The organism is Streptomyces sp. RK9 (genome assembly GCF_045070545.1).
GTDB classification, from domain to species: Bacteria; Actinomycetota; Actinomycetes; order Streptomycetales; family Streptomycetaceae; genus Streptomyces; species Streptomyces alboflavus.
The window spans coordinates 114,373-172,043 of the sequence record NZ_CP173703.1 but is presented as its reverse complement, the minus strand read 5'-3'; the positions used below and the strand labels follow the sequence as shown (position 1 = coordinate 172,043).

Here is a 57,671-nt window from a genome sequence, read left to right as displayed (position 1 = left end):
GTGGGCGCCATCGGCGCGGCCGCCGCGGAGAACGAGGACGAGCGCAAGCGGTACAACGACGCGCTGCGGCACGTCGAGGAGCCCGGCGGCTGGGTGCCGGTCCTCGACACCGTCACCGACCGCTCGATCGCCCTCAAGGCCGCCGACGGAGCCCGGTTCCGCTCCGTCCTGAACAAGGCCTTCCCCGGCATGGTCAGCGCGATGACCGCCCCCTACCGGGCACCGCAGACCCTGCCCCCGGTCCTGTTCGCGTCCGCCGACGAGGTCGACCTGCACTACCAGGGCGAGCAGCTCCCGCTCCTCGGCGCCACCGCCCACATGGTCGACTACTACCGGCGGCCCGGAAAACCGGCCTGGGGCCACCCGGAGCTGTTCAACGACGACGGCACCGGCGGCATGATCCTGCCGACGCTGCTGCAACAGGTGATGCGGGGCGCGAACGGCACCGGCATGACCGGCGACCAGGGCGCCTACCACCTGGAGGGCATCACCGCCCTCGACGACCGCGGCGCGGGCAGTGGCGGCAGGCCCGGCGACCCCCGCTCCGGCAGCGCGGGCCGCACCTCGATGCTGCGCGCCGCGTTCGACCTGAGCACCCGGCTCGGGCCCACGACCGCGGCCGCCCGCAACGCCGACCGCGTCGCGATCGTCGTCTCCACCCGCATGCAGCGCCTGGAGACCTGGCAGGGCCTCAGCAGCACGTACTTCCTGCGCCTCTTCGAGGCGTACACCGCCTGCCTGTACGCCCACCGCCCGGCCACGTTCGTCTTCACCGAGGACGTCAGCGCCGACGTCCTGCGCCGCTACGACGCCGTCCTGCTGATCGGCCAGCGCACCGACCTGGACCCGCGCCTCGCCACCGCCCTGACCGAGGCGGGCCAGGGGCCGGATCCCGTGCCCGTCTTCGCCGACGGAAGCTGCGTCCAGCGCTACCAGGACGCCTACCGCGACCTCGGCACCGCCTTCACCCGCGTCGAGAGCGACCCGGCGCCCCAGAGCGACGACGTGTCCTACCTCCGCCTGCGGCGCGTATACCTCGACCAGGCCGCCAAGGTCGCCGCCGCCCTCAAGGACGTCGTCCCCCCGGTCGCCGAGTGCGACAACCCCGAGGTGCTGCTCAGCGAATGGCGGGACGGGACCACCACGTACATCTGGGCGGTCAACAACACCCTGCTCGACTGGGATCCGAGCCTCGTCTGGCGCGTGGGCCTGCGGTGCGGCCACCGCGTGCCCGTGACGGCGAAGCTGAAGGTGGCGCTGCCCGCGCTGCACCAGGTCGTCGACGTGCTCACCGGGGAGCGGGTCGGCCTGCTCGGCGGGGAGTTCACCGCGGACCTGCGCACCGTCCCCGCCCGCCTCTACGCCGTCGTGCCGCTGGCGCACGACCCGCTGCCGCCCCCGGCCGAGTACGCCTTCGGCCCGCACGCGCGCGACATCGCGGTCGCCGCCGACGGCCGCACCGCCGCCCTGACCGCCTTCAACTGGGACCACAACCTCTACGGCCTCGACCTCGCCACCGGCACCACCCGCTGGCGCCGCCGCCTCGGCCACCACTTCGCCTACACCCCGAGCGCCCCCGGCGCCGGCTTCGCCGCACAGGGCTTCGACGTGCACAGCCCCGAGGGCTACCACCTCTACCTCCTGAACGTGGACGGCTCGCCCCGGCGCCGCTTCGCCCTCTTCGGCCTGCCCAAGAAGGCCACCGACTGGAGCAAGGGCGGATGGGGCCACGACTACGGCCTGAACAACTTCGCGGCCGCGCCCGGCGGTTCGTGGGTCGCCACCTCGGGCGACCTGGGCCTCGCGCTGTGGGACGTCCAGGACGGCGGGGCGGGCGAGGCGCGCGAGAAGTGGGCGCACGAGTGGTGGAGGACCGGCGAACGGACCCCGCGGCGCCTCCTCGCCCTCGACGACGACACCCTCATCACGTTCGCCGCCGACACGATCACCGGGCTCGCCGCCGCGGACGGCGCCACCCTGTGGTCGATCTCCACCGCCGCAGGGAGCTTCGGCGGCGGTGTCGTCAGCGGCGACCGGCGCACCGCCGTGATCTGGTCGGACGCCGACGGCGGCCGCGTGTACGTGATCCGGGGCGGGGCCCTCGTCAGCACCCTGCCCACCGCCGCGAGCGAGGTCTCCGTCAGCGCCGACGGCTCCTTCCTCGCCGTCACCTTCCGCAACCAGCTCAAGGCGTACGACACCGCGCGCGGGCTGCTGTGGACCTACACAGGCGACGACCTGCTGCGCCGCCCCCGCGTCTCCCCGGACGGCACCCGCGTCGCCGTCGGCAGCGAACTCGGCACCCTCGCCGTGCTGCGGCGCGACGGCACCCCGCTCACCACCAAGGACCTCAAGGCGCTCCCGGTGCCCGCCTGGCTGCCCGACGGCGGGCTCCTCGTCGCGACCTGGACGGGCACCGTGCTGCGCTACACCGCCGGCCTCCACGAGCGCTGGCGGACCCGGCTGACCCCGTCCGAGACCGACATCCGCCCCGAGCTCCTCACGCCCGACCCCGTGCCGGTGGTGCGCCGCGCGGGCTGGGGCAACACCACCGCGACCAAGGACCTGACACCCAACCTGATCACGACCACGTCGGCCCTCCTGGACGTGCGCCTCGTCAACCCGACCCGGACCGTCGACCTCGCCAAGCAGAACGCGGTCGCCCTGTTCAGCGACGGCCGTGCCGACCCACCGGCCAACCCCTGGGTGCCCCCGACCGTCATCGGCGCCATCCGCATCCAGGACGGGCAGGAGCTCCTGTTCACCGTCGACACCTTCCGCACCCAGGTCGAGCTGACCGGGGTGACGTTCGCCGAGGATCCCGCCCACCCCGAGTCGTGGCTGCGCGACGTCCACCTGCAGTGGTGGGACACCAGAGCCGGGCTCTGGAAGGACGGCCCGAAGCTCCTCTCGGACGCGGGCGCCGTGCACAGCCACACCTTCGGGGCGCTGTCCTCCTCGCGCTTCCGGCTGCGTTCCACCGGCGGCGGCATCTGGCCCGTGGGCAACATCCGGCTCGGCGAACTCGTCTTCCACGGCACCGCGATGGGCAACTCCCACCGGGACGTCCTCGACGACAACGTCCTCGCCGTCCTCTTCGACGACCGCGAGGACGACGTGCGCGACATCGTCGAGGACAGCTCGGCCGCCGACATCCAGATCGGCGGCGCGGCCGTGGGGACCAGATGCCTGCGGCTGAAAAAGGCCGTGGAGCGCTACCCCACGGCGCGGGGCCCGTACGGGCACGCCATGCACGACTGGGACTTCAGGATCGTGGAGAACCCGAGCGCCCGGGGCGAGTACCGCCACCTCCAGTTCGCGTGGAAGGCCCTCAGCTCCCGGACCTCGGGGATCAGCGCCCGGTTCGGGCCCGCGAAGTCCGCCCCGATCTTCTCGGCGTCCATCGGCGACTCGCGCTGGCCGCCGCAGACGTCCATGGTCGAGAAGCGGTTCACCGGCCCCGTCCCCAGAGACTGGGAGGTCGTCCGCGTCGACCTGTGGAAGTTCACCGCCGGAGCGGTCAAGGTCGTCGACCAGTTCGCCCTGCGCAGCAACGGCGACGGCGCCCTGTTCGACCAGATCGTCCTGGCCCGCACCGAGGACCAGCTGCCGGACCTGCCCTGGCCCCGGTCGACGTGACACCCGGTGGGCCCGTCAACGACACGACCGGAACCGACAGCCGGAAACGGACCTCGTCGGGGCCGCTCAGTCGCGCTCGGGCCACACCGGGCCCTGGTCGGTCCAGACGACGCCCTTGTTGCGGCACAGGCAGAAGGGGTGGCCGATCGGGTCGGTGTAGATCCGCCAGCCGTAGCCCTCGGGGCCGATGAAGTCCTGCCGCAGGGTCGCGCCGAGGTCGAGGACGCGGCGCTGCTCGGCCTCGATGTCGTCCACTTCGAAGTCGAGGTGGAACTGCTTGGGGTGCTCGGTGTCGGGCCACTGCGGGGCGCGGTAGTCGTCCACCTGGATGAAGGCCAGCTCGATCTCGCCGAACTGGATGCCGGCCCAGTGCTCGGAGCTGCCGTCCTTGACCGGACGGCCCGTGACCGCGGAGTAGAAGGCCGCCAGCTTCATGGTGTCCGGGCAGTCGATGATGAAATCGGTGAGTCGCAGCATTCCGTGATCTTGCCACAGGCCCACACCCCCCTTCGAGGGCCGGCCCTGAGCAGTTCCGCGGGCTGCGGCGGAGGCGTTCAGGCGTGCGGGCCCACCGTCACCGGACCGACGGTCACCCGCAGTGCCGTGGTGTCCAGAAACGCCCCGATCCGCGCCGCCTCCTCGTCCAGCGCGCGCCGCCGTGCCGCGCTGAGCCGGGCGAGGGGCTCGACGGTCAGGTCTGCCTTGCGTCCGGAGCGCCGCAGGTGCCAGACCCCGGCGACGGTGCCGTCGACGAGCAGGACCGGGTAGTTGCCCGCCTGGCCGGTGCGGGACAGGGCGCGTGCGGCGGCCGGGCCGGGAAAGAGCTGGTCGCGCGGGTGGCAGCCCACGACGTACGCGTCGAAGTAGGGCAGGAGCCGCAGTGTCCCCCCGGCGGGGGTCTCCTCGTCCGGCTCCTGGTCGTCGGCGGCGTTCAGCCAGCCGGTGCTGCCCTCGACGTCGACGGGGCGCAGGCTTCCCGCGGCGGCGAGGGTGTCGAAGAGGGTGGCCGCCCATGCGGGAGGTGCGGCCAGCCACTGGGCGAACTGCCGTGGTGTCGCCGGGCCGTAGGCGTGCAGGTAGCGCGCGACCAGGGAGTGCAGGGCCTCGTCGGCGGGCGCGGGGCGGAATCCGGGCAGTCGGCGCCCGGGGGAGAGGTAGGTGGCCTTGCGGCCGCGGTCGGGGCCGAAGCACAGCGCGCCCCGGTGGGCCGCGAGGTGCAGTGCCTGGCGCCAGCGCGGCCACATGCCCTGGAACGCGGGCACCACCAGGTCGCCCGCCCACGGCCCGGTGGCCGCGACGACCGCGTCGCTCAACTCCTCGGCGGTCAGCCCCTTGTCGTCGGCGTCCGCGAGGGCGACGGCGACGGCCTCGACGACCTCCTCGGTCTGCTGGTCCGTGAGGCGCGCCGCCTGCGGCAGCCCGTTCGGTCCTGAGGGCAGGGCGGACAGCGCCCCCGTCCACATGGGCAGGTCGCGCGCCGCGAGGAGGTGCACGGTGCCCCGCGGCCCGTAGGTCTTGACCAGGCCGTCCGCTCCGTCGAGCGCCGCCCGGACGTCCGCGCGGGTGCCGCCGCCGAGGCGCGCGCCGATCGACAGTTCGGCGGCGGACATCACCTGGGCGTGCGCGCCGCACATGGCGGCCACGACGTCGGCGACCCGGGAAGGCGTCGGGGCGGGGGACGCTGTGCCGGAGGACGACGTGCCGGTGAGTCCGTGCCGGGCCATGCGCCGGTCCCAGACCTGCCGCCACGACAGGTGCGGGGCCTCGGTGGTGTCGATGCCGTTGTCGATGTCCATGGCCGTCACCGTAGAAGCAAAAGAGGTCAGATCCTGTCCTAAATGGGGTCGTGCCGGGGTGCGGGTCCTGCGGCCCGTGCCCCGACGGCAGTCCTCCTTCCCTCTCTGAACTGGGGTTATGACGGAGGCGCAGATTGACTTTGCGTGCTCTTTACTGTTGTCTGCCGCCATGAACAGACGCATTCGCACCGCCGTGTGCACCCTCGCCGCCGCCGGTCTCGCGCTCACGCTCGGGGCCTGCTCGGAGGCCGAGAAGAAGGCCGTCGACGCCGTGGACAAGGCCGTCAACGAGAAGTACGAGGTGACCTACGAGGTCTCCGGCAAGAGCGTCGACGAGATCGAGTTCGCCGCCGGTGAGGGTTCCGCGTCCAACCCGAAGCTGGAGAAGGTCAGCAAGGCGGAGCTGCCGTGGAAGAAGACGGTGACGCTGCGCGGCATCATGCCGCCCACCGTCGTCCCGATCTCGACGGACCCGACCGGCTCCGACCTCACCTGCAAGGTGATCTACAAGGGCAAGGTCATCAAGGAGGCCTCCGGCGAGAACGTCGTGGCGGGCTGCATCGCCGTCTCGCCGATGGGCAAGTAGCTCTCCCGCCCGGCGGGAAGCGGCGAAGCCGGTACGACGCCTCCCGCGCCGCGTCCGGGAGGCGGCCGAGGGCCTGGGCACCGCTCAGGCCCCGGCCGAGGGCCGACCCGTGCTCCACCGCGCCATGAGCCACCGTGCCCCGACCGCGAGCCACGCCGCCATGGCCGCCCACGCCAGGGGCCGTTGAGGGAGCGTCAGGGAGCCGACGCGCTGCGCGTCCGCGAGCTGCGCGGTCGCGGTGGCGTACATCCCCAGCGGGAAGACGACGCACCACAGCGTGGGCTCGTAGGCCAGCGGGACGCGGTGGCGCAGATGCCGCCAGGCGCCTGTGGCCAGCAGGAGCGGGATCAGGAAGGTGGCCCAGGCCCACAGGCCGACGACCGTGCCGCCGAGCGGGGCGCGGACCGGGGCGGGCAGGAGCCCGTCGTGGGCGAGGAGCCGGGCACCGGCGAGGGTGCTGATGGCGGCGGCGCCCATGGTCACCCAGTAGCTGGGCGCGAGGAGTTCGGGCGGCGGCGGGTCGGACCGCAGACGCCGGACGACGGCCGCCAGCGTGGCCGCGTACAGCAGGACCCCGCAGACCCACAGCGCGAGCGCGAGCGTCACGACGGGGCGGCCGGGACGGAGACCGACCAGCGTCAGGACGAGCGCCTGCAGGCCGACCGCGGCCAGGAACCAGGTGCCGTCGGCCTGCCGCAGCGCGGTGCGCGAGCCGAAGCCCCGCAGCCGCACGACCGCGCGCGCGAGCACCACCCACACGACCGCCGCGACGACGAACAGCGCGCACCCCACGACCCGGGCGGGCCCCGAGCCGAGGCGCGCGGCAAGGACACCGCTCGCCGCGACCAGGGTGAAGTGCCCGAACACCCGCGTGGGATCGCCGAGTTCGGCCCGGATGACCGACGGGTGGCGCCGGGCCTTGAGCACGGTGGCGCACAGCAGCACCCCGTACAGGGCCGCCGCCACGCCGAACAGCACGAGGGACAGCGCCCGGGCGCCGGTCTGCGTCAGCGCCCGGGAGACGATGCCCGTGGCCATGACCGGCGCGAAACACGCGGGCGCGAGCCCCCGGCACCGGTCGGCGAGCCCGTGGCGCAGGTCGGCGAGTGCGCGCCGCATCAGCGCCGGGCGAGGGTGCCCCGCGCCGACCGGGGCCGCTTGCCCGGCGGGCCGGAACGAGCGGCGAAAGGCCGACCCGGGCCCGGACGGCCGGGCGTGGGCACGCGTCGCCCGCCCCGCGACCGGTACACGACATAGGGACGGACGAGGTAGCCGACCGGCGCGGCGAAGGCGTGGACGAGACGGCTGAACGGCCACGCGGCGAACAGGGCCATCGCAAGGAGCGCGTGCACCCGGTAGGCGAGCGGGGCGTGCGCCATCGCCGACACGTCCGGATCGAGCGTGAACAGCGAGCGGAACCACACCGAGACACCACGCCGGTAGTCGTAGGGGTGCGGCTTCATCGTGGTGGCCGTCGCGGTGAGGCCTGCCAGGAGCACGCACAGCAGGACGGGGTAGACGGCGCGGTCGCTGCGGCTCGTCGCCGCCCGGACGGCGGGCACCCGCAGCCGCCGGTACAGCAGGATCACCAGACCGGCGAGCGTCGCGAGGCCCGCCGTGCCGCCGACGAGCAGCGCGTTCGCGTGGTACAGCCACTCGTGGACGTGCACGCGCTCCGTGAACGACTCCGGCACCAGCAGGCCGATGACGTGCCCGGCGATCACGAACAGCAGCCCGAAGTGGAACAGCGGGCCGCCGACCCGCAGCAGCCGGCTCTCGTGCAGCTGGCTGGACCGGGTCGTGAAGCCGAAGCGGTCGTAGCGGTGGCGCCAGGCGGTGCCGGTGACGAGGACGGCGACGACGAGATAGGGCAGGACGCCCCACAGGGCGATGCGCAGGTGGTTCACCGGGAAGTCTCCTCCGCGTGCGGGGCGTCGGGAGCGCGTACGGGATACGGCAGCAGGCCGACGGTCTCGGCGGGCGGTCCGGTGCGGGCCAGGCGCAGGGCCGCCTCCCGGGTCGCGGGCGAAGGGCCGGGCAGGGTGCGGCAGACCGCGTCGACGACACCGGCGTACGGGCTGCGGTACGAGGCCAGGGCGAGGCGGAGCAGTTCCAGGGCGGGCCGGTGCTCGACGAGCAGGGACGCCTTCAGGTCCGGTGTGCGGGCGGCGAACTCCAGCATCAGCGGCAGGAAGTCGGGCAGCTCGTCCTCGGGCGGACGCCACCCGTGCCGCCGGTAGAGCGCCTTGAGCTCCGCCAGCGAGGCGCCCCGCCTGCGCGTGTCCCCGTCGGTGTAGTACGTCAGATACAGACACCGGCGGCGGCTGCGGTCGAACGTGACGACGTACCGGGCCGCCAGATCCAGCGGCGCCGTCGCACCGACCTCGTCGCAGAACCGCAGCAGCAGCCCCACCTCCGTGCCGGGCACCGGCTCAAGGGCGGCACGGACCGCGCGCAGCCGCTCGGGCCAGTCGTGATCGGGGTAGCGCAGCAGCAGGGAAGCGGCCTGGTGGACGACGGGGCGGCTCACCGCGCGCCGCCGTCACCGCTGGGGAAGAGCCCCTCGGGCCGCCCCTTGCCGTTCCAGTTCAGGAGGTTGACCCGGCCGCGCAACGACGCCCCGGCGTGCTCCGGCTCCGGCTCGGCGGCGGGCGGCGCGTGGAAGGTGTCCGGGGCGTACATGCCGGGGCCGCCGTGGGTGTCCAGGCTGCACCCGGCGTCGAGGCCGTCGGCCGGGGTGGTGGCCGTGTAGCTGGTGGGGATGACATAGCGCTCGTCGTACTTGGCCAGGGCGAGCAGCCGGTACATGCCCTCGATGCCCGCGCCGTCCATGCCGACGGCGCGGGCGATGGCCGGGTCCTGCTCCTCACCGAGGTTGACGCGGCGCATGTGGGAGCGCATCGCCGCCAGACGGCACAGCGCCGCCTCCACCGGGGCCGGGTCGCCCGCGGTGAACAGCTCCGCCAGATACGCCAGCGGGATGCGCAGGGAGTCGATGGCGGCGAACAGCTTCGCCGGGTCCTCGCCGTCGTGCCCGGTCGCGGTGAGGGAGTCCACGACGGGCGAGAGCGGCGGGATGTACCAGACCATGGGCATGGTGCGGTACTCCGGATGCAGCGGCAACGCGACCCGGTAGCGGCTGATCAGGGCGTGTACGGGGGAGCGGCGGGCGGCGGTGACCCAGTCGTGCGGGATGCCCGCCTCCTCCGCGGCCGCCGCCACCTCCGGGTCCTCCGGATCGAGGAAGCACTCCAACTGGGCCGCGTACAGGTCCTGCTCGTTCTCCGTGGCGGCCGCATCGCCGACCCGGTCCGCGTCGTACAGGACGACACCGAGGTAGCGCAGGCGCCCCACGCACGTCTCGGAACAGACCGTCGGCTGACCGGCCTCGATCCGCGGGTAGCAGAACGTGCACTTCTCCGCCTTGCCCGTCTGGTGGTTGAAGTAGACCTTCTTGTACGGGCAGCCGGTCACGCACATCCGCCAGCCGCGGCAGCGGTCCTGGTCGACGAGGACGATGCCGTCCTCGACCCGCTTGTACAGGGCGCCGGACGGACACACCGCCACGCACGACGGATTGAGGCAGTGCTCGCAGATCCGCGGCAGATAGAACATGAACGCCTGCTCGTACTCCAGGCGCACCTGCTCGTTCATCTTCCGAAGGACCGGGTCGCCCGCGAGGTGCTCGGGCCCGCCGCCCAGGTCGTCGTCCCAGTTCGGCCCCCACGTCACCGCCGTCGGACGGCCGTCGATCAGGGAGCGCGGCGGCGCGGTGGGGACGTCGTCGCCGAGCGGCGCGCTGATCAGGTTCTCGTAGTCGTACGTCCACGGCTGGTAGTAGTCGTCCAGCGAGGGCAGTTCGGGGTTGGCGAACAGCCGGGCCAGACGGCGCGCCCGGCCGCCGCTGCGCGGCTCGAGGCGGCCGTGCTTGAGCTGCCAGCCGCCCTTCCACTTCTCCTGGTCCTCGTAGGCGCGCGGATAGCCCTGGCCGGGGCGGGTCTCCACGTTGTTGAACCACACGTACTCGGTGCCCGGCCTGTTGGTCCAGGTCTGTTTGCAGGTGACCGAGCAGGTGTGGCAGCCGATGCACTTGTCGAGGTTCATGACCATCGCGACCTGCGCCATGACGCGCATCAGTACGTCACCTCCTGGGCGCGCCGCCGGATCACGGTGACCGCGTCGCGCTGATTGCCGGTGGGGCCGTAGTAGTTGGGCGCGAAGGACAGCTGGGCGTAGCCGCCGATCAGATGCGTCGGCTTGATGAGAAGCCGGGTGAGGGCGTTGTGGACACCGCCGCGCCGCCCGGTCGCCTCCGACTTCGGCACGTTCACCAGGCGCTCCTGCACGTGGTACATGAACACCGTCCCGGCCGGCATCCGGTGCGAGACCACCGCGCGGGCCACGACCACGCCGTTGGCGTTGTGCGCCTCGATCCAGTCGTTGTCCGCCACGCCGATCGCCTCCGCGTCGGACACGCTGATCCAGATGACGGGACCGCCCCGGGCCAGGGTCTGCATCAGCAGGTTCTCCTGGTACTCGGAGTGGATGGACCACTTCGAGTGCGGCGTCAGATAGCGCACCGTCATCGAGCGCCCGCCGTCGCCGTCGGCCACCGGCTGCTCCCCGAGCGCGGCCAGGTCCAACGGGGGCCGGTAGACGGGAAGTTGTTCCCCGTACTCGGCGATCCACGGATGGTCGAGGTAGAAGTGCTGGCGGCCGGTCAGGGTGTGCCAGGGCTTCAGGTGCTCGGTGTTGATCGTGAACGGGGCGTAGCGGCGGTCCGGGGCCTCCTTGCCCGACCATTCGAAGCTCGCCCCGACCTGCACCGGACGGGCCTGCGTGTCGGAGAACTCCACCCGCCGCTCGGCCACGGACGCGCCCAGCTCCGCGAGCCCCGTCTCGGCGCCGCAGCGCTCGGCGAGCCGCTCGAACCCCTCGGCGGCGAGGCGGCCGTTGGTGGTGCCCGACAGCGCGAGGATCGCCTCGCACAGCTTGACGTCCGTGTCGAGCAGCGGCCTGCCCACCGCCGAGCCGGGCCCGGCGGTGCCGCACCGGGCGGCCAGCCAGGCGGTCTCCGGCAGCGGGTTCACCGTCACGCCCTTGACCGTCATGCCCTGCTCCCCGGCCAGCGGCCCGAGCGCGGCGATCTTGTCGCCGACGGCCGTGTAGTCCCGCTCCACGACGGTGAACCGGGGCCGCGTCGGACCCGCGGGCGGCGCCTCGCCGGGAGTGTCGTGCTGCAGCGCCGTCGCCACCAGGTCGTGCGCCACGTCGAGGCGGCCCTCGGCGAGGCGGCTCACCTCGGTGGCGAGCCCGTGGAAGATCTCGAAGTCCGTGCGGGCCTGCCACGGCGGGCTGATCGCGGGGGAGAAGGCGTGCACATAGGGATGCATGTCGGTGCTGGACAGGTCGTGCTTCTCGTACCAGGTCGCCGCGGGCAGCACCAGATCGGCGTGCAGCGTGGTCGACGTCATGCGGAAGTCGAGCGCGAGCAGCAGGTCGAGCTTGCCGCGCGGCTCCTCCTCCCGCCAGGTCACGTCCTTCGGCCTGCTCTCCGGCGGCGCCTCCTGGGCGTTCGCGTTGTCGGAGGCGCCGAGCAGATGCCGCAGGAAGAACTCGTTGCCCTTGGCCGAGGACCCGATCAGATTGGCCCGCCACACGGTGAGCACCCGCGGCCAGTTGGCCGGGTCGTCCGGATCCTCACAGGCGTACGAGAGCCGCCCCGCCTCGACCTCGGCGGCGAGCCAGGCCGCCGGGTCCGCGTCGGCCTCGTGCACGCGCCGCCCCAGGTCCAGCGGGTTGGCGGAGAACGTCGGATACGACGGCATCCAGCCCTGCCGGGCGGAGCGGGCCAGGAGGTCCGCGGTGTGCAGGCCCGCGAGGTCGCCCGGCGCGGTGGGGGAGAGAAGGGCGTCCGCCGTGAACTTCTCGTAGCGCCACTGGCCGGTGTGCAGATACCAGTACGGCGTCCCCGCCATCTGCCGCGAGGGCCGCGCCCAGTCCGACGCCGTGGCCAGCTGCTGCCAGCCCGCGTACGGCCGGACCTTCTCCTGCCCCACGTAGTGCGCCCAGCCGCCGCCGTTGACGCCCTGACAGCCGGTGAGCAGCAGCAGCGAGAGGAACGAGCGGTAGATGGTGTCCGAGTGGAACCAGTGATTCGTCCCGGCCCCCATCACGATCATGCAGCGGCCCCGGGTCTGCTCCGCGGTCCGCGCGAACTCACGGGCCGCCCGCACCACCGCCCCCGCGGGCACCGACGTGACCGCCTCCTGCCAGGCCGGGGTGCACGGCGCGGACGCGTCGTCGTACGCCGTCGGACCCTGCCCGTCGAGACCCTCGCGCCGCACCCCGTACTGGGCGAGCATCAGGTCGAACACCGTCGTCACCAGGCGACCGCCGACCCGGAGGACCGGCACCGCGCACCGGATCGTCGCGCCGTCCTCGTCGAAGCGGGGCAGCGTCACCGTGGCCCGGGTCGCGCCCGGGCGGCCGTACAGGCTGAGCAGCGGGTCGATGTCCCCGAGGTCGAGGTTCCAGCGGCCCTCGCTCGCCTTGCTCCAGCGGTCTCCCAGCGTGCCGTTGGGCACGGTCGGCCGCCCGCCGGCCCTGTCGAGGAGCACCGGCATCCAGCGCCGCGCCTCGGCCTCGGCGTCCCCGGCCAGGTCGAGATCCTTGGCGGTGACGAAGGCGCCGGGCGTGTGGGTGTCGTCGGCCCGCTCGTCCAGGGACACGAGGAAGGGCAGGTCGGTGAAGCGTTTGACGTAGTCGGTGAAGTAGGGCACCTGCCGGTCGACGAAGCACTCGCGCAGGATCACGTGGCCCATCGCCATCGCGAGGGCGCCGTCGGTCCCCGGGTGGGGGTGCAGCCACTCGTCGGCGAACTTCGTCGCGTCGGCGTAGTCGGGCGAGACCACGACCACCTTCTGGCCGCGGTAGCGCGCCTCGGCCATCCAGTGGGCGTCCGGGGTCCGCGTCACCGGGACGTTGGAGCCCCACAGCATCAGATACGCGGCGTCCCACCAGTCCCCGGACTCCGGTACGTCGGTCTGGTCGCCGAACACCTGCGGCGAGGCGATCGGAAGGTCCGCGTACCAGTCGTAGAACGACAGCATCGGCGCGCCGATCAGCGCGTGGAACCGGGCGCCGACCGCGTGCGAGGCCATCGACATCGCCGGGATCGGGGAGAAGCCCGCGATCCGGTCGGGCCCGTGCTCCTGGAGCGTGTGCACATGCGCGGCCGCCGCGATCTCCAGCGCCTCGGCCCAGCCGACCCGCACCAGGCCGCCCTTGCCGCGGGCCGACTGGTAGCGGCGGCGCTGGTCCGGATCGCCGGTGACCTCCGCCCACGCCGCCACCGGATCACCGCCGTGCCGGACCTTTGCTTCCCGGAACATCTCCACCAGGACACCGCGGACGAGCGGATGACGCACCCGGGTCGGCGAGTACGTGTACCAGGAGAACGACGCCCCGCGCGGGCAGCCCCGCGGCTCGTAGTCCGGGCGGTCCGGCCCGGTCGAGGGATAGTCGGTCGCCTGGGTCTCCCAGGTGATCAGGCCGTCCTTGACGTACACCTGCCACGAGCACGACCCCGTGCAGTTCACGCCGTGAGTGGAGCGCACCACCTTGTCGTGTGCCCAACGCTCCCGGTACGGCTGGTCGTTGACCTGCTGATCCGTACGGAAGACCGCACGCGCGTCGGGCGTGGCCGGCGCCCGCCGCAACAACTGCCCTGCCGCGAATAATCGTTCGGCCGCATCCGAGGCGATCCGCTCCGCTTTGGCCCTGCCACGTCCCACGCCACAGACTCCCCTCGGAGATCGGCGCGGCCACGTGGTCGACACCGGCGCGCACGTCTCGACGAACGGGGGCCAGAATCCTCTCTTCCGGTGTGTGGTGTAGACCTGTTTTCGGCCAGTTGGATGTACCTAGACGTTATTTTCCGTGCTCTTTGCGATGGTTGATACAGGGAAAGTCAAAAGCGGGACGAAAGGGAATGGGCCGAGGGGGCGGCGGCCTCGGCATTCGAATGCCTGATCCCTTGAATGCGCGATTACTTGACCTTTCCCGGTGCCCGGGCCGGTGTGGCTGAGCGCTTCAGTCGGCCGTCGACCGCTTCGGTGGCCACTTTGGCACAGGGCCGACAGGGATCCGGCGACTAGTGGCGACCGGCTGCGGTGCGTGGCCGGAGGGCGTCACACTGTGCGGGAGGGTTCGTGGAGACGCCTCAGACGCATCATCGGGGGATCTATGCGTGACGACGCGGTGGCGGGGGTCGGCCGTGCGGGCCGGCGGGTGGACGGTGTGGTGGACGTGCTGGTGGCGGTCGCGCCCGATCCCGATCTCGACGCGGAGGCGGGGGAGCGGGCGGCACGGCAACTCCGGGCCGAGATCACCGAATTGGACATCGAGTCGGTCCGTGCGGTGGCCGCCGGTCCGCTGCCCGACGGGGCGAAGGGCGCGGACGCGGTGACCGTCGGGGCCGTCGTGGTCGCGTTGAGCGCGTCCGGCGGAGTGCTCACCGCGCTCGTCGAGACCGTGCGTGACTGGCTGGGCCGGTCCGGCGCACGGCACCGGGTCTCGGTGACCATCGACGGTGACACGATCGAGCTGGATCGGGCGACCGACGCCGAGCGCCGTGACCTCGTCGAGGCGTACCTCCGTCGGCACAGCGGCGACTAGCCGTGGGGCGTCGGCTGGCGCTGCTGATCGCCACGTACGACTACCAGGACGCCGGACTGCGGCAGTTGACCTCTCCGGCACACGACGCGGAGGCGTGGGCCGCGGTGCTGCGGGACCCGGACATCGCCGGGTTCGAGGTCACCACCCTGATCAACCAACCGCACCATCTCGTCGGCGAGGCCGTCGGCGACTTCTACCGCGACCGGCGCCGCGACGACCTCACCCTGCTGTACTTCACGGGCCACGGCCTCAAGGACGACGGCGGGCGCCTGTATCTGGCGATGGCCAACACCCGCCGTGACAGCCTGCTGTTCACCGCGCTGTCCGCCGAGCAGATCGACCAGGCCATGGAGGGCTGTGCCTCACGGCAGAAGGTGCTCGTCCTCGACTGCTGCTACAGCGGCGCCTTTCCCGCCGGCCGGATCTCCAAGGGCGACACGGCCGTCCACGCGCTGGAGCGTTTCCAGGGCCGCGGCCGCACCGTGCTGACCGCGTCGGACGCGACCCAGTACTCCTTCGAGGGCGACCAGCCGCAGGGCCACGCGGCGCAGTCCGTGTTCACCCGCCACCTCGTGGCCGGGCTGCGCGACGGCAGCGCCGATCTCGACGGCGACGGCGACATCACCCTCGACGAGCTGTACGGCTACGTCCACGACCGCGTCGTCGACGAGATGCCGCAGCAACGGCCGAAGAGGCTCGACAGCGTCGAGGGCCGCATCGTCATCGCACGCAACATCAACTGGACCCTTCCCGCTCACCTGTGCAACGCCGTCGCCAGCCCCATCGCCACCGACCGGCTCACCGCCCTCGACGGCCTCGCCCACCTCCACCGGATCGGAAACGACGTCGTACGCGCCCGCGCTCTCGAAGAGATCCGGCGGCTCGCCGACGACGACAGCAAGGTGGTGTCCGCCGCGGCCGCGACGCGTCTGCGGTCCGTTCTTCCGACGCCGCCCGGTCCGCCGGGGGCGCCGCCCGACGCACCGGCACCGGTGCCCCCGGCCCGATCCCCGGCGGCACTGCGCCCCGAGCCTCCTCCCGTGCCACCGAGCGAACGAACGTCCCCGACGCCCGAGCAAGCAGCCGCAACGCCGCCCGGCCCTCATCCGGGCGCCCCCGCCCCCGGCCCTGCCCCCAGCAGATCCCGCCTGCGCCCCCGCACCCGCCGGGCCAGGGTGCTCACCGCCGCAGCCACCGCCCTCGCCCTGGCCGCAGCGGGCGTCGGGGCGTTCCTCGCCTTCAGGGAGACGGGGGACGAAAGCCACTGCCCCCGCGCCGTGCCGTCCCCCGACGTCCTGCGCGGCGCCGGCCAAGGGCTGGTGTTCAGCCCGGACAAGAAGACCTTCGCCACGTTCACGGAGACCTCGGACGTCGACTCCGTACGGCTGTGGGACCTGCGTACGCGCAATGCCGTCGCGACCGTACGGCGCCAGGCCCTGCCGAACAACGGTGAGGCGTTCAGCCCCGACGGGCGCTTCCTCGTCACCCAGGACCAGTACGACCCCGACCGGACGGATCCGGTCACGGTGCACCTGCGGAACACGTCCACCGGCAGGACCACGGCCATCCGCACCGACCACAAGGGTGTCGTCAACGTGGCGGTCAGCCCCGACGGGCAGAGCCTCGCCACCGCCGCAGCCTCGCGCTCCGACGAGGAATCCCCTCACCCGGTGCGGCTGTGGGACGTCGAATCCGGGAAGAGGACCGCGACCCTCACCGGCCACACCGACGGGATCAGGTACATGGCCTTCGGCCGCGACGGGGAGACCCTCGCCACCGGCAGCAGGGACGAGACGGTGCGGCTGTGGAACGTACGCACCCGCAAGACCATCACCACCCTCACCGACGCCTACGGCGGGATGTTCAGCCCTGACGGCAGGACCCTCGCGGTGGGAGGCGGCGACAAGGTGGTGCGGCTGTGGAACGTGAACACACGCAAGGCCATCGCCACCTTCCCCAACACCTCCTACGGATGGTTCAGCCCCGACGGCAGGACCTTCGCCGGTGCGGGCAGGGACAGGACGGTGCGGCTCTGGGACGTCGACACCGGCAAGAGCATCGCTGTCGTCACCCGCTCCGGATCACTCGTGGGGCTCAGCCCCAGCGGGAAGGCCCTCGCCATCGTGGACAAGGACGAGAAGGTCCGGCTGTGGGACGCGGCAACCCGCAGACCCCTCACCACCGTCACGACCGTCAGCTCCATCGGCAGCCGCCCGGCGTTCAGCCCCGACGGCACGATCTTCGCCGCGGCCGGCAAGGACGGGACGGTACGGCTCTGGGACGTCGCTGATTGCACGTGATCCCCCTGCTGCACGACATACCGCACGGGATTCGGAGCAGCCGATGGACGGCGTCACGCCCCGCCGTCCCCTGGTTCACCGGCGCCAGCGGGCGCCGCCGGTCGACCCGAACGGAGCCGTCCGCGGCTGAGGATGACGTAGAGCGAAGCGGAGACGGTGATCCCGGCGGGGAGGGCGAGGTCCAGGCCGTCCAGGGCCGACGCGATCGGCCCGGTGTAGAGGGTGTTGACGCACAGGGCCGACACGGTGACGCCGCCCGTGAGGGCCAGGGCTCCCGCCGGGCTGACCCCGGCCGTGTACCAGTAGGGGCTGTCGGGGGTCTCGTCCATCAGGGTGGGGCCGTCGTAGCGGTTGCGGCGCAGCCAGATGTCCGCCGCGTAGATGGTCATGGCGGGGCCGAGCAGGACGACGGTGAGCTGGAGGACGTTGCTGACGGTGTCGAGGAAGTCGGAGATGAGGAGGGCGTACAGGGTGAGGGCGACGGCCGCGGTCCCGTCGGCGAGCACGCTGAGGGAACGGCGGATGCGGATGCCGACGGCCTGGAGGGCGAGTCCCGCGCTGTAGGCGGTCAGCGCGTTGAGGGCGACCGTGCCGAGGATCAGGGCGAGCAGGAAGAGCGGGTCGAACCAGCCCGGCAGGATCGTCCGGAGCCCCGACTGCGGGTCCCCCATGTCGACCGCGGTCGCCGCGCAGGCCCCGAGCGAGCAGACGACGACACCGGGCACGAACCCGCCGAGCGCGGTCCAGCCGAGCACCGCCTTCGCGGACGTCGTGCGCGGCAGATAGCGGGCGAAGTCGGCGCTCGTCGTGTACGACAGCGGCGCGGAGGCGATGAGGGTGACCCCGGCGACGAGAACCGTCCACAGCTCGGCTCCCCGCAGCGGCGCGGGCGGCGCGTACGAGAAGTCGGTGTGGCGGAACACGGCGATCGCGACGACGGCGAAGACGGCGGTCAGGGCGAGCGTGATCGGCAGATACAGCTTCATGATGAGGCCGTGCCCGTACACGCCGATGGTCAGGGTGACGGCGGCGATGACCAGGACGACGGCGATCTTGACGCCCGTGGTCGCGCCCACACCGGCCTTCTCGACCAGGGCGAACGCGGCGGTCGCGGCGGCGGCCAGATTCAGGGCGAAGTAGCAGACGGAGATCATCCAGCCGACGACGGCGTTGTTCACGCGGTTGCCGCGGATTCCGTAGATCGCCCGCGTGATCACTTCGCTCGGCGTGCCCGCGGCCGGGCCGGATATCGCAAGGAGTCCGGTCAGGAGCCAGAACAGATTGCCCGCCACGATGACCAGGAGGGCCTGGCCCAGCGTCAGACCCATGAGGATCAGGGTCCCGCCGACCACCAGGCTCAGGTAGTTGACGTTCGCCGCCGCCCAGACGGAGAACAACTGCCGCGGGTGGCCGTGGCGTTCCTGGTCGGGGATGTGGTCGATGCCGTGCGCCTCGATGCGGCCCGCCCCGTCCGAGCTGGGCGGTTTCCTCTGCTCTCCGTCGACGGGCGGGGCGCCCGGCCCGTCCGCGAAGGGCCGTGCCGCTCGCGCGCCGTCGGGGCTCCGTGCCGGTGGTCCGCCGGGGGAGAGGCCCGCCCCCTCTTGCGCGGCGCAGGTGCTCTCGGGCGGGTCGGGAATCGTGGACGCCATGCGGCCCCTCCGGATGCTGGTAGCCCACCTGCTTGCTTATTGGTCGCACACTCAATAGCATGGAATCCATGTCGTCAAGCGTTCCGAACAAGCGAATCCGCAAATCTCCGGCGGCCAGACGTGCGGAAATCGTTGCGGCCGCCGCTGGTGTGGCACTGGCGGAAGGGCTGGAGTGCATCACCCTGCGGCGCGTCGCGGAGGAGCTCGACGTCCGTCCGGGGCTCATCAGCCACTACTTCCCGGCGGTCGACGACCTCGTGGCCGAGGCCTACGGAACCGCCGTCGGCTCCGAACTCGACGAACTCCTCCCGGTCGACCGGGCCGGCGCCACCCCCACCCGGCACCTCGCGCGGTTCCTCGCCCGTACGACAGGGAAGGCGTACGACGACATCAGCAGGCTGTGGCTCAACGCCCGACACCTGAGCCGCTACCGGCCCGCCCTGCGCGACCGCGTCGCCGTCCAGGAGGACGCCTGGCGCGACCGCCTCGAAGAAGTCATCCGCGACGGCGTCGAGGAGGGCGAATTCCACACCGCTGACCCCCTGGTGACGGCCATTCAGATCCTGGTCGTCCTCGACGGCCTCGGCATGCTCGTCAACAGCCCGAGCGCCGACGACGGCCCGCCCGCGGTCCGGCGCCTGCCCGTCACCACGGCGGAACGCGAACTCGGGCTTCCCGTCGGCACGTTGTCCGACGCCCCGGGCTGACCCGTCCGCGCGGCCCTGCGCCCGTCAAGGTGTCCTCGTCCTCGGCCATGCCCCAGCCCCCGTGTCCCAGCCTCCCTGTGTCCAAGGAGCCTTCGTGTCCCAAGGAGCCCCCGTGCGCACCTCCCTCGTCCTGCTCTCGGCCCGTCTGCTCGACCCCGTCACCGGCGAACTCCTGCCGCAGACCGCGCTGGCCGCGGCCGACGGACGCATCACCGCCCTCGGGGACGCCCCGGACATCCGCGCCCTCGCCGACGCCTCGACCACGGTGATCGACCTCGAGGGCGCCGTCGTCACCCCCGGCCTCGTCGACGGACACATCCACCCCGTCACGGGCGCCGAACTCACCCACGGCCTCGACCTGTCGGGCTGCGAGAACGTGGAGCACGTACGCGCGGCCCTCGCCCGCGAGGTGCGGAACCTCGCCCCCGGCGCCTGGCTGCACGGATGGGGCCTCGACCCCAACGTCTTCGCCGGAGCCCCCGTCGAGACCGCCCCCTTCGACACCGTCCTCGACGGCGTGCCCGCCCTGCTGCTGCTCTTCGACGCGCACTCGATGCTGGCCAGCCGCCGCGCCCTGGAACTCGCCGGGGTCGAAGGGCCCCGCACCTTCGACCAGGCCACCGCCGAAGTGGTCTGCGACGCCGAAGGACGGCCCACCGGACTGCTCCTCGAGGACGCCGCCTGCGCGCTCGTGGAACGCGTCGCCCCGCAGCCCACCCGCGACGAGCGCCGCGACCGGCTCGCCGCCGTCCTGCGCGCCATGGCCGCCACCGGCCTCACCGGCGGCCACGCCATGGACGCGAACGGCGACAGCCTCGCCTTCTACGCCGACCTCGACGCGGCGGGCGACCTGCCGCTGCGCCTGCGCGTCGCCCCCTGGTGCCAGCCCGGCACCGACGCCGACGGCCTGCGCGCACTCGTCGCCCAGCAGGGCACCGGCGGGCGGCTGTGGCGTACCGACGGCGTCAAGATCTTCATGGACGGCACCATCGACAACGGCACCGCCTGGCTGGAGCACCCCGACTGCCACGGCGAGTCCCGCCACGCCTTCTGGCCCGACCCCGAGGAGTACACCCGCGTCGTCGGCGAACTCCACCGGGCGGGCGTGCCCATCGCCACCCACGCCATCGGCGACGCCGCCGTACGCCATGTCCTCGACGCCGTCGAGAAGGCACAGGCCGAGGACAGGCGGCCGGTGCGGCACCGGATCGAGCACATCGAGACCGTGCCCGACGACACCCTGCGCCGCTTCGCCGACCTCGGCGTCATCGCCTCCATGCAGCCGACCCACTGCTGCGACTTCACCCGCGCCGACCACACCGACAACTGGTCGCGCCGCCTCGGCGAGGAGCGCGCCGCACGCGCCTGGCGCTGCCGCGACCTGCACGACTCCGGAGCCGTCGTCGTCCTCGGCTCCGACTGGCCCATCGCCCCCTACCCGCCGTCGGCCGTCATGGCCGGAGCCCGCCACCGCCGCCCCAGCCGCGACCTCACCCGGCCCCCGCACGGCCCGGACCAGGCGCTCACGGCCCTGGAGGCCCTCCAGGGCATGACCGTCAACGCCGCCTACGCGGCGGGCGAGGAGCACGAGGCAGGCCGCATCGCCGTCGGCCACCGCGCCGACCTGACCGTCTTCGCCGAGAACCCCCTCACCACCGAGGCCACCGAACTCCCGGACCTGCCGGTGCTCCTCACCGTCCTCGACGGCGACCCCACCCACCGCGACCCGCGGCTGTGACCGGCCTGGGAGGCGGTGGCGGCGGTGGCGGCGACCCGCGGTGACACGGGCCGCCGACCGCGGAGCCGCACGAACACGGGCCTGCCGCTACCGGCTCAGCAGCGGCAGCTCCGCCGAGGGGTTCCGCAGCGCGTCCAGCACGGCGCGCACCGCCGCGCGAGGCGGTGAGCCGCGCCGGACCGCCGCGGTGATCGTGCGCGTCACCGGAGCCGCGAGTTCCGCGGTGGCGACGCGATAGCGGTCGAGGTCCACCGTCAGGCCGGGCAGCAGCGCGATCGAGAGCCCGGCCTCGACGTGCTGCAACGTCATCATGTAGTTGCTGAAACGGCACACCACGCGCGGCTCGAAGCGCGCGTGGCGGCACAGCCGCAGCGCGAGGTTGGCCATGTACGACTGCGGCATGTCGAAGGTCCACGGTTCGTCCGCGTACGCGGCGAGGTCGACGCCGGCGCGCCCGGCAGCGGGATGGCCGGGCGGGACGACCAGCAGGATCGGGTCCCTGGCCAGCGGGACCAGGTCGAGGTCCGGGCCGAGCGGCAGCTCGTCGAAGTCGGTGGTCGTGATGATGACGTCCGCGTCGCCGACCCGCAGCGCGGGCATGCTCTCGTGCGGCTCCAGCTGAAGCACCTCCACGTCGAGGTGCGGATGCGCCTGCTTCAGGCGGGTCACCGCCGGGACGGCCATCGTGTGGATCGCGCTCTGGAACGCCCCGAGCCGCACCAGACCCGCCGGTTCCTCGCCGAAGCCGCGCAGCTCCGCCTCGACGCTCTCCATGTGGTCGAGGATCGCCCGGGCCCGGCGCGCGAGGATCAGCCCGGCGGGGGTGAGCCGCACCCGGCGCCCCGTGCGTTCGAGCAGCTGGGTGCGGGTCTCGGACTCGAGCACGGCGAGCTGCTGCGACACGCTCGACGGGCTCAGGTTCGCGGCCTGGGCCACCGCCCGCACGGTGCCCAGAGTGTCCAGCTGGCTCAGCAGGCGCAGCCTCCAGGGATTCATCACCCCCACATTGTTGTGCGGTTTCTCCGAACAGGACAGCCGGAATTGTGAGATGGACGTGTCGCTCGCGTGCGACCTACCGTCGAGGACATGCCTGCTTCGACCCCCGCCGCCACCGCTCAGCCGTCCTCCGCACCGCCGTCGCCCGCGGCGACCGCCTCGCCCACCACCGAGTCCTTCTGGGCCGACGCCGAGAAGCACCTCGTCCGCTACGGCCCCGAGTTCACGCGCGAGGTCATCGACCGCGCCGCCGGAAGCTTCGTGTACACCGCCGACGGCCGGAAGATCCTCGACTTCACCTCCGGCCAGATGAGCTCGATCCTCGGCCACGCGCACCCGGAGATCGTCGCGACCGTCCAGCGCCAGATCGCGTCCCTCGACCACCTCTTCAGCGGCATGCTCAGCCGCCCCGTGGTCGACCTCGCCCGCCGCCTGTCCGACACGCTGCCCGCGCCGCTGGACAAGGCGCTGCTCCTGACGACGGGCGCCGAGTCGAACGAGGCCGCGATCCGGATGGCCAAGCTCGTCACCGGCAAGCACGAGATCGTCTCGTTCGCCCGGTCCTGGCACGGCATGACGCAGGCCGCCGCGTCCGCCACGTACAGCGCGGGCCGCAAGGGCTACGGACCGTCCGCGCCCGGCAACTTCGCCATCCCCGCGCCGAACGCGTACCGGCCCGACTTCACCGCGGCCGACGGCTCCCTGGACTGGGCGCGCCAGCTGGACTTCGCCTTCGACCTGATCGACGCCCAGTCGACGGGCAGCCTGGCCGCGTGCCTGGTGGAGCCGATCCTCAGCTCGGGCGGCATCATCGAGCCGCCCGTCGGGTACATGGCGGCGCTGCAGGCCAAGTGCCGGGAACGCGGCATGCTGCTGATCCTCGACGAGGCCCAGACCGGCCTGTGCCGCACGGGCACCTGGTACGCCTTCGAGCGCGACGGCGTCGTCCCCGACATCCTCACGCTGTCCAAGACGCTCGGTGCCGGACTGCCGCTCGCGGCCGTGATCACGAGCGCCGAGATCGAGCAGCGGGCGCACGAGCGCGGGTTCCTGTTCTTCACCACGCACGTCTCCGACCCGCTGGTGGCCGCCGTCGGCAACACCGTGCTCGACGTCCTGAGCGCGGACAAGCTCGACGAACGTGCCCGCTCCCTCGGCGCGTTCCTCCGTGAGGGCCTGACGGACCTCGCCACGCGGCACGAGGTCGTCGGCGACATCCGGGGCCGGGGCCTGCTGGCCGGACTGGAGCTCGTCGTCGACCGTGAGACGAAGCGGAGTTCCAGCGAACTGGGCGCGCGGGTCACCCGCCGCTGCCTCGAACTGGGCCTGCACATGAACATCGTCCAGCTCCCCGGCATGGGCGGGGTCCTGAGGATGGCCCCGCCGCTGACCGCGACCGAGGACGAGCTCTCGCTCGGCCTGACGATCCTGGACCAGGCGATCGCGGAGGCCGCTGCCGCCCGCTGACCACCGCGGTCAGGGCTGGTCGAGGGCCCGCTCGATCGCGCGGCGGGCCCGGTCGGCCGCCGTCCGGTCGTGCTGGAGCTGCATGGCCGCGTTGAGCGCGAGCCCGGCGGCGACGATCTCGAACAGCGCCTGGTCGACGTCGAACCCGGCGGGCAGCTCGTCGTTCTCCACCGCCGCGGTCAGGTCGGCCCGCAGTTGTTCCCGCCAGCGCGACCACACCTCGGCCACCGCGTCGCGGACCCGGCCGGGGCGGCCGTCGTACTCGCTGAGCGCCGCCGTCATCAGGCAGCCACCGGGCAGCAGCGGCGCCTCCAGGTAGCCCACGGATCCCGCGCACACCGCGCGCAGCCGCCGCAGCCCCGGCGGCTCGGCCAGGGTGGGCTCCACCACCCGGTGCCAGAAGTCCACGAACGCCTTGTCCAGCGTGGAGATCTGCAGCGTCTCCTTGGTGCCGAAGTGCTTGTGCACCCCGGACTTGCTCATCTCCAGCTCCTCGGCGAGGCGGCCGATGGTGATGCCGTCGAGCCCCTCCTCGGAGGCGATCTCGGCGGCCCGGTCGAGGATCCGGCCCTTGGTGGCCTGTGCTTCGGCGGCTGAGCGTCGTGGTGACATGCGCACAAGATTAGCGTACGAGCGTTCGCTATTGAATTGGCGAACGCTCGTACGCTAAGTTCCGTCGGCAACCACCGGAACGAAGGAGTGCGCGATGCGGGTACGACGACTGGGCTGGGCCGGACTGGAGATCGAGGCGGGCGGCGAGCGGCTCGTGATCGACCATGTGCGGGACCTCTCGCCGCTGTTCACGGGATGGAAGGCCGGCGAAGGACTCGTGGCACCGAGCGGGCAGGCCACCGCCGCGCTGGTCACCCACCTGCACCGGGACCACACCGACGCGTCCGCGCTCGCGGACGCGCTGACACCGGGGGCGCCGGTGCTGCGCCCGGCGCCCGGATACGGCGACGACGTGGACAAGGTGACGACCCTGCTGGCCGAGCGGGAGCTGGTCCAGCATCGTCTCGCCGCCGAGGTCGTGGACGCCTGGTCGACGTGCGAGGTCGGGCGGTTCCGCGTCACCGCGGTCCCCGCCGTCGACGGCCTCGGTGATCCGCAGGTGAACTGGGTGGTGGAGGCCGACGGGCAGCGGGTCTTCCACGGCGGCGACACGATGTTCCACGGCTGGTGGTGGCTGGTCGCGCGCCGGTTCAGCCCGTTCGACGCGGTGTTCCTGCCCGCGAACGGCGCGGTGGTCGACGCCCCGCACCTGCAGCCGCCGAGCCCGCTGCCCGCAGCCCTCGACCCGAGGCAGGCCGCCGCGGCGTCGGAGATCCTGAACGCCCGCTACGCGGTGCCGATGCACTACGAGACGGAGCAGCCGGACAAGATCCCGGGCTACGTCGAAGTCGGCGACCCGGAGGGCGAGTTCCGCACGCACGCCGGACGGCGCGCGCAGGTGCTGGCCGTGGGGGAGTGGCTGGACCTGGCCATGTGACCGGCCCCCGCGGCCTATCGGCCCGACGGCCCCTTGGTCAGCACCGCGCTCGCCACGACATCGAAGAGATGGTCGGCGCGGGGCGCGAGCGAGGGCTGGTCGTGGAGCCACGCGAGCGCCCCGACCAGTGCGAACAGATCGGTGCCGTCGATGTCGGCGCGCGCCGCGCCCGCGGTCTGGGCGCGGGTCAGGAGCCGCGTGCCCGCCGCGCGCATCGCGACGCACGAGGCGTGGAGCGCGGACTCGGGATCCTCGATCGCGGCCACCATCAGCGCCACGACGCCCCGGTACTCGTGGGCGCACGCGACGCAGTCGCGCAGCCACGAGACGAGGGCGTCCTCGGGCGGGCCCGGTGTCTCGAGCGTCGCCGCCCGCGCCGCCAACTCGTCGAACCTCGTGCGGAGCAGGGCCTCGAGGAGCGCCTCGCGGGTCGGGAAGTGGCGGTACAGCGTGCCGAGTCCGACGCCGGCCCTGCGGGCGACATCGCGCAGCGACGCGTCGGCGCCCTGCTCGGCCACGACGTCACCCGCGACGGCGAGCAGGTGGTCGTAGTTCTTCTTCGCGTCGGCTCGCATGTGCCTTCCTCGCCCCGTCCTTCTTGTCGTCCCTTGCCAAGCGGAGCAGTGCTCCATATATTCGGAGCAGTGCTCCGCTAAGGGTAGCTCCTGCGCGGGGGAATCCGTGAGGAAAGGTGACAGCCATGCCGTCAGGCACGATGAAGGCGATCCGGGTGCACGAGTTCGGCGGCCCCGAGGTGCTGCGCCACGAAGATGTGCCGATCCCCGAGCCGGGACCCGGCGACGTGCTCGTCCGCGTCCGCGCGGTGGGCGTCAATCCGCCCGACTGGTACGTGCGCGAAGGCATGCGGAACATCCCGCCGGACAAGAGGCCGCCGCTGACCCTGCCCGCCGTCCTGGGCACGGACGTGTCGGGCGTCGTCGAGGCCGTCGCCCCGGACGTGCGCGGCTTCTCCGTCGGCGACGAGGTCTTCGGCCTGCTGCGCTTCCCGAGCCTCGAGGGCAGCGCGTACGCCGAGTACGTCGCCGCGCCCGCCGCGCACCTCGCCCACAAACCCGCGGGTGTCGACCACGTGCACGCCGCCGGGGTGCCGATGGCGGGGCTCACCGCGTGGCAGTTCCTGATCGAGCTCGGCCACGACCACCCCTCGCCGTTCCAGGAGGCACCCCACCGCCCGATGGCGCTGAACGACGGGACGACGGTGCTCATCAACGGCGCGGCGGGCGGCGTGGGCCACTTCGCGCTGCAGCTCGCCAAGGGCAAGGGCGCGCGCGTCATCGCGGTCGCCTCGGGCGGGCACGAGTCGTTCCTGCGCGAGCTGGGCGCCGACGAGTTCATCGACTACACGAAGAGCCGCCCCGAGGACGTCGCACGCGACGTCGACCTCGTCCTCGACACCGTCGGCGGCCGCGACAGCGGTCGTCTCCTGCGGACGCTCAAGCACGGCGGCGCGCTGTACCCGGTATTCCCCGGCGACCACGACGCCGACGAGGTCGCGCAGCGGAGCGCCACCGTCTCGGCCACCCAAGTGCGCTCCAACGGCCCGCAGCTCGCGGAGCTGGGCCGCCTCCTCGACGCGGGCGCGGTGCGTGTCGCCGTCGACAGCACCTATCCGCTCGCGGAGGCCCGCGCCGCCCACGAACGGGCCGCCCGAGGACACATCCAGGGCAAGATCGTGCTCACGGTCGGGTGAGACCGGGGCGCCGCGGCGCGCGGGCCCCGCCGCCCTCCCGCGCGCCGAACGGTCAGGAACGGAGAAGCGGCGGCGAGCAGGCCGCTCCTAGTGTGGCCAGCATGAACACCACATTGAAGGTCAGTGCCATCATGCTCGGCGTCAAGGACGTGGAGCGTGCCAAGAAGTTCTATGTGGAGGGCCTGGGCTGCGCGATCGACCAGGACTTCCCCGGTTTCGTGAAGTGCGACCTCGGCGAGGGCTCCTCGCAGCTGGCGCTCTACGCCTGGGACGAGGTGGCGGCGGACGCCGGCGTCCCCGCGGAGGGGTCGGGGTTCCGCGGCGCCTCCTACCACTTCCTCACCGCATCCAGGGAGGAGGTCGACGAGGTCATGCGCGCCGCCGGGGCCGCGGGCGGCACGGTGGTGAAGGAGGCCGCCGCCGCCGACTGGGGTGGGTACTTCGGCTGTTTCAGCGACCCCGACGGCCACCTGTGGAAGGTCGCCACCGCCACCTGAGCATGCGCCGCACCCCGACCGGACCGGACCCCGACCGGGCCGGACCCCGGGCAGGCCGGTCGCGGCACTCGGATCAGGCCGTGTGCCGCCCCCGGCTCAGAGCGTGCACAGGGTCAGGACCAGGCCGGTGAGACCGGTCGCCAGGCCCGCCAGCGCCTGCTTGCGTCCGGCCCCGTGCATGCGGTGGGCGTTGGCCCATCCGGTCACGCCGAGGACGAGGGCGGGCACGGGAATGGTGCCGGTGACCGTGCGGACCGACGGGATCAGGGCGCCGATGACGGAGAGGGTCCCGTAGGCGAGCGCCAGGGTGGCGAGGCCGTTGAGCGGGCCCTTCGCCGGTGCCGGGGAGGCGTCCTGGGAGGACTGCGGCCTGGTCTGCCAGGACGCCTCGCGGGCCGTCTCCTCGGCGGGGGCGAGGGTGGGCGTGTTCATGGGCGTACGACTCCAAGTCGTCGAGGGCGGCGGGGGAAGGGGTTGGCGGGCGGGCGCGCCGAGCCGTGCAAGGGAGGGCTCGGCGCCGCGCCGTCCGCCCTGTCGATGCTAGGAAGCCCAAAGGCATAGATCAAAGACGCGTTTCCACGGGGAAACATAGAGTGGGGCTATGGCAGCCCCACCGACCCTCCGGCAGCTCGAATACCTCCTGGCCGTCGTGGAGACCGGCTCCATCACGGACGCCGCCGCCCTCCTGCACGTCTCCCAGCCCACCCTCTCCCAGCAGCTCAAGAGCCTGGAACGCACCGTCGGCACCCCGCTCCTGGAACGCACCCCGCGCGGCGCCCACCTCACCCCGGCAGGCCGCGCCTTCCTGCCCGGCGCCCGCCACGCCCTGTCCGGCGCCGAACGCGCGACCGGCGCCGCCCGCGCCGTCGCCGACATGGTCCACGGCGAACTGCACCTCGCCGCCGTCCTCAGCGTCGCCCTGGGCGTCGTCCCCGGCGTCCTCGCCGTCTGGCACCGACGGCACCCCCGCGTCGACGTCGTCCTGCACGAGTACGCCGACCTCGCCTCCTTCGCCCGCGCCCTGACGGACGCCACCGCCGACGTCGCCATCGGCCCCCTCCCGGACGGCTGGGACGGCCCTCACCACTCCCTGGGCGCCGAGGAGTTCGTCGTCCTCGTGCCGCCAGGAGATCCCCTGGCCGGACGGAAGACCGTGCGCCTGGAACAGCTCGCCGAGCGCCCCTGGGTCCAGTACGGACGCACCCACGCCCTCGCGGCCACCGTCGAAGACCTCTGCACCGACGCCGGATTCACCCCGCACGCCGCGATCCGCTCCACCCAGACCGCCGCCGTCCCCCGCCTCGTCGCCGCCGGACTCGGCGTCGGCCTCGTGCCCGCGAACGTCCTCACCCCCGACTTCCCCGGCACCGCGCTGCGCCTCACCCCGCGCAGGCGCCGCGCCCTGTCCGTCTTCACCCGCCCCGGCCCGCACCCCCTCATCGCCGAGCTGGTCACCGTCGCCCGCGAGCACGCCCGCCTGACGCCCGATCACCTCGCCGAGCAGCTCTCCTAGTCGGCGCCCGCTCCGACCGGGCCGCCCTCACGTGCCGAGGCACGCCTTCGTGCGCCCGCCCTCGCGGCACGCCGCTCTGGAAGATCCCGGACGGGCAAGGTCCAGACCCTTGCGCGACTGACGCAGACATGCCACTTTCCTTGCTCGGTACGTCCCACACGTATCGCGGTACGTCACACGTCACCGTCAAAGGAGCCCCCCACATGAGACGCACCACCTGTGCGCGTCTGGGCCTGTCCGCCCTGCTCGTCACCGGATCGCTCGCCCTGGGTGTCACCCCCGCCGGCGCCCAGAGCGAACCGGCGCCCTCCGCCACCCGTCTCAACGCTCTGAACGCCCAGGTCGAACGGCAGCTCGGCGACGACAGCGCCGGCACCTACCTGGACCGCCGCACCGGAAACCTCGTCGTCACCGTCACCAGCGACGCCGCCGCCGAACGCGTCCGCGCGACCGGCGCGACCCCCAAGCGCGTCGAGCGCAGCGCCGCCCGACTCGACGCGGCCATGGACACGTTGGAGTCCCGCGCCAAGATCACAGGAACGTCCTGGGGCATCGACCCCCGCACCAACCAGATAGCCGTGGAGGCCGACCGTTCGGTCTCCGCCCGTGAGATGGCCCGCCTGCACCGCGTCGCCGACTCGCTCGACGGCGCCGTCCGCGTCAGCCGCGTGCCCGGCACCTTCCACCGCGAGGTCGCGGGCGGCGACGCCATCTACGGCGGCGGCTCACGCTGCTCGGCCGCCTTCAACGTCTCCAAGGGCACCACCAAGTACTTCGTCACGGCCGGGCACTGCACCAACCTCAGCGCCAACTGGTCCGCCACGTCCGGCGGCGCGGCCGTCGGCGTGCGCGAGGGCACCAGCTTCCCGACCAACGACTACGGCATCGTCCGCTACACCAACGGCTCCTCGCCCGCGGGCAACGTCAACCTCTACAACGGCAGCTACCAGGAGATCTCGTCCGCCGCCGACGCGGTCGTGGGGCAGGCCATCAAGAAGAGCGGCTCCACCACCAAGGTGACCAGTGGCTCCGTGACGGCCGTCAACGTCACCGTCAACTACGGCGACGGGCCCGTCCACGGCATGGTCCGCACCACCGCCTGCTCCGCGGGAGGTGACAGCGGTGGCGCCCACTTCGCGGGCACGGTCGCCCTCGGCATCCACTCCGGCAGCTCCGGCTGCACCGGCACCAACGGCTCCGCCATCCACCAGCCGGTGCGCGAGGCCCTGTCCGCGTACGGCGTCAGCGTGTACTGACCCGCGTACGACAGCGGGCCCCCTGGCGACAGAGGGCCCGCCTCCACCTGGCCCCCCGGCGGCAACTCGGGTCGCCGCCGGGGGCGTCAGCGCGCAAGGCCGAGCGGCACGTGCACCGGACGCGCCGCGATCCGCGCCCGGTCCTCGTCCGAGGCGAACCGCTCGTCGATGCGCCGCACCGCCTCCGCCCAGTCCGCGCGGCTGTGGATGCTGTTGAGGGTCTCCACGACGAACGGGTCGTCCCAGCGCTCGTACGACCGCCGCCAAAGGACCTGCGGGTCCTCGGTGAGCAGGCTGCCCACGGTGCCCTCGTAGATGGGCATCGCGCGCACCTCGCCGTCCGGCTCGATCTCCATGGGGCGGAAGCTCGGGGTGCGCGCCAGGAACGCCGGGTTCATCTGGACCTCGAAGTTCTCCGTCGTCTCCACCGTGACGGACGCCGGCGCCGCCGCACGCAGCCGCTTCAGGGTGTCCGGCGCGATCAGCTCGGCGACCTGGTCGTCACTGAGCAGCTCGTGCTCGACGAACGACGGCCGGCTCGCCAGGCCCGTGGGCACCACCGCACCGAAGTACAGCGTCTCCAGGTGCGGGAAGCGGGGCGCCACCTGCGCGCACATCTCCTCCAGCTCGTCGAAGTTGCTCCGGATCACGACGTAGTCGATGCCGAACCGCGGCGCCCGCAGCCCCTCCGCCCGGCGCCGGGCGACCTCCGCGTCGATCCGCGCGAGCCCGGCCGTCGCCCGCGTGAACGACCCGACGCGGCCGCGGATCCGGTCGTGCGAGGCGGCACTGGCGCCGTCCAGACTCACCACGATCTTCGTCACCACGTCGGAGAGCGCCTCGACCGTCGAGGCGGGCAGCGCCCACCCGCTGGTGTAGAGGAAGACCCGCACCCCCGCGTCGTCGAAATGCCGCGCCAGATCGACGATCCGCTTGATGGTCAGCGGTTCGCCGCCGCACAGCGTAATCATCTTCGGCCGCATCGAAATGATCGCGTCCGCGACCCGGATCATCTCCTCGTACGTGAGGTTCTTCGCGGGCCGCCGCCCCGATTCCGTATAGCAGTGAACGCAGCGCAGCGGGCACGCGAACGTCACGTCCCAGATCACGGCGTTGGGATTCCTGAGCGACTTTTCCATGGACGTTTCTCCAGGCAGAGGGCGGGCGTGCATTCCGGCTTCGCACCCTAGGAACCCCGGCCGAAACCCGTCGTCCGTACCGCGGTACGCAATCACGGACCGCCACTACGCAGGTTCTCCGTACGTAAGGGAAAGGGACCGAAGCCCTTGCGTAGTCGCCTTCCGCCTTTGCGTACCCGAGTACGGATCTGCCCGGCCACCCCGCCGATTAGCGTTCCTTCCCGGCAACGCAGTGCACCCGAGACGGAGAGGAGGTGAATCACCATGATGTATCCGCCCCCGACCGTCGGCGACTGACGGTGACGCATGCGGGCGGTGGCCGCTTCCGAGCCGGAGCGGCCACCGCACCCTTTTGGCCACGACGGCCGACGGGTTCGAACCGGCGGAGGGGAACAGACCCATGACAGCCACGAGCGACGCCAGCGTGGACGGGAAGGCCAGGAGGAAGGGACCGGCCGGTGCGGCCGGTGCGGACACGGCGCCCAAGAAGAACGGCATCGGCGGCACGGGTCAGAAGAACGGCACGACCGGCGCGGACCAGGAGGGGAGCGCCGTGTGGGCGCTGATCCGCGAACTGCCGCGCGTCGCCCGCGGCCTGACCCTCGCCCTCGCCGTCCTGATCCTCGCGCAGGCCGCGGGCAGCGCCCTGCTGCCCCTTGCCACCGGACACCTCGTCGCCGCCCTCACCAGCACCCCGAAGTCCCTCGACAGCATGACGGTGGGGCTCGCGCTGCTCGGCCTCGTCCTGATCCTCGACGTGGTCCTCGACCCGATCCGCACCATGGTGGCCTCCCGCCTCGGCACCGCCCTCGACGGCGCGACGGCCCAGCAGACCGTCGACGGCGCCCTGCGCCCCGCCCAGATCGACCACTTGGACGACACCGATGTCGCCGACCGTATCGAGCGGGCCCGCGCCGTCGGACTCGGCGCGCACCCGCCGGGCCAAGCCGTCACCGCGCTGGCCGGACTCGTCCCGCTGCGCCTGACCGGACTGGTCTCCGCCGCCCTCCTCGGCTGGTTCGGGCAGTGGTGGATGCCCCTGGTACTCGGCGCGGCCTGGGTCGTCACCGGCCGCTGGCAGGAGAAGGAGATCGGCCGGTCGGTGTCCGCCCACGCCGGCAACACCGTGCAGCTGCGGCGCGCCGCCTACCTGCGGGAACTCGCGACCACCGCGCCCGCGGCGAAGGAAGTGCGGCTCTTCGGCATGCGCTCCTGGCTCGTCGAACGCTTCAGCACGGCCTGGTGGGACGGCATGGTCCACATGCGCCGGGCCCGGGTGAGCCCGCGACGGCACGCCCTCGCGATCGTGTTCCTCCTCGCCGCGCACCTCGCCGTCGTCCTCGCCCTGGCGTTCGCGGCGGCCCGCGGCTCCCTGTCGGTACGGGAGCTGACGGTCGCCCTGCAGGCGCTCCTCGGCCTCTTCGCCCTCGGATTCAGCGGCGACCTGCAGTGGACCCTGCACACGGCAAGCGCCGCCGTGCCCGCGGCACTCGCCGTCGGTGAACTGGACACCAAGGCCGCGCCCGGGACCCGTACCGAGACAACGACACTGCCCGACCGGGAGATCCGCTTCGACCAGGTGTCCTTCAGCTACCCGGGCGCCACCGGCCGCGTACTCGACGGCCTGGACCTCACCATCCCCGCCGGCTCCTCCCTGGCGATCCTCGGCGACAACGGCGCGGGCAAGAGCACCCTCACCAAACTCCTCGCCGGCCTCTACCTGCCCGACCGGGGCCGCATCACCGTCGACGGCCAGGACCTCGGCGACCTCGACCCGGCCGCCTGGCGGCGCCAAGTCGCCGTCGTCTTCCAGGACTTCGTCCGCTACCCCTTCTCCGTACGGGACAACGTGACCTTCGGCCACATCGAGGCGGCCGCCACCGACGACGACCACCTCGTCCAAGCCGCACGCCTCGGCGGCTTCCTCGGCGTCGAACAGGAACTGCCGAGCGGCTGGAACACCCTCCTGAGCGGCGCCTACACCGACGGCACCGAACTGTCGGGCGGGCAGTGGCAGCGGCTGGCCCTGAGCCGCGCCCTGTACGCCGTGCGGCACGGCGCCCGCGTGCTCGTCCTCGACGAGCCCACCGCCCATCTCGACATCGAGGCGGAGCACGAGCTGTACGCCCGCTTCCTGGAGATCACCGCCGGACTCACCACGATCCTGGTCTCGCACCGCTTCGCCACCGTGCGTCTCGCCGACCGGATCGCCGTCGTCGACGGCGGCCGCGTCAGCGAGTACGGCACCCACGACGAACTGCTCGCCTCCCAGGGACGGTACGCGCGGATGTTCCGCGTCCAGTCCGAACCCTTCGACGCACGCCAGGGGAGCCACAGTGGCTGACAGCCGACGCACGTCACGGGAGCCCGGGAAGGCGCGCCGGAACCGGGGCCGCAAGGCCCTCGCCGGGATCCGCCTGCTCGTCGGCACGGCGATCCACGTCGACCCCCGCCGCGCCCTGCTCGTCCTGATCCTCTCCCCGCTCCTCAACGTCGTCGCGGCCCTCCAGGCAGTCGGCCTGCAGTGGATGGTCGACGGCACCAGCGGCGACGACCGCGCGCAGATCGTGCGCGGCGGACTGCTCCTGCTCGTGGTCACGGTGTTCGTGCACCAGGCGGCGGCCATCGCCACCGACGTACGACTGGTCCTCCAGCACCGCATCGGCCTCGAGTTCGACCGCCGCCTGATGAACCTGTGCTCGTCGCCCGCGCACATCGGGCACTACCAGGACCCGGACTTCCTGGACACCGCCGAGGTCGTACGCCGGCGCCGCGGCGAATTCGGCACCGGCTTCGCGGCCCTCGTGGAGAACGCCAACCTGGTCGCCCGGTGCGTCGGCGCCCTGGTCCTGCTGGCGTTCGCCCACCCGCTGCTCGCCCTGCTGCCGCTCACCATCGTGCCGCTCGCGTCCGCCAACCACTGGCAGGCACGGCTCGTCGCGGAGGCGGAACGGGCGGGCGCGGCGGCCGACCGCCACCGCATGGCCCTGTTCTCGCTGGCCACCGACCCCGTCCCGGCCCGCGAGGTACGCCTGTACCGACTGGCCGGTGAGCTGTCGGCGCGGCACCGGGCGGCCTTCGTCGAGGCGAGCACCCCGCGCGAGGCGGCACGGGCCAAGGGCGCGTGGGCCGTGGCGGGCGGCTGGCTGTTCTTCAGCGCCGCGCTCATCGGCGGCCTCTACCTCATCTCCCGGTCGGTGATCGACGGCAGCGGCTCCGCGGGCCAGGCGGTCCTCGTCCTGCTGCTCAGCACCCGGCTCGTCGGCGCGACCACAGGCCTCGGTTGGCTGCTCGGCTGGCTGCGCCGCGCCCTGGACACCGTCGCGCAGTACCTGCGCCTGGTCGACTACCCGCAGGGCCACGAACGCACCGGTGAGGGCCGAGCCCTGCCGCCCCGAGGCGATCTCGTCCTCGACGGCGTGTCGTTCACCTACCCGGGCCGTACGCGACCGGCCCTGGGCCCCGTCGACCTGCGGCTGCCGTCGGGCGCCACGGTGGCCGTGGTGGGCGACAACGGCGCGGGCAAGTCCACCCTCGTCGCCCTCCTCGCCGGGCTGCAGCCGCTGGGGTCGGGGCGCATCACCTTCGGCGGCCGCGACCTCGGCGAGGTGTCGCCGCAGGTGTGGCGGGCCGGAGTGACGGCCTGCTTCCAGGACTTCTGCCGCTTCGAGCTGCCCGTCTCCGAATCCGTGGGCCTCGGCGACCTCAACGCCCTGGAGGACCGCGCCGCGGTACGGACAGCGCTCGACAAGGCCGGCGCGGCGGACGTCGTGGCCGGACTCGACGCGGACCTGGACACCCAACTCGGCCGCACCTACCCCAACGGCACCGACCTCTCGGCGGGCCAGTGGCAGAAACTCGCCCTGGCCCGCGCCCGGATGCGCACCCACCCTCTCCTCGTCCTCCTCGACGAGCCGACCGCCAGCCTCGACCCGGACAGCGAGGCCGACCTCCTGCGGCACTACTTGCACGCCGACCCCGGCGACCGCGCCCACGCCGACACCATCACCGTCGTCGTGTCGCACCGCTTCAGCACCGTCCGCCGGGCCGACCTCATCGTCGTCCTGGACGGCGGCCGGATCACGGAACTGGGCACGCACACGGAACTGCTGGCACGGCAGGGGCGGTACGCGAGCATGTACGCGCTGCACGCCGCCGCGTACGCCGGGACCGGCCCGGCCGACACTGCCTCGACTGAGGTGGTCCCAGCTGAGGCGGTACAGGCCGAGGTGGTCCCGGTCGTGACGGTCGCGGTCGAGGCCGAGGCGTCGCCTACGGTCGAGGCGGAGGCCGAGGCATTGTCCGCGGAGGCGGACGCCGAGCCGGGCTCGTCCGGGACGGCCCCGGCATCCGCCCCGGGCGGCACCACGGCTCCCACTGCCGCCCCTGCGCCCACGCCCACCCCCGCTGCTGCTCCCGCCTCCACTTCCGCCCCCGTTCCCGCTTCGGCGGCGCGCGCGGGCTCAGGTGCGGTGGAGGGCGGGCGGTAGCTCCTTGCGGGAGTGGACGCCGAGCTTGCGGTAGATGCGGGTGAGGTGGCTCTCGATGGTGCGGACGGACACGCCCAGGCGAGCGGAGATCATGCGGTCGGGCAGCCCCGCGGCGGCGAGGGAGGCGATCTCCACCTCGCGCAGGGTGAGCGCGTCGGGCAGCGGCCGGGGCGGGGTGAGGCCGAGGCGGTGGCGCAACCGGCTGGCCAGGAGGACGGCGTCGCTGTGGTGGCGGCCCTGTGCGGGCAGGGTCGTCGCGGCGTGCTCGGCGAGCCGCCACGCGGGTGCGTTCATGCCGAGGGTGTCGAGGCGGGTGGCGTGGTCGAGAAGCTCGGTGCCGATGCCGCGGGACAGCGCGAGGACGGCCTCGGCGGCGGCGATCAGCCGGGGCGCGTCGACGTGCCGGACGGCGACGGTGAGCCGCTCGACGACATCGGCGGGCGGCCTGCCGGGCGTCAACCAGGCCGTGTAGACGAGGTAGTCCACCTCCACCGCCCAGCACCCGGCGGCCCGCGCGGCCTCGACGGCACCGCGCATGTGCTCGGTCGCGGCCGTCGTGTCGCCGCGCGCCACGGCCACGGCGGCGCGGGCCCACTGCCACCGCCCGGGCATGATCGAGACCGCGTCCGGCGGGCAGGCGGCGAGCGTGCGCTCGGCGTCCTGTGGCCGCTGCTCCTCGGCCAGGCACACGACCAGCCAGCAGACCGCCTCGGTGCGCAACAGCCGCTTGCCGCTCAGCTGTTGGACGACCGCCTCGCGCAGCCGGTCGATCGCGTCGGACCGGTTGCCGAGCACCCACTGGAGACAGCCACCGAGCAACGTCGCGACAGCACCGCTCACCTGCCCGGCAGGAGCCCCCTCGCCCGGCCGTCCCGGCGCCCGCGGGCTGTCCTGCACACCCCCGAGGACGGGGTCGTCGACGAGGGCCTGCGCGTCGGTGGTCCGCCAGATCTCGGTGAAGGCGCAGACCGCGGCCGCCCATTCACGCTCCCAAGGGCTGCTGGCCGGGTTGGAGGCCGTGGTCTCGGCGAGGGTGACCGCGTCGAGCGTCCGCCCCGTGAGGGCGAGGGCCACGGTCAGGGCGAGGCGGGCGTAGCCGGAACCCGGCCCGCGCGTGTCGTGGCGCAGCACCCGCTCGGCGAGGGCGAGCGCGAGGTCGGTGCGGCCCGCGCAGAGCAGCACCAGGGACCGCAGGCCGTCGACCGCGGCGGTGGCCGAGGGCGAGGCCGGGCGGAGCCGCGCGAGGTGGAGGTCGGCGGCGGCCGGATCCCGTTCCGCCCAGCACCGGTGGGCGCCGAGCGCGATGGCCGCGCCGAGCCTGCCGCCGGGCGCGGTGGACCGGGCGTGCGCGTGTTCCAGTACGGCACGGGCCTGGGCGGTGTCGCCGAGCTCGACCAGGGCGTGGGCGAGCGGCACGGCGGCCGTGCCGGACTGCTCGTGCGCGCGCCGGGCGAAGCGGCAGGCGAGTTGCGGGTCGTGCCCGCGGACGGTCTCGGCCGCACGGATCAACAGACCGGCGTCGACGGGCCCGTGGGCGTCGAGCTGCCAGCGGGCCAGGGTCACCGGATCGGGCGGGCTCGCGCACGCCTCAAGCAGGGCGGCGGCCAGTCGGCGCCGCCGCAGCCGGGGCAGGCGCCGGCGCACGGCGGCGCCCAGCATCGGCTGCCCCAGGCGCACCAGGAGCTGGCGCCCCGGCCCGTCGACGGTGTGCAGCAGCCCTTGGCCCTCCAGGTCTTCGAGGCGTCCGGCGAGGCCGGGGGCGACGGCTTCCAGGACGGGCAGGGGCAGTGGCTCGCCGAGCGCGACGGCGGCCAGCGTGTCGTGGTCGGCGGGGGAGAGGCGGTTCAGCTCGTGGTCGAACAGCTCGGCAAGGCGCGGCGGCACCGTCAGCGGCCCGCGCCACCGCCACAGCCCGCCCTCGGCGACGAGGTGGCGCGAGACGCGGGCGTGGCGGACGAGTTCGGTGAGGAGCAGCGGGTTCCCGCCGGTCCACTGGTGCAGGCAGTCCACGGTGGCCTGGGCGACGGGCCCGCCCGCCAGACTGCGGATGAGCTGTTGCGTGCCGACCCGGCCGAACGCGGCCAGGTCCAGGCGCTCCAGGTAGCCGTCCTTCCACAGCGCCACCACGGCGTCCGACACCGGCGGGTCCGCCGGACAGGCCGACTGGGACCGGGCGGCGACCATCAGCCGCACCACCCCTTCCGCGGCCAGTCCCAGCGCCAGCGCCGCGCCCCGGTCGTCCAGGCGGTGCGCGTCGTCGATGACGAGCACGGGGATCCGCGCCCCGGCCCGCCGGAAGAGTTCGGTGTGCAGCGCGCCGTACGCCTGATGGTCGTCGAGCCGGTCGCAGGCGCCGAGGACGGAGCGGAACGCCCCGAAGGGAACCTGCCTGCTCGCCTGTGTCGCGGCCGTCCACACGACTTCGAACCGCGACGTAGTCAGCCGTCGCGCGACGGCGGAGAGCAATGCCGTCCTGCCGACGCCCGGCGGACCGACGATCGCCGTACCCCGCCTGGCCACCACGGCCGCCAATGTGGTGCGGAGCTCTTCGTCCCTGGCGACGAACGCACCCATGCCCTGGCTGTCTCGCATCGGTTTTCTCCCCCACGCGCGGCGCGGCCCGCTGACAGCTGACGTCTGGCCGGGCTCCGCCGCGCTGTTCCAGGAGGCACCCGCGGGCACGGGCGGCCTCCCTTTCCTGAGCGAACTCGGGTGACCTGCCTGACAGAACGGGCCTCGGCGGCCCGGACGAGCCGTACGAGGGCCCAGGGGCGGGTCGTATGTCCGGTGCTCTCCCGTGCACCGGCCGCGTCACGCCGCGCACGGGCCGCCCCTCCAGGACGGCCGCACCGGCCCCGGGGGACCGGAGCGCTCCGCACGGCAACACAGCAAGCCCACGGCATCGCAATAAACGACCCATGAATGCCCGCTCAACGCCGCCCACCGACACTCCCCGCCGGCCGGCCCGCGCGGCTGTTGCTCAGTGCCGCGAGACCGTGTGGGTCTGGCGACGGTAGTGCCCGGGGGCCTGCCCGTGTTCGCGCTTGAAGGCTTTGGCGAAGGCGTACTCGGAGCTGTATCCGGTGCGGGCCGCGATGGTCGTCAGCGGTGCTTGGGTCTCCCGCAGGAGCGTCGCGGCGGTCGTCATCCGCCACCGCGTCAGGTACGCCATGGGGGGTTCGCCGACGAGGTGCGTGAACCTCCGGGCGAAGGCGGCGCGGGACAGCCCGACCCGCTGGGCGAGGGACTGGACGGTCCAGGGTGCCGCGGGGGTCTGGTGTATGGCGGAGAGCGCCGGTGCGACGGCCCGGTCTCCCAGGGCCGCGGCCCAGCCCCGGGCGCTGGCGGGCCCCTGCTCCTCCAGCCAGGCCCGCAGGATGTACAGGAGCAGGGAGTCGATCAGCGCGGGCACGATGCCCGCGGATCCGATACGAGGCGAGTCCAGCTCGACCTTGAGCAGCTGCACGGCCGCGCTCAGCTCCGCGTGACGGCCGTTCCCGGTGGGCAGGTGGATGATCTCGGGGAGCTGGCCCACCAGCGGATGCGGACGCCCTTGGTCCAGGTGGTAGTTGCCGCACAGCAGGCTCGTCTGCGGCCCGTCACCGCCGATGGTGAGGGTGCCGAGGACAGGACCCGCGCTGAACTGCTCGGGCTGTTCCTCCACCGCCGGAGTGGCGGGGTCGTCGGCGAGGATGTGCCCCCGGCCGTCGCGCAGGAAGACCACGTCCCCCTCGGTGAGCGCGACCGGCGCCAGATGCGGCGCGTTCTCCAGCGGGACGAGCCAGCACGCCCCGGACAGGACCACATGGAATCCGGCCCCGGCGACCGGGGGGAGACGCAGCCCCCAGGGCGCACGCCCGAGGGTTCGCACGGACGCGGGCCGCCCGGTACGCATCGAGGACAGAGCCTCCGTCAGGACATCCACCACTTCCCCCAGTCCCCGACTCCCGCTCCGCGGCGCCCCCGCCCCGCCCCGGATTGTGCTGCCCGGCTCGATCCCCGGCGCTCGGGCCGACGTCGCGTCGACCCTGCCGCACCAGCTCAGACGAACCGGACCCCCACCTTACGTTCCCTCCACTGCCCGTCCGGCCCCGCCGTCAGCCGACGCTCAGCACGACCTTGCCCTGGACCCGGCCCGAGCCGACGAGCTCGTGTGCCTTGGCGGCTTCGGCGAGCGGGAAGGTCTCGGCGACGTGCGGGCGGACGGCGCCGGTGTCGACGAGCCGCGCGATCGCTTCCAGCGAGGCGTAGTCGGGCTCGACGGAGACCCCGGCGAAGCGGCGCCCCGCGGCCCCGACCCGTGCGGCCAGCTCCCGGTTCCCGTGTTCCATGATGCTCACGAGCGTGCCGCCGGGCCGCAGGACGGACAGCGAACGCTCCCCTTCGGAGCTGGAGTCGAAGACCACATCCACGTCACCGGCCGCTTCGGTGAAGTCGGTGGTCCGGTAGTCGATGACCTCGTCGGCCCCGAGGCCGCGTACGAAGTCGTGCTTGGGCGCGCTGGCCATCGCGATGACGTGGGCGCCGCGGGCCTTGGCGATCTGCACTGCGAAGTGCCCGACACCCCCGGCGGCACGGTGGACCAGCACCCGCTGTCCCTCCCCGACCCCGGCGGCGTCGACCAGCCCTTGCCAGGCGGTCAGCGCGGCGAGCGGGATGGCGGCCGCCTGCACGTGATCCACCGTCGTGGGCTTGCGGGCCACCTGACGCGAGGGCACCGCGACATACTCGGAGTACGCGTTCGCGGCACGCGGGAAGAACGGCATCCCGAACACCTCGTCACCCACAGCGAACCGGGCCCCCGCCCCGGCCTCCTCCACGACCCCGGAGATGTCCCAGCCGACCCCGAACGGCGGCTCGCCCAGCAACGGGTAGAACCCCGCACGCACCGCCACATCAACAGGGTTCACCCCGGCCGCCCGCACCCGCACCAGCACCTCCCCGCTCATCGGCTCGGGACGGTCCACCTCGACCACCCGCAGCACCTCGGGCCCACCGAACGTCTCCTGCCTGACAGCACGCATGATCCATCTCCCTCATATGTCCCGGAGCGCATGAGCGCGACCTGCGCTCACCGCCCCGACTGGCTGATGCATATGACTCTAGGAAGATCGAACGAGCCGCTGAATAGCTCTGAGTCTCCGAAAGATGTCTCACCGTCTACAGCGGGGGGAGGGAGAGGGCTGGCGGGCAGGCCGCCCCGGACCAGCGACCTGCCGCCCCGCTCTCCCCTTCTCAGATCCTCAGAGCACGACGAGAAGTTCTCAGACCATGACGAGAAGTTCTCAGAGCACGATGAGAAGCCGCGTGTTCGGCTTGAGTTTCCTGTTCACGGAACGACTCTGCACGTACACCTCCAACTTGGGATTGTTCCCCGCCTTCACGGAAACGGTGCCCTGAATTCCCGTACCGAACAGCAGACTGCGTGCCGCGTCCCCCGTATAGGCGCGGTCGGTGTCCTTCTCGACCACAATGACTTCCTTGTTCTGCTGAACCTGAGCCCGAGCCCCCAACTGGTAGTAGCACGATCCGCGTTCATAGGTCACGCCCGGATGCGAGTCGACGAAGGAACGGATCTCGACTTCCTTGTCGACCTTCAGGAGCCGATACTTGTCGGCCGGTATCGGTTCAAGGTTCGCCCGCACCTCGTCGACCGATATGTCCTGCCCGACGGCGAACAGGTTCTTCGTGCCCCGCACGCCCTGCTCGCGTCCCCGGAGGAAGCTGGTGGCCGCGGCGCGCACGGTGCCGATCGCCTCCTCGACGCCCTTCTGGGAGTCGGCGTCCCAGATGGCGATGTTCCCGGCCGGGAACCCGTAGTTCTGCGCGGTGCGCTTGGCCAGGGAGTTCGGCACGAGGATCGCCGAAGTCCAGTGCCCGGGAAGCCCGCCCATCGTCGCCGTGATCCTGTCGAGCCAGGGCCCGAGGATGGCCGGGTCCCCGTCGTGCCGCCGGTCACCGCCGGAGGCGTTCTCCTCGCCGTCCGTCACCACGATCTGGAGGAAGCTGTGCTCGCCGTACTCCTCCCAGATGTGTCCCAGGTCGTCCAGAGACTTCAAAGAAGCCTCGATCAGGGCCGTGGCGCCATTGTTGACCTGATACAGCCCCCGCATGGACGGAAGATGCTTCACGTCCATGTCCCACACCAGATTCTCCACCCTGTGATCGAAGGAGTAGAGACTGATCCTGGTCTCGTGCCCGAGGCTGTCCGACTCGGCCTTCAATCCGGCCACGAATTCGTCCACCACGCGAATGAGCTGACTCTGATGCGGACGCATGGAACCCGAACAGTCCACGACCAGCGCGACATGATTCACCTTGTGCTGGATCCTGTGTGCGGACATGTTTGTCCTCCCCCTCCGAGGCTCCCCGAGTGATGTATTCACTGTATGGGGAGGCACTGACAATGCCCTTTGACGTGCCATCACCCGCGGTGATCGGGCCCCGGAGCGGGGCGGTGGCCCGCACCGCCGGGGACCGCCTGCCGCAGAGCGACGCGGAAGGGCGCCGACCTCAACCCTGCGTGACGGCACGATCATGGAACTGGGAGACTGGCCCCCTCGACGGCCCGCAGGCAGTGGGCGGCGAAGTTGTGAGGAGCCGGAGTGGTCACACCGCCCGCCGCCCTGTCGGCGATCTCGGAACCTGCCGACGTCTGGATGCTGGTGCGGCAGCGCCCTTCGGTGCTGCGCCGCTCCACGCGCGATCTGGCGGCGGCCCTCGCCGATGCCTACGGCCCCCGCTTCGCGGTATGGCACACCGACGAACTGCTCTTCGGCGTCCAGGGCGGCCAGTTGGTGCTGCGCACCCTGGGAGGCGCAGACCTGCCCGCCCCCGAGGTGGTGTGCGTCCGCCAGGTGGCCGGTCCCATGCACGACGACCGCGAGGTGACCCTGCTGCGGCACCTCGAACACATGGGCAGCACCCTCATCAACACCGTCGACGCCCAACTCACGTCCCGCAACAAGGTCCGGCAACTCCAAGCACTCGCCTCGGCCGGCCTGCCGGTGCCCGACACCCTCTCCTACGCCACCGCTCCTCTCGAAGGCGTCGTGCGCAGCCTCCACCTGGACATGCCGTGCGTGGTGAAGTCCGTCAGCGGTGCCAAGGGCGACCAGGTCTTCCTCGCCCAGGACCCGCACCTGCTCAGGTCGGTGGCCGGCAGTCTCACCCGGGAGGCGCCGTTCCTCTTCCAGGAGTACGTGGCCCCTTCGCACGGCCGCACCCTGCGCGTGATCGTGGTCGACGGCGAGCCGGTGGACGCCGTCCTGCACACCTCCGGCAACGGCACGCTCGCCGCCAACATCGCCAAGGGCGGCGCCGCCACGCGCTGCGCGGGCCGCCATCCGCAGGCCGAGGACCTGGCGGTGCGCGCAGCCCGCGCCCTGGGCCTGGACATCGCGGGGGTGGACCTGTTGTTCGCCTCCGACGACACCTTCACCATCTGCGAGGTGAACGCCGTCCCGGGCTGGCGCCCGGAGATGACCGCGATCATCCCCGCGGTGACGGCCCGCATCGCCAAGGCCCTCTCGACCCGTCGTGATTTCAAGGCCACCTAAAGCAACTCAAGGCAACCTTTCACTAAGAGGCTGCAAATCCGTACCGGGCCAGTCCATCGCATCAATGCGTCCGGATGGATGCAATTGCGTGCACAGTAGCCGGAGTTGGGGTAATATAGTTGCTGGTGAATAGCTTCTCGCGCGGGAGGATTCGAGGTGTCTGAGAGGGTTCGGGATTTCGGTAAGTACGGTGCTCGCGGCGTCAAAGGCCATGAGGCCGTCGCGCGTCAACTCGATGCTCTCGCCGGCTATTTCACCACGCCCGTGACATCTCGCCGAGGCCTGCTGGCGCGGCTGCATTACCTGACCCGCAGTGACCACGCACGCCAGGCGGCGCGAGCGGCCGGCCTGACGGTGACCGACCGCACGCTCAAGGCCTGGCTGGACGGCAAGCGCAGGCCTTCTCAGCGGAACGTGGAGCGCGTCGAGGCCGCCTACCGCACGGTGCGGCGGCAGAACGTGGCCCGATATCTGCTGCGGCGCCTGAACGCGGAAGGCCGGGGCACGCGCGTGGAGATTCACCCGCTGAATCAGTCCCAGGTATCCAGGCCACGCCAGCGGGTCGTGGAATTCCGGAGCTTGAATGTCCGCCAGTGGGACGCGCTGGTTCGGGCCTGGACAGACGCGAATGACGAGGCGCTCGACGACGCCTGGGTGGAGAAGATCGTGGACCTGGGCAGCCAGTGGGGTCAGTACGAGTACGTCACCAATGTGGGATTCGCCGCCTGAGAAAAGCGACGGGGATTTCGAAACTCGACGTGCACGTCAGCGGCGCGCACGTCGCCCGATGCGGCGAGAACGAGCGGGCCCGGAGTCAGACACCGTCCCGCGCGCGCTCATGCCCTTGGCGGCCGCCTGCGTGATGTTACGGGCCATGCCGCCGAAGACGACAGCGTGGAACGGCGCGACGGACCACCAGTAGGCATGTCCCAACAGGCCCCGTGGATGGAACAGAGCACGCTGCCGATAACAGGTACGGCCCTCGTCGTCCGTCTCCGCGTACATCTCCAACCAGGCGAGCCCCGGCAGCCGCATCTCCGCCCGCAGCCGCAACAACCGACCGGGCTCGATCTCCTCCACCCGCCAGAAATCCAACGAATCACCGACCCGCAGCCGCTCCGCATCACGCCGACCACGACGCAGCCCCACACCACCGACGAACCGGTCCAGCCAGCCCCGCACCGCCCACGCGATCGGGAGCGAATACCAGCCGTTGTCACCCCCGACGCCTTCGATCACCCTCCACAGCGCCTGCCGGGACACATCGACCGGCAACTGCCGCTCGTCCTCATACAGACTGCCGCCCGCCCAATCGGGATCCGTGGGCAGCGGATCGCTCGGCGCCCCCGGCACCGAGGCGGACGACCAGCGCGTCGCGACCTGCGCCTCCCGCACCCTGCGCAGCGCAAGGGACAGCGCCTCGCCGAACGGCAGCGGACGACCCGGAAGATCCGGCACATACTGCGCGATGTCGTGCTCGTGGCAGACGACCTCATGACGCAGCGACTCCGTGAGCGGCCGGGCGATCGAAGCGGGCACCGGAGTGACGAGCCCCACCCAGTGGCTGGAGAGCCCCGGAGTGAGGACAGGCACCGGCACGATGACCCGTCGGCGCAACCCGGCGACCCTCGCGTACGCCCGCATCATCTCCCGGTACGTGAGCACATCCGGGCCCCCGATGTCGAACGCCCGGTCCACATCGGCCGGCATGACGGCCGACCCGACGAGATAGCGGAGCACATCACGGACCCCGATCGGCTGCGTACGCGTGCGCACCCACGACGGCGTGACCATCACCGGCAGCCGTTCGGTCAGATAACGCAACATCTCGAACGAAGCCGACCCCGAACCGATGACGACCGCGGCCCGCAGCACAGTGGCCGGGACAGGCCCGTCCAGAAAGATCCGCCCGACCTCGGCGCGCGAACGCAGGTGCGGGGACAGCTCCGCCTCGGGGACGCCCCGGGGTGTGAGACCACCCAGATAGACGATGCGCCGCACACCGGCAGCATGCGCCTGCTCGGCGAAGACGCGGGCCGCCCGGCGGTCGGTCTCCTCGAACCCGGAGCCGGAACCCAGCGCGTGCACCAGGTAGTACGCCACATCGATCCCGCGCATCGCCTCCGCGACGGCAGCGGCGTCCATGACGTCGCCCTCGGCCACCTCGGCATCCCCGGCCCACGGGTGGTCGCGGAGCTTGGCAGGCGACCGCGCCAGGCACCGCACCGCATGGCCCGCCTCCAGGAGCTCCGGCACCAGACGCCCGCCGACATAACCAGACGCTCCGGTGACCAGGCAGCGCAAGCGCTCCACGTCCCGTTGTCCCTCCGTACCCATGACCGCTCCTCCGCGCACTTGCTCCGACACCCACGTCCCGACCACGGGAACACGCCGACGAGATCGACCACATGAAGCGCACGCCTTCCGGCCCGGCAGCAGGCGCCCCGTGTGGTCTGCGAGGACGATGCCACGGATGCGGCACCCACCCGAGCACACCCGCGGCGCGACACCTCGAATGGCCCGGCGCGACGAGAGGACATCGGCCGGACCATTCCTCAGGAGCACCCGCCGGCGATGCGCGAGTGCTCGGTGTCAGCTCTTCGGCATCAGGACCGTGTCGATGATGTAGACGTTCGCGTTCGCGGTCTTGACGTTGCCGCAGACCACGTCGGCCGAGCCGTTCACCTTGTACGACGTTCCGGAACCGGACGTCGTCAGCCTGGACTTCTCCAGCGTCTCGTAGGAGCCGCTCTCCAGGTCACCGGGAGCGAGCTTCTTGCCGACCACGTGGTAGGTGAGGATCTTCGTGAGCTGCGCCTTGTCGGCGAGAACCTTGTCGAGGTCCGCCTTCGGGATCTTCGCGAACGCGTCGTTGGTGGGCGCGAACACGGTGACGTCCTCGGCGTTGTTGAGCGTGTCCACCAGGCCGGCCTTCTTGACGGCGGTGACCAGCGTGGACAGTGCCGGGTTGTTCGAGGCCGCGGTGGCGACGGGGTCCTTGGCCATGCCCGCGAAGGAGCCCTTGCCGTTCTTGGGCACGGAGGCGCAGCCCGGACCGAACGGCTCCGCCATGTCGCCCATGTCGTCGGACGGGCTCTTCGGGGCCTTCTCCTCGGCGGCCGACGACTTGGACGAGTCGGACGAGGCGCTGTCCCTGCTGTCGTCCGAACAGGCCGTCAGGCCCATCGGCAGCAACGCGACAGCGGCGACGGCGAGAGCGGCACGGCGGGCACGGTGGACACGGCGGGATGTGGTGTTCATGGATTCGCTCCTGGGGGGATGGCCGCGACACGGTGCCGCGGCGGGATGGTCAGAAAGGTGAGGGGCGTACGAGGTTGAGGGCCCGCGCACACGTCGGCGCCGGGAGAGGGATCAGTCGACGGTGACCACCACCGAGTGCCGGCCGCTCGCCCCGTCGGGGATCGTGCGGGTGCGCCGCGCGGTCTGGACCGCGCCCGTACGGTCGGTCGCCCGCACGGTGAGGGTGTGGCCGCCGGGGGTGGCACGCCAGGGATACGACCACTGGCGCCAGGTGTCCCGGGTGTCCTCGGCGGCCAGGTCGGCCGGCCGCCAGGGACCGTCGTCGACGCGCACCTCGACCTTGTCGATGCCGCGGTGCTGCGCCCAGGCCACGCCGGCGACCATCACCGTGCCCGCCTTCGGCCTGGCGAACGGCTTGGGGGTGTCGATACGGGACTGGGTCTTGACCGGCGCCCTGCGGGCCCAGTCGCGCTTCACCCAGTACGGGTCGTAGGCGTCGAACGCCGTCAGCTCGATGTCCTCGATCCACTTGCAGGCGGACACATAGCCGTACAGACCCGGCACCAGCATGCGGACCGGGAACCCGTGCGTGAACGGCAGCGGCCGCCCGTTCATCCCGAGCGCCAGCATCGCGTCGCGGCCGTCCATCACGTCGTCCACGGGCGTGCCGATGGTCATGCCGTCCACGGACCGGGCGACCAACTGGTCCGCGGGGCCTCCACGGGAAGGGGGCACGACCCCGCACTCGGTGAGCAGGTCCGCCAACCGCACCCCGAGCCAGCGGGCGTTGCCCACGTAAGGCCCGCCGACCTCGTTCGACACACAGGTCAGCGTGATGTCCCGCTCGATCAGCTCGCGCCCCAGCAGGTCCGCGAAGGACAGCCTGGTCGCGCGCGTGACGCCCTCGCCGTGGATCGCCAGACTCCAGGTGTCGGCGTTCACCTTCGGTACGACCAGGGCGGTGTCCACCCGGTAGAAGTCCTTGTTGGACGTGGTGAAGGAGCTGACGCCCGGCACGCGCACCTGCGCGCCGCCGGGCACGGCTCGGGCGGGCGAGGCCGGAGCGGGCAGTTCGACGGCTTCGCGGGAGGCGACGGCCTCCTTGCCCCGCGAGGCGTTGAACGACTTCCCCAGGGCGCCGACCCCCGCCGAGGCGGCCGCCGCGACCGCGGCCGCGATGACGAAACCACGCCGGTTCCACTCGGCAGGCGCGCCCCGGTCCGCACCCGACACGTCCCCCGACGCGGGCGGCGCATCGGCTCGGTCCACGTCGGAGGCCGAGGCGGTGGCCAAGCGACTGCTGAGCCCGTACAGCAGGCCCGCACCGACGACCGAGCCCGCCAACGACGGGAAGGCGTCCCGGAATCCGGTCGAGTCGGGCCGGCCGGTCGCCGCCAGCGCGCCGATCACGCCGAAGAGCAGCACCCCCGCCGCCCCGACGAGGCGTCGCCGCAGGGCGACCAGGCCGAGCACCAGGGCCAGCAGAGCCAGCACGGCGAGAATGCCGAGCTGCAGGACGAGTTTGTCGTTGGTGCCGAACTCCCGGATGGCCCAGTCCTTCACCGGCGCGGGCGTGCGGTCGATCGCTGCCCCGCCGACCGCCACCACGGGGCCCGCCTCCGGCCGCACCGCGGCGGACACCAGCTCGGCGACGGCGAGTGCGGCGAACCCGGCCAGGAGTCCGCTCGTCGCACCTGCAAGGACCCGCCACCAGTCCAGCTGCCGTAGCCGCGCTCTTCGCTCTGTTCTCACGTGGGGTATCCGGTGCCAGCGGGCTCATGGATTGGTCGGCCCCCGAAAGGGCGAGACGGGAAAGCCAGTTGACCCAGGGTCGGGAAGGCGGGATTCGCCCACGTGAAGCCCACGAACCCCGCGGGCGGATCAGGTGGGGAAGTCCATGAGCGCCACGGGCTCGCTGGTGGGCCGGTCCGAGCCCCCGGCCGGCTCCACCGTGAGCCCCATGCCGGTGGCCCGGCCGACGGGGCCGTCCATCAGCATCGCCCGCGTGCCCTGGCCGGGGCCGATGAGCCCTGCCCCGCGCATCGACCCGTCGTCGTTGAACCAGAGTTGGTAGACCTTCCCCCGCGGGGGCTCGGGGAGGTTCGCGGCGATGAACGCGGCCCGGTCGCGGCCGGCCGACACGACGACGGTGCCGCTGGCCCCGTCGGCGAACCTGCCGCTGCGTGACTTGGCGTCCGGGGCGCCGAGCACCGCCGCGAGTTCCTGCGACTGCTCCCGGGCTCGATCCTCCGCCTGGCGGGCCTGATCGCGTGCGTCCTGGGCCTGCTGGTGCTGCCAGAGGGCGGTGCCGCCGAAGGCGGCGGCCGCGGCGACGCAGGCGGCGAGCGCCCACTGGGAGACGCGCCGGGCCCGAAGCGGTGTGCGGCGGGGGCCCGGGTCCGGTTCGGCGCGGGGAACGTCCTGGCGCACGGTGGCGATGCGACGGAGCACGTCGTCGCGCATCCCCCGGCGAGGAGCGGTGGCCACCGCGAGGCCGAGGCGCGCGGCGGTCTCGGCGAGCTCGCGCACCTCCTGAGCGCACACGTCGCAGCGGGCCAGATGTTCCTCGACCTGCGCGCGTTCCTCGTCCTCCAGCGCGTGCGCGACATAGGCGCCGGTCAGCGTGTGCGGGTCGCCGGGGATCGTCATGCGCTCACCCCCAGGCAGTCGCGCAGGCGGATGAGTCCGTCGCGCAAGCGGGTCTTCACGGTGCCCAGGGGCAGGGCGAGGAGTTCGGCCACCTGCCGGTAGGTGAGGCCGCGGTAGTACGCCAGGGCGACGGACTGCCGTTGCAGTTCGGTCAGGGTGCGCAGGCACCGGCGTACCTGTTCGCGTTCCAGGCGCGTCTCCACCTGCTCGCTGACCTCGTCGAACTCCGGCGTGTGCTCCAGGAGGGCGGCCTTGTGCTCGCGGGCGGCGGAGGCCTCCACGGAGCGCACGCGGTCCACCGCGCGGCGGTGGGCGAGGGTGAGGATCCAGTTCATGGCCGTGCCGAGGTCCGGGCGATAGCGGGGCGCGGTGCGCCAGACCTCCACCAGGACGTCCTGGGTGACCTCCTCGGACTGGGCGTGATCGCGCAGCACACCGCGTACGACGCCGAGGACGGGGCCCGCCACGGCGTCGTAGACACCCGCGAACGCCTCCTGCTCGCCGCGGGCCACCCGGGCGACGAGGTCTTGGAGATCAGGCCCCGGTCTCGACCGGGCTCCGATGTGCACGACTTCTTTCACGCGTGATCCTCCAGCACGAATCGCCTTGTACCGATGATCCGTAGCCGAGGACGCTTCAGATTGGTCCGGCCCGCGCCCTGCCCCGGGCATCACACGTTCGCCACAGGCCGCCACGGCCGAGGGGCACCTGCCGCACGCAGTGCGTCGTGCGGCAGGCGCCTGGCGGAGGGGGCCGACGGGCGTGTCCGGGCGGAGGAGTCAGGGCGTCTCACATTCCACCGGGAGCGCTCGGATCGCCGACCGCGTCCGCGTGTCCGGGATCCCTCACGAACCCGACACAGGTGATCCGTGGCCGAGCGGGTGGTGGATTGGCCCGCACTTCTGTGGATCGGCCCTCACATCTTCGGCATCAGGACCGAGTCGATGAGGTACACCGTGGCGTTGGCGGTCTTGACGTCGCCGCACACGATCTTCGCGGTGTCGTTCACCTTGTACGACTCGCCGGAGCCCGAGGTCGTGAGGTCGCTGCCCTCCAGCGTCTTGTACGTGCCGTCGGAGAGCTTGTCGGGTGCGATCTTCTCGCCCACCACGTGATACGTGAGGATCTTGGTGAGCTGGTTCTTGTCGGCGAGGACCTTGTCGAGGTCGGCCTGGGGAATCTTGGCGAAGGCGTCGTTCGTCGGCGCGAACACGGTCAGCTTCTCGGCGTTGTTGAGGGTGTCGACGAGCCCGGCCTTCTTGACGGCCGAGGCCAGGGTCGACAGCTCCGGGTTGTTCGAGGCGGCGGTGGCGACGGGATCGTCGGCCATTCCGCTGAAGCTGCCCGCGCCGTCCTCGGGGACGGACGAACAGCCCGGGCCGAACGGCTCCGACATGTCGTCGGCGTGGGCCATGGGCGCGAGCAGACCGAGCGAGAGAGGCAGGGCGAGCGCGGCCAGGGCCGAGACCGTGACGCGGCTGGTGCGGCGGACACTCATGATCGGTTCCTCCTCGATGGAGGGAGGCCCGGGAGTGGCACCCGGGGGAGGGGGCAGCCGGCCGGGTGGCCGGCGGCCGCGGCGGGCGCGGGGCGTCGATTGCGGCGCGGGGAGCACCGAACCGTCGGCGTCCGTCACATGGGTGATCCGGAGCCACAGGCGGTGCGGATTGCCGGAGTTTGTCCTCCCTGTGCGGGCTGTCGTCCCGCGCCATCCGCACAGGGAGGGCCTCCCGCGTCAGGAATGACCTTCTGCTCCTGACGCACACGGTTGCCGCCGGGCGACCTCCTGGCGGCAACTGCAGACCGCGCGGCGGTTCCACGACCGACGGCTGATACGGCAACGGCCGTGCCTGTGTGGACAGTTCGCAGCAGGGTACGCGCGCATGAGCGGGACTCGCCTGGAGGGAGTAAGACCGGTCTGTCTCCTCCCGCATGCCTCACATTGGCAGCGGCGAGTGCCGCCGTACAGCCCTATTCTGGACAGACGATGCAGGCAGAACTCCCGCCCCGCGAGCGGATCTTGAACGCGGCCTACGAGCTCTTCTCGCAACGCGGCATCCGCGATGTCGGAGTCGAAGAGGTCATGGCCCGCTCCGGGGTGGCCAAGGCGACGCTCTACCGGCACTTTCCGTCAAAGGACGCTCTGGTGCTCGCTTTTCTCGCTCGCAGGGAGCAGCGATGGACTCTTGGGATGGTCGAGGCCGGCGCTCGTGATCGTGGCCGCACCCCGGAGGGGCGGCTGCTCGCCCTCTTCGACGTGTTCGACGAGTGGTTCCACCGGGACGACTTCGACGGCTGTTCGTTCGTCAACGTCCTGCTGGAAATGCGGTGGGGTCATCCACTGGGGCGGGCGAGTATCCAGTATCTGGAGAACATCCGGGCCATCGTGCGTTCCATGGCCGAGGAGGCGGGACTGCGCGATACGGACTCCTTCGCCCGCTCGTGGCACATCCTGATGAAAGGCTCGATCATCTCGGCCGCAGAAGGCGATGCCGACGCGGCCCGCCGAGCCCAGGCGATGGCTCGCAGCCTGATCGAGCAGCACCGCCGACCGCAGGGCTAGGCGCGGGTCTTGGGCCTGCGGCGGGCAGGTTCGTATGCGGTGCAGTCGGGGTTGCGGCAAGGGCCTGGGCCCCAGAGCGGGACGAAGACCCCGAGGGTCTTGTGCCGCTTGATCTCCGTGGAAACGGGGTGCTTGCAGGCCGGGCAGTTGCTTTCGGCCCGCTTTCTGGTCTCACGCATTTTGCCGGTCATGCTTCTACGCTAAGCGCGAGAAAGGTTTTGGGGAAGCCTTTACCTCTACTTTGTTTTTTCATTGTAGAAGTGCACGAATTCCATGACGTCATGGGAAGCGGGCGCTTCAGGGCTCACCGGCGGGCCGCCGGATGCTCAGAACCACGGACACCGTCAGGACGAGGACGATCACCGCGAGGCTCACGGGGGAGGGGATCTCGGGCACGGATTCGCTGATCAGCTTGTGGCACGCCTGGAGGACGAGCTTGACGCCGATGAAGCCGAGGATGATCGCGAGCCCTTTGCTCAGGTAGTGGAAGCGGTCCAGCAGACCCGAGAGCATGAAGTACAGGGCACGCAGGCCGAGGATGGCGAAGGCGTTGCTGGTGTACACGATGAAGGCGTCATCGCTGACGGCGAGCACGGCCGGCACGCTGTCCACGGCGAAGATCAGGTCGGCGGCCTCGATCGCGGCGACGACGGCGAGCAGCGGCGTCGCGACGTGCTTGCCGGCTTCCTTGACGAAGAACTTCGCACCCGCGTACGTGTCACGCACGGGGACGACCTTGCGCAGCAGCCGCACGGCGAAGCTCTTGCCCGGGTCGAAGCTCTCCTCCTCGCCCTTGAGGATCTTGTAGACGCTGTAGAAGAGGATGGCGGCGAAGACGAACAGGACGGCGGTGAAGCGGCTGACCACCGCGACACCGGCCGCGAGGAAGATGCCGCGGAACACCAGGGCGCCGATGACGCCGAAGAACAGCACGCGGTGCTGATAGCCCCGGGGCACCTTGAAGTACGCGAAGATCAGGGCGAACACGAAGAGGTTGTCGACCGAGAGGCTCTTCTCGAGGAGCCACGCGGTGGTGTACTCCGTGCCCGCCGTTCCGCCCAGGACGAGGAAGACGACCGCGCCGAAGGTCAGGGCAAGCCCCACCCACAGGCCGCTCCACGCGGCCGCTTCCTTGAAGCCGATGACGTGAGCGCTGCGGTGGGCCAGCAGATCGATCGCCAGCGACACGACGACGGTCGCGGCGAACGCTCCCCACAGCCAGATCGGCACAGCAAGCATGTGGGCCTCGCAGTGAGTGCCTGGAACGGGCCCCTACACCGAGTCTGCCGTACGAGGGTGGCGGCAGCACACTCGAACGGCTCCTGCGGCTCCTGCGGCTCCTGCGGCTCCTGCGGCTCCTGCGGCTCCTGCGGTTCCTGCGGTTCCTGCGGCTCCTGCGGCTCCTGCGGCTGTGGTGGCGCTCGCCGCAGCACGCTGCCCCCGCCGCGGAACGCCCGGAGTGCCGGGAGCGTGGCGGGGGCAGCGTGGGGACGAGCGGAGTCGCCGGTGGCCGCTACCCGGCGGAGGTCAGATCTTCTCCAGCACGTAGGTTCCGGTGCCGTCGGTCTTGCCCTGGCTGTACTGGCGCATGGCGGTGTCGTCGACCACGCGTTCCTGCCCGACCATGTATCCGTTGGCCTTGAGCTGGAGGCCGATCAGATCGCTGCCGGGGACGTCCCGGTAGACGTAGAACCGCTGGTAGTCGTCGGCGGTGCGGCAGGGGTCCATGCGGAACTGCGCGCCCTCGGACTCGCTGTGGTCCGTCATCGTCGCGCACCGGCCCTTGTAGCTGTTGACGAGCGCGTACTCGGTCTTGCCGTTGCTCTGCGGTCCCTCGCACATGCTCCACGTCCCGCCCTCGGGCAGGCGCGGCCCGGGCCGCAGGCGGAAGTAGTCACCGGCGCCGTAGGTCACCCAGAACAGCTTGCGGTCCGGAGTGCCGATGCGGTACTTGCCCGGCAGGCAGGTGAAGCCGGGCGGCACGGCGGCCCCGCGCTCTCCGTTCCTGGAGGCCTCCTGGCGCTTGTGCGCCCTGTCGGGCGCGGGAGCCTTGCCGGTGGCCCGCTCCTTCGCCGCCGTGCCCTCGCAGCCGAGGATCTCCTGCGCCTTCTTCATGATGCTGCCGGCGGGCACCTGGTCCTCGCAGCGGATCGCGCCCTCCTCGATCGTGGAGAAGGTCGTGTACCGCCCGCCGGGGCGCTCGGTCCACTGGGTGGCATACGTGCCGTCACCGCGGTCGACCCGGTCGCAGTTCAGGCTGCCGTACTCGCCGGTGACCTTCCGGGTGCCCTGGTACAGGCCGTAGTAGCCGGGCTGTGTGAAGTTCCAGGTGATCGTCTGTTCCTCGGCGCTGGTGGTGGCGGTGGTCTTCTTGACGGTGCGGTTCACCGCGGTCTCGGCCTTGGTCAGCACCTCGAAGGCGAACCCGACCGTGACGGTGGTGGACGTGCCGACCTCGACCGTCACCTGCGTCTGCGTGCTGAGCTTCACCGATTGGCTGCCCGTCGAGCCCGCCGTGACGAAGTAGCCCTTGAAGTGCGTGATGGTCGGCTCGACCTTGACGCTCTTGATGAACGGATGCCGCTTGCCGAGATCGGCGGACGTACACGCCTCTCCGGCCCTGGGCTCGCCCGCTGCGGCGGCGGGGCCCGCGAGGGCCGTCACGCCGGCCAGCGCCGAGGTCGCCATCAGCGCGAGCGAGGCCGTGCCCGTGGTGAGGCGGCTGAGCACCGGATGCAACTGTCTGAACCGCATGGTCCCCTCCTGCTGTCGGTGATGGCGGCCGCGACGTCCTTGCCGCCCAGGAAATCCTGCGGAAACGGGGACCGGAACAACACGGCGGAATACGCCATGCCCATGACCGAATACGGACGGGGGCGCCGTCCGGCGTGGTCACGGCGCCGGGGAGCAGAGGGCCTTCGGCCGTCCGTCGACCACAGGCAGACCGGCCACGACCTCGTCACCGGAGGAGCCCGAAGTCGGCTGGAAGCCGAGGGAGTTGTAAAGGCTCGCGGCCACGGCGTTGTCCGGGTGATACGAGAGGCGCAGCTCCCGGCAGCCCTCGCGCTCGGCCAACCACGCCATGAGCGTGCGTACCGCCGCGCGCCCGACGCCCTTGCCCTGCTCGGGGCCGTCGATCACCATCCCCCCGAGCCAGTACGAGCCATCGTCGTCACGCCCCCACATGAGGTGACCCACCACCGTGTCGTCGGCGCAGACCGCCAGGGAGTGCCAGACGCTCTCCCGCGATGACAGCAGCAAGTAGCGGGCCGCCAGAGCGGGCACGTACGCGCGCTGGTCGTCCAGCGGGGCGACGTCCGCGACAGCGCGCCAGTTCTCGTCGTCGACTTCACGCAGGACGACACGTCGCCCCGCCCTGTCGGAAAGCTCAAGAGTGATCATCGCGCTGAGGGTACGAACCACGGACTCGATCCGCGAACCATTTGACCGCTTGCCCCACCAGCACAGACTCCGCCAACGGCTCCCGCGGGCCATGAACTCCCGCGTGCGGACCTGGCTCGGCGCTCGCCGCGCCCACAGTCGTCCCACCACGAGCGGACCTGCTCCACCCCGGTTGTGTCACGCGGCGAGCGCCGCTCGTTCGCCCAACCGCCCGGCCGCCGTGTGCCAGGCGGCCGTCACTGCGGCGTGGGCCTGTTCCGTCGGCGCGGCGCCGTCCCCGGTCAGTTCGAGCGCGCGCCCCACGTGGACGTGCAGGGCGGGTCGGCGCAGCGGTGCCGTGAGCAGGCCGGTGAGCTGCTTGGGCACGCTGCCCGAGGTGATCCGGCGTGCCCCGGCCTGGCCGACGGGCACCACCGGAGCCCCCGTTCGCCGGGCGAGTCGGGACAAGCCGCTGCGGAAGGTGCCGGGTGCCGCTTCCCCGGCGTCCGGGCGGTGGGGGAGACCGCCCTCGGCGTAGATCAACACCAGGTGGCCTTGCCGGAGGGCATCGGCGGCGGTGTCCAGGGCGTTCGCCGCGCGCCGGTCCCGGCGGTGGACGGGTATGTGGCCGTCGCGGGTGAGCGCGCGACCGAGCAGGGGGACGCGCCAGAGCCCGGCTGTCGCCATGACGACCGGGCGGGTCCCGAGGCGGTGCAGCGCGGCGAGCACGACGACAGGGTCGGCCAGTGACGTGTGGTTGGCGACGACGATGCTGCCGGGGGCGAGTTCGGCGCCCGCGTCGGCGGTGATCGTGAGGCGGCCGACGGCGGGCGCCAGGGCTTCGGCGAGGCGGCTGAGCATGGTCGGTCTCCCGGGCTCGACGAGGTGGATCTTCATCGTCGGCCGTCGAGGGCTGCCCGGGCGTGAGTAGGGGCACTCATTTCCGCGCCGTCCGTACCCAGGAGCGGACCGCTCGCCGCAGCGACCGTGCGGAGGTCCGCAGGGCCCGCCCCCCTGCCCCACCAGAGCCTTGGAGCCGCACTCGTTGTCAGCTCAGCGCTGACGCCAGGGCCGTGTGGGAGAGCGCGCGGGCGACTTCGGCGGTGGACGAGCCGGTCTCGACCGGGGTGTAGCCGTCGCGCAGGGACGCGTCCTGGTCCTTGAGCCCGTTGCCGGTGAGGGTGATGACGATCGTCTGGCCCCGGGCGAGCAGGCCGCGGTCGTGCCGGTCGAGGAGCCCGGCGACGCCTGCCGCCGACGCCGGTTCGACGAACACGCCGTCCTTGCGGGCCAGGAGCTGGTAGGCGTCGAAGATCTGCTCGTCGGTGACGGCGCCGATCAAGCCGTCGGACTCGTCGCGGGCGTCGACGGCGCCCTGCCAGGTCGCGGGATCGCCGACACGGATCGCGCTCGCCGCGGTCTGCGGCTCGGCGACGGGCTCCCCGTGCACGAGCGGGGCTGCTCCGGCGGCCTGGAAGCCCCACATCCGCGGCAGTCGGCCACTGCGTCCCGCGGCGTGGAAGGTCCGGTATCCGCCCCAGGTCGCGGTGATGTTGCCGCCGTTGCCGACCGGCAGGCAGTGGATGTCGGGCGCGGCGCCGAGCGCGTCCACGGTCTCGTAGGCGACGGTCCGCTGACCGGACAGGCGCAGCTCGTTGCCGACGCTGTTGACGAGGGCGACCGGGTGGTGGTCGGCCAGGTCGCGGGCGATGCGCAGGCAGTCGTCGAACGTTCCGGCCACCTCGACGATCCGTGCGCCGTAGCGGACCGCCTGGCCGAGCTTGCCCAGGGCGACGCGGCCGGCGGGGACCAGGACGGCGGAGGCGATGCCCGCCCGTGCCGCGTAGGCGGCGGCCGACGCGCTGGTGTTGCCGGTGGAGGCGCAGAGGACGAGTTCCGCGCCGTCTTCGGCGGCCTTGCTGATCGCCACGGTCATCCCGCGGTCCTTGAAGGAGCCTGTGGGGTTGGCTCCCTCGACCTTGAGCCGGACGTCGCAGCCGGTGAGGTCCGACAGATGACGGGAGCGAAGGAGCGGGGTATTGCCCTCGTTGAGGGAGACGGACGGGGTGCGGTCGGTGACCGGCAGCCAGCGCCGGTACTCGCTGTCGATCAGCCCTTGCCAGGATTCCATGACCGGGAACGTAACATCTGTTTCACCCGACGCGTCAAGCTGCTTTTCATGTAACATCTGGCGTCATGGATCCTGTGGTGTCCCGCATCGAAGCCGCCTACCCCAAGCTCCCTCCGGGCGAGCGCGCGGTCGCCCGGATCATCCTCGACGACTACCCTTTCGCGGCCCTCGACTCGCTGCGCACGCTCGCTGATCGGGCCGGGGTGAGCCCGCCGACCGCGTCCCGCCTTGTCGACCGGCTCGGCTTCGGCTCCTTCACCGAGTTCCAGGACATCGTCCGGGCAGGCGCGCAGGACCGGTCACGGCTACGCGAGTTCGCGGCCCAGGCCCTGGACCCGGGCAGCGCCGCACGCGAGCTGCAGGACGGCCTGTCCAGCGCGTTGGCCGCAGTGAACCCGCCCTTGCTGGACGCGGCAGCCGACACCCTCGCGACAGCCCGGTCGGTCTGGGCGCTGGGTGGCCCCTTGAGCGAACT

The 57,671-nt window shown here is 72.1% G+C and carries 46 protein-coding genes (2 of these 46 only partly in view); 18 read left to right on the top strand and 28 right to left on the bottom strand.

Annotated features, from left to right (window positions below):
* A protein-coding gene (locus AB6L24_RS00785; RefSeq protein WP_405650815.1) for a WD40 repeat domain-containing protein crosses the window boundary here: on the top strand, nt 1-3,639 show its 3' portion. The gene continues 2,034 nt to the left of window position 1, outside the view; 3,639 of the gene's 5,673 nt are visible here — the last part of the coding sequence; its start codon lies off the left edge, out of view; the stop codon is at nt 3,637-3,639.
* Between the two features lie 66 nt (nt 3,640-3,705).
* Here AB6L24_RS00785 and AB6L24_RS00780 read toward each other — a convergent pair whose 3' ends face one another.
* Together AB6L24_RS00780 and AB6L24_RS00775 are read right to left on the bottom strand one after the other, a co-directional pair.
* Entirely contained in the window at nt 3,706-4,116 is a 411-nt protein-coding gene (locus AB6L24_RS00780; protein WP_405650813.1) for a VOC family protein, read from the bottom strand.
* Between the two features lie 77 nt (nt 4,117-4,193).
* Nucleotides 4,194-5,435 carry a winged helix DNA-binding domain-containing protein gene (locus AB6L24_RS00775; RefSeq protein WP_405650811.1) on the bottom strand — a complete coding sequence of 414 codons (1,242 nt, stop codon included), beginning with the start codon at nt 5,433-5,435 and terminating at the stop codon, nt 4,194-4,196.
* Nucleotides 5,436-5,604: 169 nt separating this feature from the next.
* Here AB6L24_RS00775 and AB6L24_RS00770 point away from each other — a divergent pair, with 169 nt between their 5' ends.
* Entirely contained in the window at nt 5,605-6,021 is a 417-nt protein-coding gene (locus AB6L24_RS00770; protein ID WP_030356714.1) for an MmpS family transport accessory protein, read from the top strand.
* A gap of 84 nt (nt 6,022-6,105) precedes the next feature.
* Here AB6L24_RS00770 and AB6L24_RS00765 read toward each other — a convergent pair whose 3' ends face one another.
* The 5 genes from AB6L24_RS00765 to AB6L24_RS00745 are packed head-to-tail and all read right to left on the bottom strand — an operon-like array spanning nt 6,106 to nt 13,817.
* The gene (locus tag AB6L24_RS00765; protein WP_405650809.1) at nt 6,106-7,140 is read right to left on the bottom strand and encodes a tellurite resistance/C4-dicarboxylate transporter family protein; all 1,035 of its coding nucleotides are present in this window, start codon (nt 7,138-7,140) and stop codon (nt 6,106-6,108) included.
* On the bottom strand, nt 7,140-7,928 hold the full coding sequence (narI, locus tag AB6L24_RS00760; protein WP_405650807.1) for a respiratory nitrate reductase subunit gamma: 789 nt from the start codon (nt 7,926-7,928) through the stop codon (nt 7,140-7,142). The genes AB6L24_RS00765 and narI overlap by 1 nt, the downstream gene beginning before the upstream one ends.
* On the bottom strand, nt 7,925-8,551 hold the full coding sequence (gene narJ / locus AB6L24_RS00755) for a nitrate reductase molybdenum cofactor assembly chaperone (protein ID WP_405650804.1): 627 nt from the start codon (nt 8,549-8,551) through the stop codon (nt 7,925-7,927). Before narJ ends, narI begins: the two co-directional genes overlap by 4 nt.
* Nucleotides 8,548-10,155, bottom strand: coding sequence for a nitrate reductase subunit beta (gene narH / locus AB6L24_RS00750; RefSeq protein WP_405650802.1), 1,608 nt, complete (start codon nt 10,153-10,155; stop codon nt 8,548-8,550). The genes narJ and narH overlap by 4 nt, the downstream gene beginning before the upstream one ends.
* Complete coding sequence (locus AB6L24_RS00745) at nt 10,155-13,817, bottom strand: nitrate reductase subunit alpha (protein ID WP_405650800.1); 3,663 nt, start codon at nt 13,815-13,817, stop codon at nt 10,155-10,157. Before AB6L24_RS00745 ends, narH begins: the two co-directional genes overlap by 1 nt.
* Nucleotides 13,818-14,268: 451 nt before the next feature.
* Here AB6L24_RS00745 and AB6L24_RS00740 point away from each other — a divergent pair, with 451 nt between their 5' ends.
* Both AB6L24_RS00740 and AB6L24_RS00735 read left to right on the top strand, forming a co-directional pair.
* Entirely contained in the window at nt 14,269-14,700 is a 432-nt protein-coding gene (locus AB6L24_RS00740) for a hypothetical protein (RefSeq protein WP_405650798.1), read from the top strand.
* 2 nt (nt 14,701-14,702) lie between these two features.
* Nucleotides 14,703-17,000, top strand: coding sequence for a caspase family protein (locus tag AB6L24_RS00735; RefSeq protein WP_405650796.1), 2,298 nt, complete (start codon nt 14,703-14,705; stop codon nt 16,998-17,000).
* Between the two features lie 53 nt (nt 17,001-17,053).
* Here the strand turns inward: AB6L24_RS00735 and AB6L24_RS00730 are convergent, their stop codons facing one another.
* Entirely contained in the window at nt 17,054-18,649 is a 1,596-nt protein-coding gene (locus tag AB6L24_RS00730; RefSeq protein ID WP_405650793.1) for a purine-cytosine permease family protein, read from the bottom strand.
* Nucleotides 18,650-18,717: 68 nt separating this feature from the next.
* Here AB6L24_RS00730 and AB6L24_RS00725 point away from each other — a divergent pair, with 68 nt between their 5' ends.
* Together AB6L24_RS00725 and AB6L24_RS00720 are read left to right on the top strand one after the other, a co-directional pair.
* Nucleotides 18,718-19,356: a TetR/AcrR family transcriptional regulator gene (locus AB6L24_RS00725; RefSeq protein ID WP_405650791.1), complete on the top strand. Its 639-nt coding sequence runs from the start codon at nt 18,718-18,720 to the stop codon at nt 19,354-19,356.
* A gap of 112 nt (nt 19,357-19,468) precedes the next feature.
* On the top strand, nt 19,469-21,094 hold the full coding sequence (locus AB6L24_RS00720; protein WP_405650789.1) for an amidohydrolase: 1,626 nt from the start codon (nt 19,469-19,471) through the stop codon (nt 21,092-21,094).
* Nucleotides 21,095-21,181: 87 nt separating this feature from the next.
* On the opposite strand, the gene AB6L24_RS00715 is transcribed toward AB6L24_RS00720, so the two are convergent.
* Complete coding sequence (locus AB6L24_RS00715) at nt 21,182-22,090, bottom strand: LysR family transcriptional regulator (RefSeq protein ID WP_405650787.1); 909 nt, start codon at nt 22,088-22,090, stop codon at nt 21,182-21,184.
* 90 nt (nt 22,091-22,180) lie between these two features.
* Between AB6L24_RS00715 and AB6L24_RS00710 the strand changes: the two genes are divergently transcribed.
* Nucleotides 22,181-23,557, top strand: a complete 1,377-nt coding sequence (locus AB6L24_RS00710; protein ID WP_405650784.1) for an aspartate aminotransferase family protein — start codon at nt 22,181-22,183, stop codon at nt 23,555-23,557.
* Nucleotides 23,558-23,566: 9 nt separating this feature from the next.
* On the opposite strand, the gene AB6L24_RS00705 is transcribed toward AB6L24_RS00710, so the two are convergent.
* Nucleotides 23,567-24,169 (bottom strand): TetR/AcrR family transcriptional regulator, encoded by a 603-nt coding sequence (locus AB6L24_RS00705; protein WP_405650782.1) that lies wholly within the window; start codon nt 24,167-24,169, stop codon nt 23,567-23,569.
* 94 nt (nt 24,170-24,263) lie between these two features.
* Between AB6L24_RS00705 and AB6L24_RS00700 the strand changes: the two genes are divergently transcribed.
* Nucleotides 24,264-25,046, top strand: a complete 783-nt coding sequence (locus AB6L24_RS00700; protein ID WP_405650780.1) for an MBL fold metallo-hydrolase — start codon at nt 24,264-24,266, stop codon at nt 25,044-25,046.
* A 14-nt stretch (nt 25,047-25,060) separates the two neighbouring features.
* Here the strand turns inward: AB6L24_RS00700 and AB6L24_RS00695 are convergent, their stop codons facing one another.
* Nucleotides 25,061-25,621 (bottom strand): TetR/AcrR family transcriptional regulator, encoded by a 561-nt coding sequence (locus tag AB6L24_RS00695; RefSeq protein ID WP_405650777.1) that lies wholly within the window; start codon nt 25,619-25,621, stop codon nt 25,061-25,063.
* A gap of 125 nt (nt 25,622-25,746) precedes the next feature.
* On the opposite strand from AB6L24_RS00695, the gene AB6L24_RS00690 reads away from it, so the two are divergent.
* A complete protein-coding gene (locus AB6L24_RS00690) occupies nt 25,747-26,757 on the top strand; it encodes an NADP-dependent oxidoreductase (RefSeq protein WP_405650775.1) in 1,011 nt (336 codons plus the stop codon).
* Between the two features lie 101 nt (nt 26,758-26,858).
* The gene (locus AB6L24_RS00685; RefSeq protein ID WP_405650773.1) at nt 26,859-27,254 is read left to right on the top strand and encodes a VOC family protein; all 396 of its coding nucleotides are present in this window, start codon (nt 26,859-26,861) and stop codon (nt 27,252-27,254) included.
* Between the two features lie 96 nt (nt 27,255-27,350).
* Here the strand turns inward: AB6L24_RS00685 and AB6L24_RS00680 are convergent, their stop codons facing one another.
* A complete protein-coding gene (locus AB6L24_RS00680; protein ID WP_405650771.1) occupies nt 27,351-27,686 on the bottom strand; it encodes a hypothetical protein in 336 nt (111 codons plus the stop codon).
* Between the two features lie 169 nt (nt 27,687-27,855).
* On the opposite strand from AB6L24_RS00680, the gene AB6L24_RS00675 reads away from it, so the two are divergent.
* Both AB6L24_RS00675 and AB6L24_RS00670 read left to right on the top strand, forming a co-directional pair.
* Entirely contained in the window at nt 27,856-28,767 is a 912-nt protein-coding gene (locus AB6L24_RS00675) for a LysR family transcriptional regulator (protein ID WP_405650769.1), read from the top strand.
* A 203-nt stretch (nt 28,768-28,970) separates the two neighbouring features.
* A complete protein-coding gene (locus AB6L24_RS00670; RefSeq protein ID WP_405650766.1) occupies nt 28,971-30,023 on the top strand; it encodes a S1 family peptidase in 1,053 nt (350 codons plus the stop codon).
* An 86-nt stretch (nt 30,024-30,109) separates the two neighbouring features.
* On the opposite strand, the gene AB6L24_RS00665 is transcribed toward AB6L24_RS00670, so the two are convergent.
* Nucleotides 30,110-31,162, bottom strand: a complete 1,053-nt coding sequence (locus tag AB6L24_RS00665; RefSeq protein WP_405650764.1) for a radical SAM protein — start codon at nt 31,160-31,162, stop codon at nt 30,110-30,112.
* Nucleotides 31,163-31,562: 400 nt separating this feature from the next.
* Here AB6L24_RS00665 and AB6L24_RS00660 point away from each other — a divergent pair, with 400 nt between their 5' ends.
* Together AB6L24_RS00660 and AB6L24_RS00655 are read left to right on the top strand one after the other, a co-directional pair.
* Nucleotides 31,563-33,506: an ABC transporter ATP-binding protein gene (locus AB6L24_RS00660; protein WP_405650762.1), complete on the top strand. Its 1,944-nt coding sequence runs from the start codon at nt 31,563-31,565 to the stop codon at nt 33,504-33,506.
* Nucleotides 33,499-35,652: an ABC transporter ATP-binding protein gene (locus tag AB6L24_RS00655; RefSeq protein ID WP_405650759.1), complete on the top strand. Its 2,154-nt coding sequence runs from the start codon at nt 33,499-33,501 to the stop codon at nt 35,650-35,652. The genes AB6L24_RS00660 and AB6L24_RS00655 overlap by 8 nt, the downstream gene beginning before the upstream one ends.
* On the opposite strand, the gene AB6L24_RS00650 is transcribed toward AB6L24_RS00655, so the two are convergent.
* From AB6L24_RS00650 to AB6L24_RS00635, 4 genes are all read right to left on the bottom strand, one after another.
* Nucleotides 35,626-38,244: a LuxR C-terminal-related transcriptional regulator gene (locus tag AB6L24_RS00650; RefSeq protein ID WP_405650756.1), complete on the bottom strand. Its 2,619-nt coding sequence runs from the start codon at nt 38,242-38,244 to the stop codon at nt 35,626-35,628. The genes AB6L24_RS00655 and AB6L24_RS00650 overlap by 27 nt on opposite strands.
* Nucleotides 38,245-38,632: 388 nt before the next feature.
* The gene (locus AB6L24_RS00645; RefSeq protein WP_405650754.1) at nt 38,633-39,580 is read right to left on the bottom strand and encodes an AraC family transcriptional regulator; all 948 of its coding nucleotides are present in this window, start codon (nt 39,578-39,580) and stop codon (nt 38,633-38,635) included.
* A 169-nt stretch (nt 39,581-39,749) separates the two neighbouring features.
* Nucleotides 39,750-40,676 carry an NADP-dependent oxidoreductase gene (locus tag AB6L24_RS00640; RefSeq protein ID WP_405650751.1) on the bottom strand — a complete coding sequence of 309 codons (927 nt, stop codon included), beginning with the start codon at nt 40,674-40,676 and terminating at the stop codon, nt 39,750-39,752.
* A 261-nt stretch (nt 40,677-40,937) separates the two neighbouring features.
* Nucleotides 40,938-41,996: a VWA domain-containing protein gene (locus AB6L24_RS00635; protein WP_405650749.1), complete on the bottom strand. Its 1,059-nt coding sequence runs from the start codon at nt 41,994-41,996 to the stop codon at nt 40,938-40,940.
* 261 nt (nt 41,997-42,257) lie between these two features.
* On the opposite strand from AB6L24_RS00635, the gene AB6L24_RS00630 reads away from it, so the two are divergent.
* Nucleotides 42,258-43,211 carry a RimK family alpha-L-glutamate ligase gene (locus AB6L24_RS00630; RefSeq protein ID WP_405650747.1) on the top strand — a complete coding sequence of 318 codons (954 nt, stop codon included), beginning with the start codon at nt 42,258-42,260 and terminating at the stop codon, nt 43,209-43,211.
* 156 nt (nt 43,212-43,367) lie between these two features.
* Nucleotides 43,368-43,940, top strand: coding sequence for a transcriptional regulator (locus AB6L24_RS00625; RefSeq protein WP_405650745.1), 573 nt, complete (start codon nt 43,368-43,370; stop codon nt 43,938-43,940).
* Between the two features lie 36 nt (nt 43,941-43,976).
* On the opposite strand, the gene AB6L24_RS00620 is transcribed toward AB6L24_RS00625, so the two are convergent.
* The 6 genes from AB6L24_RS00620 to AB6L24_RS00595 all read right to left on the bottom strand — a co-directional run bounded on the left by AB6L24_RS00620 (nt 43,977) and on the right by AB6L24_RS00595 (nt 50,619).
* Complete coding sequence (locus AB6L24_RS00620) at nt 43,977-45,548, bottom strand: SDR family oxidoreductase (RefSeq protein ID WP_405650743.1); 1,572 nt, start codon at nt 45,546-45,548, stop codon at nt 43,977-43,979.
* A gap of 255 nt (nt 45,549-45,803) precedes the next feature.
* On the bottom strand, nt 45,804-46,472 hold the full coding sequence (locus tag AB6L24_RS00615; RefSeq protein ID WP_405650741.1) for a fasciclin domain-containing protein: 669 nt from the start codon (nt 46,470-46,472) through the stop codon (nt 45,804-45,806).
* 111 nt (nt 46,473-46,583) lie between these two features.
* A complete protein-coding gene (locus AB6L24_RS00610; protein WP_405650739.1) occupies nt 46,584-48,224 on the bottom strand; it encodes a molybdopterin-dependent oxidoreductase in 1,641 nt (546 codons plus the stop codon).
* Between the two features lie 129 nt (nt 48,225-48,353).
* Nucleotides 48,354-49,121 (bottom strand): anti-sigma factor domain-containing protein, encoded by a 768-nt coding sequence (locus tag AB6L24_RS00605; RefSeq protein ID WP_405650737.1) that lies wholly within the window; start codon nt 49,119-49,121, stop codon nt 48,354-48,356.
* The gene (locus AB6L24_RS00600; RefSeq protein ID WP_405650735.1) at nt 49,118-49,702 is read right to left on the bottom strand and encodes a sigma-70 family RNA polymerase sigma factor; all 585 of its coding nucleotides are present in this window, start codon (nt 49,700-49,702) and stop codon (nt 49,118-49,120) included. Before AB6L24_RS00600 ends, AB6L24_RS00605 begins: the two co-directional genes overlap by 4 nt.
* A 335-nt stretch (nt 49,703-50,037) precedes the next feature.
* On the bottom strand, nt 50,038-50,619 hold the full coding sequence (locus tag AB6L24_RS00595) for a fasciclin domain-containing protein (RefSeq protein ID WP_405650733.1): 582 nt from the start codon (nt 50,617-50,619) through the stop codon (nt 50,038-50,040).
* A 489-nt stretch (nt 50,620-51,108) separates the two neighbouring features.
* Between AB6L24_RS00595 and AB6L24_RS00590 the strand changes: the two genes are divergently transcribed.
* Entirely contained in the window at nt 51,109-51,684 is a 576-nt protein-coding gene (locus AB6L24_RS00590; protein WP_405650731.1) for a TetR/AcrR family transcriptional regulator, read from the top strand.
* A gap of 297 nt (nt 51,685-51,981) precedes the next feature.
* On the opposite strand, the gene AB6L24_RS00585 is transcribed toward AB6L24_RS00590, so the two are convergent.
* The 5 genes from AB6L24_RS00585 to thrC form a co-directional block, all read right to left on the bottom strand.
* Nucleotides 51,982-52,923 carry a TerC family protein gene (locus tag AB6L24_RS00585; protein ID WP_405650729.1) on the bottom strand — a complete coding sequence of 314 codons (942 nt, stop codon included), beginning with the start codon at nt 52,921-52,923 and terminating at the stop codon, nt 51,982-51,984.
* 288 nt (nt 52,924-53,211) lie between these two features.
* Nucleotides 53,212-54,438, bottom strand: coding sequence for a hypothetical protein (locus AB6L24_RS00580; protein ID WP_405650727.1), 1,227 nt, complete (start codon nt 54,436-54,438; stop codon nt 53,212-53,214).
* 138 nt (nt 54,439-54,576) lie between these two features.
* Entirely contained in the window at nt 54,577-55,086 is a 510-nt protein-coding gene (locus AB6L24_RS00575; protein WP_405650725.1) for a GNAT family N-acetyltransferase, read from the bottom strand.
* Nucleotides 55,087-55,263: 177 nt separating this feature from the next.
* Nucleotides 55,264-55,926, bottom strand: coding sequence for a lysophospholipid acyltransferase family protein (locus tag AB6L24_RS00570; RefSeq protein ID WP_405650723.1), 663 nt, complete (start codon nt 55,924-55,926; stop codon nt 55,264-55,266).
* Between the two features lie 187 nt (nt 55,927-56,113).
* Nucleotides 56,114-57,196 (bottom strand): threonine synthase, encoded by a 1,083-nt coding sequence (thrC, locus tag AB6L24_RS00565; protein WP_405650721.1) that lies wholly within the window; start codon nt 57,194-57,196, stop codon nt 56,114-56,116.
* A 65-nt stretch (nt 57,197-57,261) separates the two neighbouring features.
* Here thrC and AB6L24_RS00560 point away from each other — a divergent pair, with 65 nt between their 5' ends.
* Nucleotides 57,262-57,671, top strand: partial view of a MurR/RpiR family transcriptional regulator gene (locus AB6L24_RS00560; RefSeq protein ID WP_405650718.1) — the 5' end (the start) only. The gene runs 412 nt beyond the window's last position; only the first 410 of its 822 coding nucleotides appear in the window; the start codon lies at nt 57,262-57,264; the stop codon falls past the right edge of the window.

Excerpts from the sequence above, each read along its gene's own strand:
- AB6L24_RS00780 (WP_405650813.1), bottom strand. The coding sequence starts at position 4,116 with ATGCTGCGACTCACCGATTTCATCATCGACTGCCCGGACACCATGAAG.
- AB6L24_RS00775 (WP_405650811.1), bottom strand. The coding sequence starts at position 5,435 with ATGGACATCGACAACGGCATCGACACCACCGAGGCCCCGCACCTGTCG.
- AB6L24_RS00770 (WP_030356714.1), top strand. The coding sequence starts at position 5,605 with ATGAACAGACGCATTCGCACCGCCGTGTGCACCCTCGCCGCCGCCGGT.
- AB6L24_RS00765 (WP_405650809.1), bottom strand. The coding sequence starts at position 7,140 with ATGCGGCGCGCACTCGCCGACCTGCGCCACGGGCTCGCCGACCGGTGC.
- narH (WP_405650802.1), bottom strand. The coding sequence starts at position 10,155 with ATGCGCGTCATGGCGCAGGTCGCGATGGTCATGAACCTCGACAAGTGC.
- AB6L24_RS00740 (WP_405650798.1), top strand. The coding sequence starts at position 14,269 with ATGCGTGACGACGCGGTGGCGGGGGTCGGCCGTGCGGGCCGGCGGGTG.
- AB6L24_RS00730 (WP_405650793.1), bottom strand. The coding sequence starts at position 18,649 with ATGGCGTCCACGATTCCCGACCCGCCCGAGAGCACCTGCGCCGCGCAA.
- AB6L24_RS00725 (WP_405650791.1), top strand. The coding sequence starts at position 18,718 with ATGTCGTCAAGCGTTCCGAACAAGCGAATCCGCAAATCTCCGGCGGCC.
- AB6L24_RS00715 (WP_405650787.1), bottom strand. The coding sequence starts at position 22,090 with ATGAATCCCTGGAGGCTGCGCCTGCTGAGCCAGCTGGACACTCTGGGC.
- AB6L24_RS00710 (WP_405650784.1), top strand. The coding sequence starts at position 22,181 with ATGCCTGCTTCGACCCCCGCCGCCACCGCTCAGCCGTCCTCCGCACCG.
- AB6L24_RS00705 (WP_405650782.1), bottom strand. The coding sequence starts at position 24,169 with ATGTCACCACGACGCTCAGCCGCCGAAGCACAGGCCACCAAGGGCCGG.
- AB6L24_RS00700 (WP_405650780.1), top strand. The coding sequence starts at position 24,264 with ATGCGGGTACGACGACTGGGCTGGGCCGGACTGGAGATCGAGGCGGGC.
- AB6L24_RS00695 (WP_405650777.1), bottom strand. The coding sequence starts at position 25,621 with ATGCGAGCCGACGCGAAGAAGAACTACGACCACCTGCTCGCCGTCGCG.
- AB6L24_RS00690 (WP_405650775.1), top strand. The coding sequence starts at position 25,747 with ATGCCGTCAGGCACGATGAAGGCGATCCGGGTGCACGAGTTCGGCGGC.
- AB6L24_RS00685 (WP_405650773.1), top strand. The coding sequence starts at position 26,859 with ATGAACACCACATTGAAGGTCAGTGCCATCATGCTCGGCGTCAAGGAC.
- AB6L24_RS00680 (WP_405650771.1), bottom strand. The coding sequence starts at position 27,686 with ATGAACACGCCCACCCTCGCCCCCGCCGAGGAGACGGCCCGCGAGGCG.
- AB6L24_RS00675 (WP_405650769.1), top strand. The coding sequence starts at position 27,856 with ATGGCAGCCCCACCGACCCTCCGGCAGCTCGAATACCTCCTGGCCGTC.
- AB6L24_RS00670 (WP_405650766.1), top strand. The coding sequence starts at position 28,971 with ATGAGACGCACCACCTGTGCGCGTCTGGGCCTGTCCGCCCTGCTCGTC.
- AB6L24_RS00665 (WP_405650764.1), bottom strand. The coding sequence starts at position 31,162 with ATGGAAAAGTCGCTCAGGAATCCCAACGCCGTGATCTGGGACGTGACG.
- AB6L24_RS00660 (WP_405650762.1), top strand. The coding sequence starts at position 31,563 with ATGACAGCCACGAGCGACGCCAGCGTGGACGGGAAGGCCAGGAGGAAG.
- AB6L24_RS00650 (WP_405650756.1), bottom strand. The coding sequence starts at position 38,244 with ATGCGAGACAGCCAGGGCATGGGTGCGTTCGTCGCCAGGGACGAAGAG.
- AB6L24_RS00640 (WP_405650751.1), bottom strand. The coding sequence starts at position 40,676 with ATGCGTGCTGTCAGGCAGGAGACGTTCGGTGGGCCCGAGGTGCTGCGG.
- AB6L24_RS00635 (WP_405650749.1), bottom strand. The coding sequence starts at position 41,996 with ATGTCCGCACACAGGATCCAGCACAAGGTGAATCATGTCGCGCTGGTC.
- AB6L24_RS00620 (WP_405650743.1), bottom strand. The coding sequence starts at position 45,548 with ATGGGTACGGAGGGACAACGGGACGTGGAGCGCTTGCGCTGCCTGGTC.
- AB6L24_RS00615 (WP_405650741.1), bottom strand. The coding sequence starts at position 46,472 with ATGAACACCACATCCCGCCGTGTCCACCGTGCCCGCCGTGCCGCTCTC.
- AB6L24_RS00605 (WP_405650737.1), bottom strand. The coding sequence starts at position 49,121 with ATGACGATCCCCGGCGACCCGCACACGCTGACCGGCGCCTATGTCGCG.
- AB6L24_RS00595 (WP_405650733.1), bottom strand. The coding sequence starts at position 50,619 with ATGAGTGTCCGCCGCACCAGCCGCGTCACGGTCTCGGCCCTGGCCGCG.
- AB6L24_RS00590 (WP_405650731.1), top strand. The coding sequence starts at position 51,109 with ATGCAGGCAGAACTCCCGCCCCGCGAGCGGATCTTGAACGCGGCCTAC.
- AB6L24_RS00585 (WP_405650729.1), bottom strand. The coding sequence starts at position 52,923 with ATGCTTGCTGTGCCGATCTGGCTGTGGGGAGCGTTCGCCGCGACCGTC.
- AB6L24_RS00580 (WP_405650727.1), bottom strand. The coding sequence starts at position 54,438 with ATGCGGTTCAGACAGTTGCATCCGGTGCTCAGCCGCCTCACCACGGGC.
- AB6L24_RS00575 (WP_405650725.1), bottom strand. The coding sequence starts at position 55,086 with ATGATCACTCTTGAGCTTTCCGACAGGGCGGGGCGACGTGTCGTCCTG.
- AB6L24_RS00570 (WP_405650723.1), bottom strand. The coding sequence starts at position 55,926 with ATGCTCAGCCGCCTCGCCGAAGCCCTGGCGCCCGCCGTCGGCCGCCTC.
- thrC (WP_405650721.1), bottom strand. The coding sequence starts at position 57,196 with ATGGAATCCTGGCAAGGGCTGATCGACAGCGAGTACCGGCGCTGGCTG.